Below are 52,185 nucleotides of genomic sequence, written 5' to 3'. Positions count from 1 at the left end.
GGTCACGTCCGTCGTCCGGAAGTAGAACTGGGGACGGTAGCCGTTGAAGAACGGCGTATGACGACCGCCCTCTTCCTTGGTCAGAATATAGGCTTCAGCCTTGAACTTGGTGTGCGGAGTGATGCTGCCCGGCTTGGCAAGCACTTGGCCGCGCTCGATGTCTTCACGCTTCACACCGCGCAGCAGGGCGCCGATGTTGTCGCCGGCACGACCTTCGTCCAGCAGCTTGCGGAACATCTCGACACCGGTTACCGTGGTCTTGGCCGTGGCTTTGATACCGACGATCTCGACCTCTTCGCCAACCTTGACGATACCGCGCTCAACACGACCGGTGGCAACGGTACCACGACCGGAGATGGAGAAGACGTCTTCGACAGGCATCAAAAACGGCTTGTCGATGGCGCGCTCAGGATTGGGGATGTAGGCATCGACCGCATCCATCAGGGCAATGATGGCCGGCTCGGCCAGTTCGCCCTTCTCGCCGTTCAGCGCCTGGAGGGCCGAACCTTTGATGATGGGAATATCGTCGCCCGGGAAGTCGTAGCTGGACAGAAGCTCGCGAATCTCGAGCTCAACCAGTTCCAGCAGCTCGGCGTCGTCCACCATGTCCGCCTTGTTCAGGAAGACGACGATGTAGGGAACGCCTACCTGACGGGCAAGCAGGATGTGCTCGCGGGTCTGGGGCATGGGGCCGTCGGCGGCGGACACGACCAGGATGGCGCCGTCCATCTGCGCGGCTCCCGTGATCATGTTCTTGACGTAGTCGGCGTGGCCCGGACAGTCGACGTGGGCGTAGTGACGCTTCTCGGTCTCGTATTCAACGTGCGCAGTGGCAATCGTAATACCGCGCTCACGCTCTTCGGGAGCATTGTCGATCTGGTCGAATGCCTTGAATTCGGCCTGACCCTTACCGGCCAATACCTTCGTGATGGCGGCGGTCAACGTGGTCTTGCCGTGGTCAACGTGACCTATCGTGCCGATGTTTACATGCGGTTTGTTACGCTCGAATTTAGCCTTCGCCATGATAACAGGCCCTCCTCATTCATTGCCTTTTGTTTTGTCTACCTGCACACAGTTATGTTGGGTGTTGCCGAAAAGAAATGGAGCCCACATCCGGACTCGAACCGGAGACCTCTTCCTTACCAAGGAAGTGCTCTACCTCCTGAGCTATGTGGGCGATAACTGGAGCGGGAAACGGGACTCGAACCCGCGACCCTCAGCTTGGAAGGCTGATGCTCTAGCCAACTGAGCTACTCCCGCGCTACCAGATGAAGATATTTGGAAACCACCCCAACACAATCCTTACCAGTTCAAACGACCGCGGTCTCCTGGGTTCACATCCTGCTGCCGGCTTCCGATGGTTGTATGGTGGAGGGAGGAGGATTCGAACCTCCGAAGTCGTACGACGACAGATTTACAGTCTGTTCCCTTTGGCCGCTCGGGAATCCCTCCAGGGAGAATGATACTAAAGCCAAATTCATTCTGTCTTCGCTGGAGCTGGCGATGGGACTCGAACCCGCAACCTGCTGATTACAAGTCAGCTGCTCTACCAATTGAGCTACGCCAGCACTTGTTTCATTAATCGCGAAACAGAATTTGTTTATTTAAAGAAAGACGCCGATAAAGTCAAGATTTTTTTCTGATATGCAAAAATAAGTTTTTTAAAATCCCGCTCCGCAAGGGGGCCGCGTCCGGGGACGCGCCGGCTAAGCGGCCGATAACAGGGGAGTAAGCGCAGTTTTCATCTTTTTCAATGCCGCTTCCTCTATCTGGCGCACCCGCTCTCGGGAGATGGAAAAATGGGTGGCAATTTCCTGAAGGGTCAGAGGCTCATCGGCACTGATCCGCTTTTCCACGATGAAGCGCTCCTTCTCGTTCAACCCCGCCACGACGCGCGCCACCTGGCGATGGAGTTGCTGGCTTTCCTGGAACTCGGACAAGGCCTCTTCCTGATTCTGCCGGTCGTCCGCCAGATTTTCCAGCAGGGTGAAGCCTTCGCCCCCCGGGATCTCGGCGTCCAGGGAGGCCTCTCCGTGGAGGCGCTGCTCCATCTCCGCGACCTCCTGATCGCTCACATTGAGCGACAGGGCCGTGGCGTGAAGATCGTCCTCGCCATTGCCCAACCTGCGGATGGCGTCCTTGGCCTCCCGCAGCTTGAAGAACAGTTTGCGCTGCGCCTGGGTGGTGCCGATCTTGAGGAGGCTCCAGGCGGAAACGATATGATTCTGTATATAGGCCCGTATCCACCAGACCGCGTAGGAGATCAGGCGGATTCCCTTATAGGGGTTAAACTTGCGCACCGCCATCATCAGGCCGATATTGCCCTCCTGAATCAGGTCGAGCATCTTCATGCCGTAATGGCGGTATTCGGCGGCAACCTTGACCACGAAACGCAGGTTTGCAGTGATCAGCGAATGGGCCGCTTCCAGATCCTTTTCTTCAAAAAACTTCACCGCAAAGCGGTGTTCCTCGTCCTCCGAAAGAAGGGGAACCTTTCTGATCTCCGAAAGATACAGGGTCAAACTGTCAGCTACAACCGGAAGTCGCGTAACCATATGGCTTCTCCTGGAAGGGATATTGATGGCGCTCCGGGGAGCGCATTAGCACTCTCCTCTATTGACTGCTAAATACTATCATCCGCCCGGCAAAAATGCAAGACCTTCGCCAAAGGGGAATAATCACAGAGGTTTCAATCATATAAGGCCGCATAGCCGCACAATGCGTGGGGCCTGTCCCCCGTGCAACTGCTTACATATTGACCTCACGCGGATATTGGAGTAATTTGGTGTACATCCTTACATTTAAAGAGACCTTATTATGCCCCGCCCATCATGGGACCAGTATTTCATGGACATCACCCGCCTGGTCGCAACACGTTCCACGTGCCTGCGCAGACAGGTCGGGGCAGTACTTGTCAAAGACCGCAACATCCTTGCCACAGGCTACAACGGCGTTCCTTCCGGCATCAGCCACTGTGAAGCCGCCGGCTGTCTGCGGGAACGGCTTCGCGTTCCTTCCGGCGAACGCCACGAGTTGTGCCGCGGCCTGCACGCCGAACAAAACGCCATCATCCAGGCGGCACGCCACGGCACCAATATCGACGGCGCCACCCTCTACTGCACCACCATGCCCTGTATCATCTGCACCAAGATGATCATCAACGCAGGCATACGCGCCATCGTCTACAGCGAGGGGTATGCCGACGAACTTGCTCGGGAAATGACCACCGAAAGCGGCCTGAACGTGGTACAATTTATCGGCGACACCGGAGGTTCCTGACCGTGAAATGCCCTTTTTGCAGCCATCCCGACAGCAAGGTTGTGGACTCGCGCCCCGACAAAGGGGGATCCGCCATCAGACGCCGGAGGGAGTGCGAGGGGTGCGCCAAGCGTTTCACCACCCACGAACGCATCGAAGAGATGCTCCCGCTGGTCTGCAAAAAGGATGGGCGCCGCGAGCCGTTCGACCGGATGAAGATCGTCTCCGGCATCAAAAAGGCCTGTGAAAAGCGTCCCATATCCATCGACGAAATAGAACGCCTGGTGGACCGGCTGGAAAGCAAGATACAGGAATCTTCCGAGCGGGAAATATCCACGACGGCTATCGGTGAGTGGCTCATGAAGGAGTTGCACGGCATGGATGAGGTGGCCTATGTCCGTTTTGCCTCCGTCTACCGGTCGTTCCGTGACATTGGCGAATTCATGCAGGAGTTACAGGAGCTGCTCAAAAAATGAGTGAACAAGACCAACGCCATATGAAACGGGCTCTCGCCCTGGCCCGCAAGGGGGTCGGCAAAACATCGCCCAACCCTGCGGTGGGATGCGTCGTCGTCAAGGATGGGCGCGTCGTCGGCGAGGGGTGGCACCGGAAGGCCGGCCTGCCCCATGCCGAAGTTAACGCGCTCTCCATGGCCGGTTCCTTGGCCCAAGGTGCCGATGTCTTTGTCACGCTGGAGCCCTGCAGCCACACCGGGCGCACGCCCCCCTGCGCCAAAGCCCTGATCGCCGCCGGCGTGCGGCGGGTGGTTGCCGGCATGGTCGACCCCAATCCCCTGGTGGCGGGCAAGGGCTTCGCCCTGCTGCGCAAGGCCGGCATCATGGTGGAACACGGCGTCATGGAGGCTGAGTGCCGGGCCATCAACCGCCCCTTCATCAAGCACGTCACCACCGGCCTCCCCTATGTGACCTACAAGTGCGCCATGACTCTGGACGGCAACATCGCGACCGTCACCGGCGAATCCCAGTGGATCAGTTGCCCGGATTCGCGGCGCTATACCCACCGGCTGCGGGCGGCTCACGACGCCATCATGGTGGGCGTGGATACGATCATCGCCGACAATCCCCAGTTGACGGTCCGCCATGTGAAGGGGCGCAACCCCCTCAGGATCATCCTGGATACCCGGCTGCGGACCCCGGAGAGCGTCGGCGTGCTCAGCGAGAGCATGGCCCCCGGCACCATCATCGCCACCACCGAAAGCAATCCCCGGGTGCATCTGCGCTACACCCAACAGGGGGCCACCGTCATCGTCTGCGACGAATACGACGGCCGGGTTTCCATGGTGGATCTGCTGCAGAAACTCGGCAAGCGGGGAATACAGTCCATCCTCCTCGAGGGGGGAAGCAGGCTGGCGGGCGAGATGCTGCAAAACAACGCCATCGACGAGTTCATTTTTTTCCTGGCGCCCAAGATCATAGGCTCCGACGGATTCGCGCCCTTCACCCTGCGCGGAATCACCAGCATGGACCAGGCGATCAAGCTGCAATTCGGCCAGATCGCCCATAGCGGCCAGGACATCATCGTCCACGCCTGGCCGGCGGAGGCGGCATGTTCACCGGCCTGATCGAAGACATGGGCACGGTGACCTCATTCAGGCGCAGCGACAAGGCGGCCGTGCTCGGCATCGCAACCGCCCTGCCCGCCCATGAGATCGCCCTGGGCGATTCGGTGGCGGTCAACGGCATCTGCCTGACGGTCACCAGTATCTCCGGCACGGTCCTGACCTTCGACGTCTCGCCGGAGACCATCTCCAGGAGCACCTTCGAAGCGTTGAAAACGGGCGACAAGGTCAACCTGGAGCGGGCGCTGCGCATGGGTGACCGCCTGGGGGGGCATATGGTAACCGGGCATGTGGATTGCTGCGGCACGCTGGCAAGGATCGAGCGGACTTCCGGTTATCATGTCCTGACCTTCACCCTCCCGGCCGGATTCGCCCGTTATCTGGTCAAAAAGGGGTCGGTGGCCATAAACGGCATCAGCCTGACCGTAAACGAGGTGAGCGGCGACGGCTTTACCGTCACCGTAATCCCCCACTCCTTTGCCAAAACCACCTTGGCGGGCCTGACGCCGGGAGACAGCGTGAACATCGAAACCGATATCCTAGGGAAATACATCGAGCGCTTGGCCTCACCTTGGAAGGACGGCGCCGGATTAAGCATGAAGACGTTGGCGGAAAACGGATTTTTGTAAGCAGAAAGGAATAGCGTTCACATGTCGATAGCAACCATAGAAGAAGCGATAGAGGATATCCGGCAGGGCAAGATGGTCATCCTGGCCGATGACGAGGATCGCGAGAATGAGGGCGACCTGACCATGGCGGCCGAGGCGGTCACGCCGGAGGCGATAAATTTCATGGCCAAATACGGCCGCGGCCTGATCTGTCTGACCATGACGGGCGAAAAGTGCGACGAGCTCGGCCTGCGCCCCATGGTGCGCGACAACACCTCCCCTTTTGAAACCGCGTTCACCATCTCCATCGAGGCAAAACACGGGGTCACCACCGGCATCTCGGCCGCCGACCGGGCCCACACCGTCCTGACCGCCGTTGCCGACAAGGCGACCTCGAATGATCTGGTCAGCCCCGGCCACATCTTCCCCCTGCGCGCCCGCAAGGGCGGCGTCCTGGTCCGGTCGGGACAGACCGAAGGTTCGGTGGATCTGGCGCGTTTGGCGGGACTGAAACCGTCCGGGGTCATCTGCGAGATCATGAACGACGACGGAACCATGTCGCGCATGCCGGAATTGCAAAAATTCGCGCAGGAGCATGGCATCAAGATTTGCACCGTAGCCGATCTGGTCGCCTATCGGCTGCGGCACGAACGTCTCGTGCGCACCGTGGCCGAAGCCCATCTCCCGTCGGTGTACGGCGGAGAGTGGAAGGCCATCGCCTTTGAAAATGATGTGGACCACCTGGATCACATCGCCCTGGTCAAGGGGGAATTCGCCAAAGGGGAATCCATACTGGTCAGGGTGCATTCCGAGTGCCTGACCGGCGATGTCCTCGGGAGCAAACGCTGCGACTGCGGGGAGCAGTTGCACCGCGCCATGGAGATGATCGATCGGGAAGGTAAGGGGGTCATCCTCTACATGCGCCAGGAAGGGCGGGGCATCGGCCTGATCAACAAGCTCCGCGCCTACGAACTCCAGGATCGGGGCCGCGACACGGTGGAAGCCAATCTGGAGTTGGGTTTCAAGGCCGATCTGCGCGATTACGGCATCGGAGCCCAGATTCTGCTCACCCTGGGCATCACCAAGATCCGCCTTCTGACCAACAACCCCAAAAAGCTCATCGGTTTGCAGGGCTACGGGATCGATATCGTCGAGCGGGTCGCCATAGAGGCCGTCCCCAACGAGAGCAACCGCAAGTACCTCAAGACCAAACAGGCAAAGATGGGGCACCTGCTGAAGAACCTCTGAGACAGGCGCCCATTCCCGCTCCATGACGCATGCAAAAGGGGGACGGCTTACAACACAAGCTGTCCCCCTTTTTTTGTCCCTTTGACTGCCGGCATGACGCCGTGCGACGTTGTTACCGCACCAGACGCGACACCGGCACCAGGGTGATCCCCTGCCCGACCAAGGCGGGCAGCGCCTCGGCCAGGGTGGCGATGGTTGCCGGGTGCGGGTGGCAGATGGCGATGGCGGCGCCGTTTCTCTTTGCCAGCCGCACCGCCTGGGCCAGTTGCCCGCGGATATAGGCGCCGTCCTGCTCGTTATCGAGAAACACGTTCCGTTTGCCCGCCCTCACCCCCATCTCGCGCGCCAGCCGCAGTCCGACCGTCTGGGGGGTCGTCACGCTGTCCACGAAGAACAGCCCCCTCCCCTTCAACACCTCCAGCACCGTGCGCATCTTGTCCTCGTGTTCGGTGAACTCGGAGCCCATGTGGTTGTTTACCCCCAAGGCCCGGGGGATGCGGAGCGCATAGTCGCCCATATGCTCGCGGATGGCGGCGTCGTCCATGGCGATCAGGAGCCCGTTGGCCTCCAGCCTGCGTTGGGGCCACCCCTTGGACTGCATGGGGATATGGATCATGGTCTCGATGCCGCTTTGGGCGGCGAAGTCCGCCACCTCGCGGTCGCGGCGCAGACCGGGGATGATGGAGAAGGTCACGGGAAGGCCGATGCCCGCCAGGGCGCGGGCTTCCTGCAGATTGCTCCCCATATCGTCGATGATGACGGCCAGGTGCCCATGGGCGCCATCCTTCCGCCCCGTAGCCGGCTTTGTTTTTTCTTCGTCGGTGGTGGCGGCGTTTTCCTTCGGATACTCCTTATGGGCCGGTTTCACTGCCGCGGGCGCCGGCGGAACCGGTTCCACGGGCCGCCGGGCATTCTGTTCCGGAACGGGCGGCGGGCTTGCGGCATGGGGGGGAGGAACGGGGGGAGGGGCGTTGCCCCGGGGTGCGTTCAGCAGATAGAGGCCAACGGCGAGTATGATGACGGCCACAACAGTCAGGGCGGCGATACGGCTGCCGCCCTGTTTCTGCTTATATCTGTTGTTTCTCGGTTTGTTCACCGTAGTGTTGCGGGACGTGAGTCCGCCCGGGGGCGCCGGTTTCCCGCGCGCACCCGGGCAGGCGGCCTACTTGCCCGGCCCCATGGTTTTCAGGATGTCCCACCCTTTGAGGAGGTCAAGGGCACGCATGGCCTGATAGTCGTTCTTCAAGGCGTCGTCGATCTTCTGCTGGGCGGCTTTTTCCTTTTTGCCGTCCTTTTTGCTGGCGCCCTGATCGGTCTTGTCCTCGTTCTCGAAGTGGTGCTCCAGGTCCTTCTCGCGGATATGCATGAACTCCTTCTTCTCCGCGGTTTCCTTGGGCAGCTCCAGACGCTCGACCGTGATGTCGGGGGTTATGCCCTTGGCCTGGATGGAACGCCCTTTGGGCGTGTAGTAACGGGCCGTGGTGAGGCGCAGGCCGGAATCGTCCGAGAGCGGGATGATGGTCTGGACCGAGCCCTTGCCGAAACTCTGGGTCCCCATGATAATGGCCCGTTTGTGGTCCTGCAGTGCCCCGGCCACGATCTCGGAAGCGCTTGCGCTGCCGCCGTTGATCAGCACGACAATCGCGTAGTTCGGCTCCTTGCCGCCCTTTTTGGCCGTGAATTGCATCTTGGAATCCTTTTCACGTCCCTCGGTATACACAACCATCTGCCCTTCGGCGATAAAGTGGTCCACCACCCGCACCGCCTGATCCAGGAGCCCGCCGGGATCGTTGCGCAGGTCGAGGACCAGTCCCTTGAGGTCGCCTTTGTTTTCATCCTTGAGGGATTTGAGGGCTTTGGTGAGGTCTTCATCGGTCTTTTCCTGGAACTGGGCGATGCGCACATACCCGTAGCCATCGTCCAGCAAGCGGGAGCGGACGCTCTTCACCTGGATCACGTCACGCACCAGGGTAAAGTCCTGCGGTTTTTCGAAACCTTCGCGCATAATGGTCAAAACGACCTTGGTCCCCTTGGGGCCGCGCATCCGCTTGACCGCTTCGTTGATATTCAGGTCCTTGGTGAATTTGTCGTCGATCTTGAGAATCTGGTCGCCGGCCTTGATCCCGGCCTTGAAAGCGGGCGTATCTTCGATGGGCGAAATGACGGTCAGGACGCCGTCCTTGGTTGAGATCTCGATTCCCAGCCCGCCGAAGGCCCCCTTGGTATCGATCTTCATCTCCTTATAGGTCTCGGGGGACATAAAGGAACTGTGGGGGTCGAGGGACGAGAGCATGCCGTTGATCGCGCCGTAGATGAGCTTTTTGGTATCGACCTCGTCCACGTAACTCTTCTTGATGATCGCCATGACATCCGTAAAGAGTTCGATCGACTCGTAATCGCTCCCCTTGCCCTCCGCCGCCGCGTGCCGCTGCGTGCTGATGCCGATGAAAACAACGAGGACAGCGACCACGAGTGCAAAGCCGACCACCACCTTCTTCTTTTTCCTGCCGATTGTGAACATCTTCTGCCTCCGTTTGTATTGAACAGCGTTAGGATATCTAAAGTAGAGTTACCGCACCCAGCCTGCCGGGTCCACCGGCTTGCCCTGGTGCCTTATTTCGAAGTACAGCATCGGCCCCTTGGTGGAATCCACATCCCCCACCGTGGCCAGCGTCTCGTTCTTGCCTACCTCGGCGCCCACCTTCTTCGTTATCTTCGCGGCGTGGGCGTAGAGGCTGAAATAGCCGCCGCCATGATCGACAATGATCATGTTGCCGTACCCCTTGAAGTAGTCCGCAAAGATAACACTGCCATCGTAGATCGCCTTGATCTCCGTACCGGCACCGGCAGCGATGGAGAGCCCTTTGCTGAAGGTATAGGAATTGAATTCCGGGTGTTTGTGTTTGCCGTACGTTTCGATGATCTCACCCCGAACCGGCAGCCCCATGCGCCCCCTCTGGGAGGCGAAGCCCCGATCGGGCACCGGCGGAAGTTCCGGGAGCGGCTTGAGCTTGCTCCCCGGCTTTTCGTGCCGGGACGAGAGTTTTTTCCGGCTCAGCGCCTCAAGGCGGTTCAGCATGGCCTGCAACCGGGATGCGTTGGCCTGGAGTTCCTTGAGCGACGATTCGTACCCCTTGCGGTCCTGGCGGACCTTGATCAGGTACGCAAACTTCTTGTTCTTTTCCTGTTCGATCTCGCGCTTTTTGGAGGCTATGCCGCTCTTGATGCGCTCCTTCCTGGTCATGTCCTGTTCCAGGGAGGCTTTCAGCCGGCGCAATTCCTCAATTTTTACAGTATACTCTGCAAATATTTTTTTGTCATTCTCCAGAATGGAACGCATGTAACGGACATTCTCCGCCATCTGGGGAAACGACTCGGCGGAGAAGAACATGCGCAGCGCGCCCAGTTCGCCCGCCTTGTAGAGCGAAACGAGGCGGCGTTCGATCTCCCGCTTCTTCTGGTTGGTCTCTTCCGTAACCAGGGCGATGGTGCGCCCGGTGCGGTCAAGATTCGATTCCACGTTCCGCAGGTCCCGGTCGAGGCTTCCCAGGTCGTTCATCTTCCGTTCCAGGGAACGGTCTATCTCCTGGAGTTCCGTGGAGACGACTGCTTCGACCTTGCGGGTCTTGGTGATGAGTTGCCTCTTCGCCTTGATCTCCCGCTTGACGCCCTTCAGTTCATCCTTGGGGTTGTCCCCCCAGCCAGGAGAAGCCGCTGCAAGCATCAGCAGTATGCACAACAATCGCATCATTGATTTAGATAGTAATAAAGCGTTTGAGAGACGTGAGGCTGCCGACAAAACCGAGCAGAATGCCGGCCACGGCAAGGGCCCCCACATACTCGATCGGGAGAAAGGCCAGCCCGGAGGCGGCCGGATTGAAGGTCAGAAAATTTCCCGCATTGTGGAGGAACCCCTCGTACAACCCCCACAGCAGGCCGACGGCGAGCGCCGCGCCCGCCGCCCCCTGGATGATCCCTTCGATGAGAAAGGGGGCCTTGATGAAGAACCGCGTGGCGCCAACCAGGGCCATAACTTCCAGCTCGTCGCGGCGGGAATAAATGGTCAGCTTGATGGTGTTGGAAACGATAAACACCACCGCGACCACCAGAAAACCGCCCAGCAACGCCCCGAGCATCCGCATGAAGTTCAGGAAGGTATTGAAACGCCGGACCCACTCCTCGCCGTACTGCACCTCGGTGATGCCCGGAATGCCCTTCAGGGAGGCGACAAACGTCTCGACCCCGCGGGTATCCCGGTTCGCCCGTTTGAGGGAGATCTCGAAGGAGGTGGGCAGGATGTCGGACCTGACCCCCTCAAGCAGTGTCTCCTGCCCCCGGAGTCTGCCGACAAAGCGTTTGAACGCCTCATCCCGGGACACGTAGCCGATGCGGGACACACCGCCCAGGGCCATGATTTTGCCGCGCAGCGCCGTCTGTTCCTGGGTACTCAACTCGCGGTCGAAATAAACCGTCACCTGCACCCGCTCGCTCCAGTTTTCCGCGGCATTCTCCAGGTTGACAAACACCAGGAGAAACAGCGAAACGATCAGGAGCGCCAGGGTGATCGTCCCCACCGTCACCACATTGACAAAGACATTCTGCCGGATGTTGGTCAAGGCGCGGGTGAAATAATAGCCGAGCCGGCCGCCGAACCCTTCGCCGGCAAGGTTGGGGCGTATGTTAGGCTGATTCGCCGGGGGTACTTTCTTTTTCCACCTGTTCAACGATCTCTCCCTTGCTGAGGGTTACCAGCCGTTTGTGGCAATTATCGATAAGCCGACGGTCATGGGTGGCGACCACGACCGTCGTCCCCCGCACATTGGCTTCCTTGAAGATGTTAAGAATCTGGTTCTTGTTGGCGTCGTCGAGATTTCCGGTCGGTTCGTCCGCAACGAGAATCTTCGGGTCGTTCACCAGGGCCCGCGCCAGGGCCACCCGTTGCTGTTCCCCGCCGGAAAGGCGCTGGGGGGTCATGGCGATTTTGGACTCCATGCCCATCTGTTTCAGCACATGCATGACCTTTTTGCCGATATCCGCCCTCCCCCACCCCAGCACCTCAAGGGTGATGGAGACGTTTTCGAAGACCGTCCGATTGGGGAGCAGCTTGAAGTCCTGAAACACCACCCCGACGCTGCGACGGAGAAAAGGGATTTGGGACGGGGTCATGCGGGAGACATTCTGGCCGTCGATCAGCACCTGCCCGCGGGTGGGGGTGAGGGCACCGTACAAAAGACGCAGCAGCGTGGTCTTCCCTGCCCCGGAGGGGCCGGTCAGGAAGACAAACTCTCCCTTTTCGATCCGCAGGTTGATGCCGTTTAAGGCCGTGGCATCCTTTTGGTATGCCAGGAAAACATTATGGAGTTGGATCATTTCGAGTACCTGGAGTAGAGCTCAACAAAAACAGAATTTGGGGACACTTAAATTTCATCGGGAAACAATACGCGCGGCACGGCATGGCGAAGGAGTGTGCCGGAGCCCTCAATACTCCCGATACGGAATACCATTGGTCCCCACCAGGTCCGAGTTGCTGTGGACATCCCACACATTGCCCTGGGCGACTCCGGTGCCGCCTCCCGACAACGGCGTGGCACCTCCTGGGACCGACGGCGTATCGGTAAGAGGAGGAGCCTCGGGTTGCCAGTCATCCTTTTTGGTAAAAGGGTCCTTGGGGAGTTCGCGCATATATTGATGTTTCTTATCCGTCAGGTCACTGAGCGAGTCGGGATACTTCCCCTGATCGGCATAATACTGGTCGATGACGCTGCGCAAATTGTGCAGATTTTCGCGCAGCACCGCCTCCTTGGTCTTGATGATGCCCCACTGGTAGTTGGGCACGGCAATGGCCGCCAGGATGCCGATGATCGAGACCACGATCATCAACTCGATCAGGGTAAAGCCGCGGCTGTTGCCCGGAAGGCCGCCAGGAGCCGGCCGGGTACGAAACCGCAGTGTGCAGCACTCACCACTCGTTGTATTTCGTCCCATCAATGGCCGTTCCCTCACTCTTTGAGTACACATCGTAGACATCTTCGCCGCCCCACGTGGTGGAATCCGGCTTGTCGGCATAGGATCGCATGCCCCACTCGGGCTCTTTCCCCGGCTGGGGCGGATTCATCGGATCGGGCGGTATCCTGCGCAGGAACTTCTTCTTGGTCGGGTACAGGCCGCCGAAATCGTACCCATCCACCAATTGCTGCAACGTTTCCGGACACCCCGACTTATCCAGGGATTTGGGAATTTTCCCTTCCAGTTCGGCCTTTTTGTAACTCTTCTGAAAGTCGTCTATGGCGGTGCGGATGATGCGCAGATTGCGGTGCAACTCAATCTCGCGGGTCCTGACGGCGGTCATCTGCATCATCGGCATGATGACCGACGCCAGTATCGCCAGAATGGTCATCGTCACGATCAGTTCAACCAGGCTGACTCCGCTGCGGTCTGACAACCAGCCCTTTGTCTTACCGTGTGACATTAACGACCCTGCTGAAGGGCAACATCTCATAAGGTTTGCCGCCTGCGGCTACAAAATTGACGTCGCTGAAGACAAAACTTGCAGCCCCTGCTTTTTTTGCCTTGAAGGTAAGGCTGGCAATCGTTCCCGTTCCCGACACCCCAACGTTTTCCACCTTGCGGGACAGGCTGACCGTCACCGTACCTTTTCCCGGGTTGTCTTCTCCGGAAAAGAAGGTCGGTTTGTTATCGCTACCGAGCAACGGCCCCTCCAGTATCGATACATACTCAAGTTTTGCCGGATCGTACGCCAGCACGAAGGGGGCTTTAATCAGATCTTTTACAAAGCTCGCCCTGACTGCCACCGTAAACTGCTGGCCAACGGCAATACTGGACGGGGTGACAAACTCAAGCATCCCCTTATCCGAAACCCATGTTGATTGGGGCAAAGGTGCCGCCGGTGCCGGTGCCGGTGCCGCGCCAGGCAACGCGCCGCCGCCAGGCGCGGGCTTGGCGGCAGCCTGTTCCGGTTCGTTTTTTTCCGCAGCCATCCGTTCCTGATCGGCTTTCTGCTTTGCCAGACGCTCTTTCTCTAACGTTGTTGCCGCTGCTGCCGGGACCGGAGCTACCGCCGCCGGTGCCGCCGGTGCCGGTGCCGGTGCCGCGGGTGCGGGTGCGGGTGCCGGTGCCGGCACGAATGCTGATGGCGAGGGGGCGGGACGCCGGGGGCGCCGGGGGCCCTGAGTGGCTTTTGTTTCCTTTGGCGACGGTTCCGTAGCCGCCTCGGCCTGGGCAGCAGACGCATTCCCCTCCGTTGCATAAACCGGTTCCTCTTCGAAGGCTCCCAACGGCCTGACCAAGGATGGATCGTCTTCCTTGCCGGACATGAATGCGGAAAGGTCGACCTGGGGAACGGTCACCCCGCGTATCAGCCGCGGCGTGATCGCCAGCACCAGTTCCGTCTTGGCTTTGCTGCCGTTGGAGTTGGAGAGGAGCGGCCCGATGAGCGGCAGGTCCCCCAACAGGAAGACCTTGCTCTTGCTGTCGCTGTTCGTGCGCGAGATCAAACCGCCGATGACGCTGGTTTCGCCGTCCTTCAGGCTGAGCACGGTTTCAAGGTTACGGGTGCCGATGGTGACGACCTTGGTGGCGCTGTCCGTACTACCCACGGTTTCGGTGGAAAGGATCGAGCTTACTTCGAGGGACAGCTTTATGGTAACTTCATTATTGAGCTGGATGGTCGGCTCGGCATTCACCTTGACCCCCACATCCACGTACTGGACGTTGACGCTGGTCGTGGAATTGGTGGTGGTCGTAGTGGTGATCGGCACCCTCGTACCGACCGTGAACTTGGATTTTTCCTTGTTTTTGACCCTGACCTTGGGGTTGGACAGCACTTCGCCCTTGGTCAGTGTCTTGCCGAAATTGTAGGTGGCATTGGGCACCGTCACGTAGCCGCCATACCCCTTGATGGAAAAAGCGCGGATCAGGCTGCTGATGGTTGACGAAGACGAGGTCGACGATGTGGTTGATGTCGATGCCGACGTTGTCGTTGCAAGACTCGAAGAGAGCGCCGTGCCGTCCGGCGCAAAGCCCCCCAACTGTACGTTGTAGGAGTTCAGCAGGAGCCCCACGTTTTCCGTGTTCGAATCGTTGAGCTCCACCACCTCCACATCGAGCACGACTTCAGGCTCGGGGACATCGTGGGCGTCCAGGATTTTGTCCACCACATCGACAACATCCTTGGTATCCCGGACAATGATCGAATTGGCGTCCTCATTGACCTGAATCTTGCGCACCTGTATCATGCCCCGGATCAGGTTGATCGCCTTCTTGGCTTCCAGGTAGTTGAGGTGGAAGGTACGCACCTCCATCTCCTCGTACTGTTTAACCTTGTCCGGCTGTTTGGGATAGATGATCACCGTACTTTCGTTCAGCACCTTGCGGCCCAGCTTGAACATGTTGGTCAGAAGGTCCAGGGCCTGCTGAAAGGTCCCATTTTCAATGTAGATAGTGATGTTCTGATCCTTCACCCCATCGTCGAACACAAAATTGATGCCGGAAAGCCGGGTGAGGATGCTGAAGACATCCTTGATCTTGGCATCCTTGAACTTGAGCGTGATCGGCTTGGCTGATTTGAGGCTCAGCTCAAAGCCTTCGAGCTTGTTCTTGCGCATGCCGGCAACACGCCGCAGAGCGGCCTGATACTCCTTGTTGTCGGGGCGCAACGACACAGCTTGGGTAAAAGCGCGGCTGGCCTCCTTGAACTTGTTGGACTTTTCAAAGTCCACCCCTTCCAGGAAGGCAGCTTGGGCCTCCTTCATGCGGCCGGCCGCTTCAGCCTGCTGTTTGTACACGGCCTGGCCGGGATCAAGTCCGTAGGCGCTCTGGAACGCTTCCAGTGCAGCGGCATAGTCCCCCCTGGCGCTTTGCTCAAGACCATTTTTGTAATGCTTTTCGGCGGCCTTTTGACGAGCGCTGAGAAAACGCACCCGGTATTCGCCGACCTCGGGCTCTTTGCGAAAGGCCTCGGCATAGCTGTACATGGCCTCTTCGTATCTGCCCTCGGTCTCGAATCTTTCGCCCGTACTGAAAGCCTGGCGTCCTCCCGTGCAACCGGACAGCGAGACAACCGCACCAAGCAGGCAGAGTATGTTCAGATGAATCAGATAGCGCATCCGTAGCGTCTCCTCTGGGACTGTGTTCAAACGTCAAGGCACTGCTTTGAGTGAAAGGTTCTCCATAAGCGGTATGATGATCTCTTCACCGGTATCCGTAACCTGAATCGTCAAAGTCTTGCTGGTAATCGACGCGGCCCGGTACCGTTTCTCGAAGACATCGCCTTTTTTCACCAGCAATATGGCGCCGTCCTTGGATAAAAAAATGGTCTTTTGCTGGTCCTTGCTGAGAAACCCCTTGAAAATGAATCGGGCCAATTCGAGCCGGTTCTGTTGGGCCTGCTCCTCCGCGGGCGTCAGGGTCGGAACGATCCTTGGCGGCGGGGGGGGAGGCGGCAGGGGCGGCAAGGGAGGCGGCTTGACCAGCTTAAGCGCCGCAGCCTTGTTTTGCATGTTCTTGAGCTCATCGACAAATATCGGCCTGAAGATATCGCGGCGATACCCCTTGAACACCTCCTGCCCGCGGCCCAGCAGATCCAGCCTCACGATGCGGCTGTCGCTCGGCGGGGCCGGTGCCGGCGCGGTGCGGCCCGATGCGTCCCTGGCGGAGGCGCCGCGCTGGCCGGGAGCGTTTTTCACGGGAGGTGCCACTTTGGGGCGGGGCGTGGCCCAGAAACTCCAGATCACGGCAACAGCCAGCGCAACCAGCAGGATGAACAGAATCAATCGCTGTCGGTTCATGGAGCCTCCCGGAGATACACCGTCAGATGAAGGCTCATAACGACGTTTTCCTCATACGGGTCACTGTTTGCCATGGCCATGTTGTTGATGACGACCAATTCGCTCTGCTTCTGCATGTCAGCCAGAAAATTCTTAACTGCGGCGTAACGGCCGCCAACGGACAGGGAGATATCATAGGACAGGAGCGCCGTATTGTCCTTTACCAATGCGGGTTTGTAGGTGACCGATACGACCTTCACACTGTCGGAAGCCGCTGTGTCGAAGATTCCTCCCAATAACCGGGGAAACTCGTTTTTGCGGGGAATGCGGGTCTGCAACTGCACAAGGTCGGCCTTGCCCCGCCGATAAATCACCGAAGCGTCGTTCTGCCCGGCAACCGCTACGCGACGCCGCAGGTCGTCCCACTTGGTCTGGGCATCGCTGATGCCGGATGCCAGATACCCCTTTAAAACCGCAAGCACGGCGATATTGAGCAGCAAAAGCACCAGGAGCGCCACAAGGATACGCCGCCTCTGGCCGACTATTTCCAGGATCATCTGGTTCATTTCGGCGCCATCCTGCATGAAAGGGAAAATTGAACGCCGCGGGTCTTTTCGCCCATTGAAACATCGTGATGGGACAAGAGCAGCGTTCTGGTAAAGGCCCTCGATCCTTCGAATTTCTCCATAGAGGCACGAACGTTGGCAAAAGAGTGCGCCAGGGCTTCGATCTTCATTTCACCGGTTTTCGTGTCAAGGGTCAGGGACGTCAATGCGACGCCTTCGGGCGTGGCATCCTCCACCTGGTCCAGGAGCCCCAGCCAGCTAAAGGCTTTGCGTTCCAACACGCCGTTGAAAAAGGTGATATCCGCCAGCAGCCGGGTATAATCCCGTTCCGGGATGTCCTTGGGCCGGCTGTTCAGGCGCCCCTCGTAGGTGGCAATGTCCGCTTTCAGACGCTGCAACTCCCCGTAATTGCTGAATGCAACCACCACATTCCACGCCAACACGATGGCAAACAGGGCCAGGGCGGCGTAACAGACCTGGCTTATCAGCCGCTGATCCACATAGGTTCTGGTGGCCAGGTTGATGGTAAAGCGCATCACAGACTCCTCAGGGCGGCGCCGATGGCGGCTGAAAAGAGAAAGAGCGATTCCTGGTCCCCCGGCGCCTCATCGCCGGGCGTTACGGCGGTTTTGGTCTCCAGCAGCGCGGCTTCCGCCCCCGCTGCTTCGGCGACCATCTCGCAGAAGGCGTGAGCCGCATCGGGAGGGGCGCAACAGAACACATTGGCCGTATTCAGTTCGGGAAAACGTTCGCGATAGACCAAGAGCGAGTTATTGATCTCCATGAACACGCGGTTATCCACGGCCGGCGTGCCGGCAAGCTCTTTCACCCGGATAAACTCGGGTATGTCGTTGTGATAGGCCATGATGCCGAGGGCGTGGTTGTAGAAAAAGATCAGGATACAGTCGTCCAACAGGCCCAGACGTCGATCAAAGGCCCGATAGAGGTTGAAGCTGTTGAAATCGATCCGTGCCGGCGTGAACCCCGCCGTTGCCAGCACGTCCTCGTATTGCCCGATGACCGTACGGGAAACCAGGGCCACCAGCAGGGCCATATCGCCGTTCTCGCGGATCTTCAGCACCTGGTAATCCAGATGAGCATCGGCGGCGTCGAACGGGAGGTTTTTCTTCAGCTTCCAGCGGATCATATCCAGGCCTTCGGCCCGGTTTTTGAAGCGCCCTTCCATATCCAGCAGCATGATACGGCCGACCGAGTCCGGCAGGGTGAGGGAAAGGCGTTTGGAACGGTGCAGCAGCAGGTTGTGGGCGCTTTGGAAACGATCGACAAAGGCCTGCGGATCGAGAATATTCGCTTCACGCAACGAACTGCGCACGGTGCCAGCCGCCAAAGGCGCAAAGGCGGCCCTCTCCAGGCGCGGTGCAGAAGCGGTGCCCCCCAAAAGGGCAAAGGCCACGCCGGTTGGGCTTATTTCGGCTCCGAGTGAGGTTTTGGCAAGCAGCATAGTGGTCAATCCATCCCCATCATTCCACAAAAGTAACGCGGTTGACTTCCTTGAGCGTCGTTTCTCCGGCAAGCAGCTTTTCAACGGCGGCCTCCCGCAGAAAAACCACCCCTGCTGCGTGGGCGGCCTGCTTGAGTTGGGTTGCCGGCACCCGGGCGATGATCAGGTCCCTGATCTCATCATTGAATTCAAGAAGTTCCACAATGGCAGTGCGTCCCCGGTACCCGGTCCCGTTGCACTCCTCGCACCCCACCGCCTCGTACAGGACGGCATTGCGCGTGCACTCCGGGTCGACCCGTGCCTCCCGCAACTCGTCGTCGGTGTACCGCACCGGTCGGCGGCATTTCATGCAGACCCGCCGCACCAGGCGCTGCGCCATGACACAGTTGAGACAGGAGACGAAGTTGTAGGGATCTATCCCCATGTGGATGAAACGGCCGATTACGTCAAAGGCGTTGTTGGCGTGCACCGTGGTGAAAACCAGGTGGCCGGTCAACGCGGATTGCACGGCGATCTGGGCGGTTTCCGAATCCCGGATCTCGCCGACCATGATCTTGTCCGGGTCGTGACGCAGGATGGAGCGCAGCCCCTTGGCAAAGGTGAGCCCCTTCTTCTCGTTGACCGGAATCTGGAGCACGCCGCGCAGCATGTACTCCACCGGGTCCTCGATAGTGATGATCTTGTCCTCGCCCGTATGGATCTCGGTCAGGGCCGCATACAGGGTGGTGGTCTTGCCCGAACCGGTGGGACCGGTCACCAGCACCATGCCGTACGGTTCGCGGATCTTTCTGCGCAGCCGTTTGATCTCCCGTTCGCATACCCCGAGATTTTCCAGGGACAGTCCTTTCATGTCGCTGGCGATGCTCTCCTTGTCCAGGATACGGATAACCGCATCCTCCCCCAGGGCGCTCGGCATGATGGAAACGCGGAAATCGATGGACTTCTCGCTGAAACGGATCTTGAAGCGTCCATCCTGGGGGATGCGCCGCTCGGAGATATCCAGTTCGCTCATGACCTTGAGGCGCGAAATGATCGGCCCCTGGAAATGCAGGTCGATGGGGTCATTGGCCCGGTAGAGGACGCCGTCGATGCGGTACTTTATCTCAACGCCGTCGTGGCCGGTTTCGATGTGAATATCGCTGGCCCGGCGGTTAAGGGCGTCAAGAATGGTGCTGTTGACCAGTTTGATGATCGGGCTTGTGTCTTCGGAGATGCTCTCCACCGACAGGACCTCTTCGCCCCGGTCGGTCTCCTTGACCAACTGCAGCATGAAGTCTTCCGAGACCTCGCGAAGCACCCGGCGCGTCCCCTCTCCCGCCTTGGCAAGGACTGCGACGGCAGATTCAGCGGCAACGCGGAGTTGCAGGGGACGATCGAACAGGAGTTCGAGCTCATCCAGCTTCACCACGTCCGTGGGGTCGGCAACGGCCACCACCATGAAGTCCTCGGTCATTTCCAACGGCACAAAGCGGAAACGGTAGAGGGCATCGGGCGGCAGCGAATTGAGCAACTCCTCATCCGGTTTGAAGCTGGCCAGATCGACGTAGTCCAGATTGAACTGCTCGGCCAGGGCATGGGCCAGGTCGTCGTCGCTGATCAGCCCCTCCTGGAGGCAAATCTCTCCGAAACGCAGCTTGCTGGTAGTCAATTTATCGAGCACGACCGGCAGTTGATCCGCTGCGAGCGCACCGCGTTCGATAAGGATCGTGCCGATTTTTTTCCGCCGGTACGACTGCATTGCCGCTCCTAGCCTACCGTGCCTGCGATCTTGAATATCGGCAGGTACATGGCAACGATGATGATGCCGATCACCACGCCGACAACAAGCATGATGGCGGGTTCAATAGCGGTTGTGAGGACACGCATGCGTTCCTCCAACTCTTCCTCCAGATAGTCGGAAATGTCAACCAGCATATCCTCCAAGGCGCCGGTCGCCTCTCCCACCCCCAGCATGCGCAGTGCCAGGGGCGGCATGATATTGATCCGCTCCAAAGCGGTGGAAAGCCGCCCCCCCTCCTCGATGAACCTGACCGTTTCGAAGAGACGCTTTTCCATGTAACGATTATTGAGGGTCCCGATGCACATGCGGAGCGACTCGATGATCGGTATGCCGCTGCCGAGCACCGTCGCCAGGGTGCGGGTGAAACCGGCCACCGAATATTTGGTGAACACGTCGCCCGCCAACGGGATCGTCAGTTTGAAGCGATCGACCGTGTAGCGCCCGGACTCCGTAGCGACCCAGGTGCGGTACGCGTAAACAGAACCGATCACCAACAGCACCCCCACCGGGGCAAAATGCCGGAGAAACGCGGTAAAGCCGATCAGCATCCTGGTTGGCGCCGGCAACTGGGAACCGGAGTCGGCGTAGACCTGGCTGAAGGTAGGCACCACGTACAGCAGGAGCAAGGTGATGGCTATGAATGCGAAAACAATGAGTATGGATGGGTAAAACAGCGCCGCGATGACCTTCTTGCGAATATCGTCAACCCGTTTGAGATATTGGATATACCGCCGGATCGTGCGGAGCAGGTCTCCGGTCCTCTCTCCGGCGCGGATGGAGGCAATGTACAGCTGTGGGAACGCCTGGCCGTGTTTGTCCAGGGCGGCCGAAAGCGCTGCCCCCCCCTTTACGTCTTCACGCACCTGGAGCAGAATCTCGTTGAGCTTGCCCGCCTCGTGCCGTTCCAGAATCGCATCGAGCACCTGCATGATCGGCATTCCGGCCTTGATCAGGACGAGCATCTCCTGGTTCAGGGTCAGAAGCGATCGATTATCGATGCGACGGCGCTTCAGCCCCTTTTCAAAGAGAAACTGCAACGGCTTTTTCTTGACCTCGAAAACAAAAAAGCCCTGATCTTCCAGGCTCTTGCGCAATACAGACGGCTCGTCCGCCTCGAGATCGCGAAACACTACATTGCCGTCGGATGCACCGAGCTTACAGGTATAAATCGCCATAACTGCGTTAAAATATCACATCGCACCTTAAATTCAAACACAAAAACCACCGGCTGATGGCCGGTGGTTTTTGTGTCCAAGCCCTGTCGGGGCCTTGCATAAACGTCATGATGGGAGGATGAAACAAGGTAGCCAAGACATACCACGTAGTTATGCCTCAGCTACCCCGACCGTGCGCCGCCGCAAAGACATGCCGCAGCTCTTTGACACCCCGCCATGTGCAGGTAATTCCGCAATTGCCTCAGGATATCTGGGCGTCCACCACGGCAATGGCCGCCATGTTCACGATATCGTCCACGTCATCACCCCGCTGCAGGACATGAACCGGTTTCTTCATGCCCATCAGGATCGGCCCGATGGCCTCGGCTCCCCCCAGATGGTGCAGAAGCTTGTAGCAGATATTCCCCGAGTTCAGGTCCGGGAAGATGAGGATATTGGCCGCCTCCTTCAGGTTGGCGAAGGGGAAGCTTTTTTGCAGGATCTCCGTAACCACGGCGGTGTCAGACTGCATCTCGCCATCGATGACAAGCCCCGGCGCCTTTTCCTTGACGATCTCCGTCGCCTTTTTGACCTTGAGAGCCTGGGGATGCTGGACCGATCCGAAGTTGGAGAAAGAAAGCATGGCGATCGTCGGATCAATATCGAGCATCTGGGCCTTTTCCGCGGCAAGGATGGCGGTTTCGGCGAGCTCCTCGGCGGTCGGCTCGATACAGACCGTGGTATCGGCCAAAAGGAAGATCCGCTTCTTGAACACCATCATATAGAGACCGTGCACACTGGAAAGGCCGGGCTGCTTGCCGATCACCTCCAGGGCCGGCCGGATGGTTTCGGGATAATGGGTATCGATGCCCGAGAGCAGAGTATCCGCATCCCCCTGGCGCACCATCATGCAGCCGAAGTGGGTGCGCGACTTACGGGTCAGTATCCGCCGGGCCTCGGTGAGGGTCAACCCCTTCCGCTGCCGCAGACTGAACAGCTCCTGGGCGTATTCATCCGCCTGGTCGCAGTTGGACGGGTCGATGATCTGCGCGCTGCCGTTCAAATCCAGGCCCAATTCCTCCATCTTGGCGTTGATCTTGTCCCGGTTGCCGATGAGGATCGGCTTCGCTATCCCCTCCTCGATCAGGATCTGGGTGGCGCGGAGGATCTTCTCGTTATCTCCCTCCGGGAAGACGATCCGTTTGGGGTCGCTCTTGGCCTTGTTGATGATCAGGCGCATGGTTTCCTTGGCCTTGCCCTGCAGCGACTCCAACTGTTCCACATATTTGTCCATGTCGGCAATCGGCTGCCGGGCAACGCCCGAATCCATGGCGGCCCGGGCGATTGCCGGCGCCACCCGCAGCAGGGCCCGGGGATCGAACGGCTTGGGGATGATGTAGTCGCGGCCGAAGGAGAATTTGACGTTGCCGTAGGCCCGGCAGACCGAATCGGGGCACTCCTCCCGGGCCAGTTCCGCCAGGGCGAAGACGGCGGCCTTTTTCATCTCCTCGTTGATGGTCGTGGCGCGCACATCCAGGGCGCCGCGGAAGATAAAGGGGAAACCGAGCACGTTATTGACCTGGTTGGGGTAGTCGGAACGCCCGGTGGCGATCAGGACATCGCCCCGCACCGCACGGGCATCTTCCGGGGTGATCTCGGGGTCGGGATTGGCCATGGCGAAGATGATCGGATTGGCGGCCATCTTGCGCACCATCTCCGGGGTAAACGCCCCCTTGGAGGAAAGCCCGAAGAGCACATCGGCCCCGTTTGCCGCCTCCTCCAGGGTACGCAGCGGCGTATCGGCGGCAAAGCGCTCTTTGTACTTGTTCATCCCTTCGGTGCGCCCCCGGTAGATCACCCCCTTGGTGTCGCACATGATCAGGTTTTCCCGCTTCACCCCCAGGGAGATGGCCAGATTGGCGCAGGCGATGGCCGATGCGCCCGCGCCGTTCACCACGATCCTGATCTCTTCGATCTTCTTGCCGATCAATTCCAGGGCGTTGATCAGGGCCGCGGAGGAGATGATGGCGGTGCCGTGCTGGTCGTCGTGGAAGACCGGGATATTCATGGTCTTCTTCAATTCTTCCTCGATGTAGAAACACTCGGGGGCCTTGATATCCTCCAGGTTGATGCCGCCGAAGGTCGGCTCCAGGAGTTGGCAGGCGCGGATGATCTCGTCCGGGTTCTCGCTGTTCAACTCGATGTCGAACACGTCGATATCGGCAAAACGCTTAAAGAGAACTCCCTTCCCCTCCATGACCGGCTTGCCCGCCAGGGCGCCGATATTGCCCAGCCCCAACACCGCCGTACCGTTGGAGACAACGGCCACCAGGTTCCCCTTGGCCGTGTACTGGTAGGCGTCTTCGGGATTTTTTTCGATCTCGAGGCAGGGCTCGGCAACACCGGGCGAGTATGCCAACGACAGGTCCCGCGACGTCAAACATGGTTTCGAAGATATAACCTCAATCTTGCCTTTTCTGCCGCTCGAATGATATTCCAGCGCACCGGTAATTTTCGCCATTCCGCCCTCCGAATTTAGTTACAATAAAAAAACAGGGGTTTAATGCCCGCTATATCAGTAATATCTTTTACTTAAATTAAAAAAACCATATCCCTAAAACACCGTATTTGTCAAGAAGTTAATATACGCGGATAAAAAAATATTATATTTATAACTAATGATTTGCCTCGCGCGTTTGTGCTGCTACAATCCGGAAACTGCACACAAAGGAGGAACCGCCATGGAACGGATCTGGGCTCCCTGGAGGATGACGTATATCAATAACGCCGCCCCCCAGGAAGGATGTATCTTCTGCAAGGCCTGGGAGGAAAACGCCGATCGGGAACGGCTGGTGCTGGCCCGAAGCGAACATTCCCTGATCATGATGAATCGCTACCCCTATTCCGGCGGCCACCTGATGGCTGCCCCTGCCCGGCACGTGTCCGACATGAACGACCTCTCCGATGCGGAGATGCTGGACCTCATGCAGTGCATACGCCGGGCCCACAACCTGTTGAAGGCCGTTGCCAATCCCCAGGGCTTCAATATGGGCATCAACCTGGGCAAGGCGGGCGGGGCCGGCATCGAGGACCATATGCACGTCCATATCGTGCCGCGCTGGAATGGCGACACCAACTTCATGTCGGTCGTGGGGGATGTGCGCGTCATTCCCGAAGGGCTCCTGGAAACCTACGACCGCCTGGCGGAAGCGATCGGGGCTGGAGTAGCGAAGGGATGAAAACGGCCGTCATCGGCATCGATATCGGTGGAACCAACCTGCGCAGCGCCCTGGTCGCGGCATCGGGCGCAATCGTTGAACAACGGCGCAGCCCCAGCGGGATCGAAACGGGACGGGACCGTTTCTGCTCCCGCCTCCTGGCCTGCATCGACGAGTTGCGCGAAGAGGCGGCCCGACGCGGCATACGGGTGCACGCCATCGGTGCCGGGGTGCCCGGGCTGATCGGGCGGGATGGCCTGATCCATTCGTCGGTCAACATGCGCCCCCTGGAGGGCTTGAATCTGGGCTCCTTTCTGGAAGAGCGCACCGGCCTTCCGGCCGCCTGCGGCAATGACGCCAACGTCATCGCCCTGGGCGAACAGCGTTTTGGCGCCGGCAAGGGGCTGGCGTCGTTCCTGATGGTCACCATCGGGACCGGCCTGGGGAGCGGGCTGATCCTGGACAACAGGCTCTGGACCGGCGCAAACGGTTTTGCTGCCGAGTTCGGTCATGTCACCGTGGACCCGCAGGGCCTCCCCTGCCCCTGCGGCAACCGGGGATGCCTGGAACAGTACTGCTCGGGGGGCGCCGTGGTGCGTGCAGCCCGCGAGCTGATCCCGGCGGGCCTGTTCCCCCCTGCGCCCGCGGAGCCGAGCGCGGAGGCCGTGGCAGCCCTGGCGCGCCGGGGAGTGGCTGGAGCCCGGACCGCCTTCGAACGGTCGGGAAGATGGCTCGGCATCGCCCTGGGTAGCCTCTCCAACACCTTGAACCTGCAGGCGGTCATCGTGGGTGGCGGCGTGGCCGCCAGCTTCGACCTGCTACTGCCCGGCCTCCGGGCGGAACTGTCCCAGCGCTGCTTCCCCCACATTTACGACGGGCTTGCCATCCTCAAGACCGAGTTGGGGGACGACGCCGGCCTCCTGGGTGGAGCGGCCCTGGCGGAAGAGCGCCTCCATATTCCGTTCCCTCCCCGCACCGTGGCTGACGGCGCGTCACTCCAGGCCCCATAGCGTTTTCCCACTATCGCCACTTTTGCGTACTTGAAAATTGTGCGCGCTGGCGTACAATGTTTCTCCACGCACCATGAACCATACATTCAACAGGAGTTTCCCCATGGATAGACGCGCGTTTCTCAAGACAGCCGCCGCAGCCTCCCTCTTTACCCCCAGCCTGGTCAAGGAAGCCCTGGCGGCAAAGGAGCAGTCGGTGGTGGCGGTGGCCGAAGGCAAGGATTACAGGGCCATAACCCGCAAGGCGGTCAACGCCGTCGGCGGCATGCGGCGCTTCGTCAAGGCCGGCGATGTGGTGGTGGTCAAGCCCAACATGGGGTGGGACCGCTCGACCGAGTTCGCCGCCAATACCCACCCCCAGGTGGTGCGGGCCCTGGTGGAGGAGTGCCTGGCCGCCGGAGCGAAAAAGGTCAAGGTATTCGATTATACCTGTAACGATTCGCGGCGCTGCTACGTCAACAGTGGTATAGAAGGGGCGCTCAGGGGGATGCGGAACGTGGAGTGCAAGCAGATCGAGCAGGAGCGTTTCAAAAAGGTGCCCCTGAACGGCCGGTTTCTCAAGGAGTGGGAGCTGTACGACGAAGTGCTTTCGGCCAATGTCTTCATCAACGTGCCGATCGCCAAGCACCACGGCCTTTCCAAAGTCACCATGGGCCTCAAGAACATCATGGGCATCATGGGAGGCAACCGGGGTTACATCCATCGCAACCTCGACGTGGCGCTGGCGGATGTCAACGCCCGCGTAAAAAGCCACCTGACGGTCATCGACGCCACCCGCATCCTGACCGCCCATGGGCCGCAGGGGGGGAACCTGGCCGACGTCAAGGTGCTCAACAAGGTGATCGCATCCACCGACATCGTGGCCGCAGACGCCTTCGCCACCACCCTGTTCGGCCTCAAACCGGCCGACATCCCGGTTATTGCCACCGCCCACAAGCGGGGCCTGGGCGAGATGGACCTGGGGCGGATCAAGGTCGTGCGGGCCTGACGCCCGACGGGCCGGGCCGTCGCCCTTCCCGGGAAACCACACAGGGAACAGATCATGTCAAGACTCGCCGTCGACAGCCAGAAATGCACCCGCTGCGGCCTGTGCGCCACCGCCTGCCCTCTGGGCATCATCAGGCTTCCCCCGGGAGAGCAGCCGCGTTACGTGGCGGACGGGGCGACCCGCTGCATCATCTGCGGACACTGCGTGGCGGTCTGCCCGAGCGCCGCGCTGGAGATCGAGGACGCGCGCCTCGATTCGGCCGCGTACGAAACCGGCGAGGCCGAGATTACTCCGGAACGCTTGGCAGCCTATCTGCGCATGAGAAGATCGGTGCGCAATTACCAGGACGCCCCGGTGGATCGCGGCACCATAGAACGGCTCCTGGATATTGTGCGTTATGCCCCCACCAGCGGCAACAGCCAGTCCATACGCTGGCTGGTCATCCACAACACCGGCGAGGTGCGGCGCTTGACCGGCCTGGCGGTTGACTGGATGCGGACCGTCATGGTTTCCGACGCGCCGGTCAACGCCTACTTCAACTTCGAGGGGATCATCCGCTCGTGGGACAAGGGGAACGACCCGGTCTGTCGCAAGGCACCCCATCTCGTCGTGGCATACGGCCACCGGGAGTCCCTCGTGGCCGGGACCGACGCCATCATCGCCCTCGCACACCTCGAGATCGCCGCCCCCTCCTTCGGCCTCGGCACCTGCTGGGCCGGTTTTTTCCAAATGGCGGCAGCCCGGTGGGAACCGCTGCAACGGGCGTTGGACCTGCCGGCGGACCATCTGCCGGTCTATGCCATGATGCTCGGCTATCCGCTGTTGCGCTACCAGCGCCCGCCGAAACGCAATCCGCTTACCGTCACGTGGCGGTCATGACCGGGCTCTGAAAAGCGCCCGGGAACGACCGGGCACCCGGCAGAAATGTATCGAACACGATGCGCGCCCCCTGCAACGCCGCAGACGGTTCCCCGCACAGATTTTTCATCCCCGACAAGGTGACGACATGAAACCGACCTCCGCCCGTATCAGCCAGCTAGCCTTCCTGGCCCTGTTCCTTATGTTGTTCGTCCAGACCGAGTACCGCGGCCACGACGAGATCAACGCCGCGGTGAACGCCTTTTTCCGGGCCGACCCCCTGGTGCTTTTCAGCTACCTTTTGGCCGCCAAAACCTGGTCCTGGCTCCTGCTGCCGGCCCTGCTGATGGTGGTGGCAACGCTCCTTCTGGGGCGTTTTTTCTGCGGCTGGATCTGCCCGCTCGGGACCGTCCTCGATCTGGTGACGCCCAAAAAACGCACACGCCGGCCGATCGCCGCCCTCAAGGGGAATCTGAAATATTGGCTTTTGCTGCCGATCCTGGCCGCGGCCCTGTTCAACCTGAATCTGGCCGGTCTGCTGGACCCCCTGGCCATTCTGCTCCGGGGGGTGACCTTCTTTCTCTATCCCCTTCTGGGGCTTGGGGCACGGGAGGGGTGGGTCGGACTCTACCGCCTGCTGGGCGAACGGCGCGACGCCGTCGCTCCGGCCTACGAACTGCTGCACACCTATCTGCTCCCGTTCCGCGAGACCCTTTATCCCCTGGCCGCTTTTTCGGCCCTGGCTCTCCTGGCGATCATCGCCCTGGAGCAGTTTGAGGAGCGCAACTGGTGCCGGAACCTCTGTCCCCTGGGCACCCTGCTGGGGTGGCTGGGGCGTTTTTCCCTCTTCAAGCGCATCCCAGCCGGCCTGTGCGGCGATTGCGGCACATGCCGCGAACTCTGCCCGACCGCCTTTGACCGGGACCTGCTGGCCAAGGAGGAGTGCATCCTCTGCATGGAGTGCCAACTGCACTGCCCCCACCAGCGCATCTCGTTCCGCCTCACCCCTGGGCGCACGGGTGCCGGGCCGCTCCTCCCGGAACGGCGGGTCCTGTTGGGGAGCATGGCGACCGGCTTGTTGCTGGCCATCCCGGCGCGCTTCCGCCCGCCCGAAAAGGGCCTGCGCCTGTTGCGCCCTCCCGGCGTGCGCAACGAGGAGGAGTTTCTGAACAAATGCGTCCGGTGCGGCGAATGCATGAAGGTCTGCCTGAAGAACGCCCTCTACCCGGCCGCCTGGCAGGCCGGCATGGAGGGCATCTATACGCCGGTAGTCGTCCCGCGCCTGGGATACTGCGAATACAACTGCACCCTGTGCGGTCAGGTCTGCCCCACCGGGGCCATCCCCAAACTGCCGGCGAGTACCAAGCAGCGTGAGGTGATCGGCAAGGCGGTGCTCGACAAGAACCACTGCCTGCCGTTCGCCAAACGTATCGATTGCATGGTCTGCGAGGAACACTGCCCCATCCCGTCCAAGGCCATCCGCACGCGGGAGGTGGAGGTTCCGGGGCTGGACGGCGTTCGCAGAAAAGTCAAGGAGCCGTATGTCGTGGAGGAGATCTGCAACGGATGCGGCATCTGCGAGAACGTCTGTCCCCTGGAGACAAAGGCGGGCATCGAGGTCTTCGGGGTAACGAACCGGGCGCCCATCGCCGAGGCCACCGGAGGCGAGGCGGAGGCCGGGTCGGGGCTGGGATATCAGTGAGGGGGAGTCTACCATGAATCTGACGGACGACGAGCTTATCCAGGAGTTGAGCAACCGTTTTGCCCGGAGCCGCAAGACCTTTTCGGACCTGAACGTGGTAAATCGCAAACTGGTGGAGATGAACCGGCGGCTGGAACAATCCGAGGCGTTGAAGAGCAATTTCCTCTCCAACATCCGCAACGAGATCAACAATCCGCTCAATGCCATCGTCGGGCTGGCGGGGCAGATAGAAGCCCTTGGCCCGGAAGGGGGCGAAGTTGCCCCACTGGCGTCCATGATCTGCTCGGAGGCCACCAACCTGGATTTCCAGCTCCGCAACATCTTCATGGCCGCCGAGCTGGAGGCGGGGGAGATCGACCCCCACCTGAGCCGGGTGAACGTTGCCGCGGTGGCACGGGATGCGGCGGAAGCGTTCCGGCACCACGCGGCCCGCAAGTCCGTGGCGATCGAACTGGAGCCGCCCCCGGAATCAGACTCCCTGCTGTTCGACACCGATGCGGAAAAGGTGCAGATCATCCTCTCCAACCTGGTGGCCAATGCGGTCGAATACAGTCGTGAGGGGGGGCGCGTCCAGATTTCCCTGAACCTTGCCCCGGACGGCAGCCTGGTCGTCGGGGTACGGGACTTTGGAGCGGGCATCGCCGGGGAAGACCAGCAACGCATCTTCGACCGCTTCACCCAGCTTGAAACCGGCACGACCCGCTCCCACCGGGGACAAGGGCTGGGACTCAGCATCGTCAAGGCGCTGGCCGATCTCTTGCAGGGGACCATTGACCTGGAAAGCACCTACGGTCAGGGGGCGCTGTTCAGGCTCACGCTCCCTCCCCCTGCCGGCGACGCCCCCCTCACCACCTTTGCCGAAGGGGGCAACCTGTTTTTGTTCGACGACATCAGTGAAAAATAGGAACGATGAATAAGGAAGACTCCACAAACAGGCATTTTCTGTTTCCCGGCACCCTCTTCGCCGACGCGCGCGATTACCAGGTCAGCACCGTGCTGGGGTCGTGCGTTTCGGTCTGCCTGTGGGACACCGTGACCCACGTGGGGGGTATGAATCACTTCATGCTGCCGCTCTGGAACGGCGAGGGGCTGGCAACCCCCCGGTACGGCAATATCGCCGTGGAGAAACTCCTGCACAAGATGTTGGCTCTCGGGTGCGTGAAAAAGCATCTCGTGGCCAAGATTTTCGGTGGGGCAAACGTCAATGGCACCGGCACCGGCAACGAGATATTCATGATCGGCGACCGCAACGTCATCCTGGCCAATCAACTGCTGGATGAATACGCCATACCGATCAAAGCCTGGGATGTGGGCGGGCGCCTGGGGCGCAAGATCGTCATGCAAACCGGCACCGGCGTCGTATGGGTGGGCAAACACAAGGTTGCCGCCCAGGCACGATAGCCGTCGATACCGGCATTTTTTTGAGTTAACACTCGAACTTCGTGGATTTGTCTGGTATTATTCCCTCAGCGCCCCGCACGGTCGGTCCGAAAAAACCGCACGGGATACTCGCCTGTCCAGCCGATGAACAGATTGACGTTACGACCTTTTTTAGCTATTATGCTTAATCTCGATTTATTAACAACTATTTAGCTACTCATTACCAGGCAAGGACAGCAGCCTCGATGCAGAAAATACCTCTCATGGTTGCCAAAGCAGGCATGGTGCTCTCGCGGGACGTATTCCGCACGGAATCCGCAAACGGCATCCCCATTTGCGGCAAGGATACGGAATTGACGGATTCGCTTATTGCCCGGCTGGAATATCTGAACATTCAATCCATATACGTTACGGGGCACCCCGTCTGGGCGGAGGGGGACCCCAGCCTTGAAGAAACCCTCCACGATCTTGACAACCGCTTTGAAAAGGTTCGTCACGACCCCCTGATGGCGAGAATCTACGATATCTACGCCGAGCACTTGAAACGTTCCTTGGGAGAATCCGGTGGACGAAAAGCGGAATGAACTGAAAAAAATCATCATGGACACCAAAACGCTCCCCACCCTTCCCGGTGTCATCAATAAACTGAACTCCCTGTCCGATAACGACAAATCCTCGGTGCAGGAGATGGCCAGGATCGTCTCCTCGGACCAGGTGCTTTCCGCACGCATCCTCAGGTTGGCCAACTCCCCCTCCTACGGTTTCTACCGGGTTTCCACCATCTCCAACGCCATGATCCTCCTGGGGGTCAACGTGGTCAAAAGCCTGGCTCTTTCCTCATCCATTTTCGAGATCATGGAGAAGAACAGCGTCGGCCTGTGGGAGCATTCCCTGGGGGTCGGCGTGGCCTCCAACCTGATCGCCACCAAACTTGGCCTGCCGGAATGCGAGGAGATCGCCACCGCCGGACTGCTGCACGATATCGGCAAGGTCATCATCAGCCTTAAATGCAGCGAAGCCGAGCGGGAGGTCCGTCGCGTCATCGATGAAAAACGGGTCTACATGCGGGAGGCGGAGCAGGAGATCATCGATACGGATCACGCCGAGGTGGGGGGGTGGCTCGCCAAGAGCTGGTTTCTGCCGGACAAACTGAGCGAGCCGATCAACTGCCACCACAATGTGGCGGCAGCGGGGAATCATCGCATCAAGACCGCCGTGGTGCATATCGCCGACGCGCTGATCAAGGCCAGCGGCTTCGGCGACAGCGGCGACAGCTATGTGCCGCAGATTCAGCAGGCCGCCTGGGACACCCTCAAGCTCAACGAGCAGATCATTGCCGACATCGTCGAGGCGCTGGAGGACAAACTGGTGGAGGTCAAGAACTTCAGCCTCGAACTGCAGCAGGGCGCCGATGCTGTTGCCAATTAGGATAGCCCTCGTCTCTTCCGACGCGCAGCTCATCTCCCAGTTGCAATTGCGCCTGCAAAGCAGGGGGCACCAGGCGACCGGCATGTCGTACATCGATAGCGTGCTGGGCGCCTTTTATTCCGACCCGCCCGACCTGCTGATCATCGACCTCTCCTCGGACTGCAACGCGGGGACCACGATCGTCACGGCCCTGCGCAGCGACAGCTTCTTCAGCACCATCCCGATCATCGGCCTGGTGTCGGACAGGGATTCCGACTCCATCCCGTGGGAGACCTATCCCCTGGACGACTTCGTCTTCCTGCCGCTCAACTTCGGCGAACTCTTCTGCCGTATCGCGCTTTCCTTCTCCCGCCTCAAGCGCATCTTCGACAACAACCCCCTGACGCGCCTTCCCGGCAACACCTCCATCCAGCGGGCCATCGAGGACGCCATGGGCAAGTCTCAAGCGGTCTGCCACGTGGATATCAACCATTTCAAGCCGTACAACGACGCCTTCGGCTTCTCCCATGGCGACGAGGTGCTCCGGATGCTGGCCCGCATCATGTTCAACGCCGTTCGCGATGCGGGAGGCGGTTTCTGCGGGCATATCGGCGGCGACGATTTCGTCTTCATCGTCTCCCTGACCCAGCTGGAACCGGTGTGCAAGACCGTCATCGATCATTTCGACCAGATCGTGCTGGACCTGTTCGACGAGGCCACCAAGCGGCAGGGGTATTACAACGGCACCAACCGCAAGGGGGAGATGGAGAAGATCCCCCTGCTCTCCATCTCCATCGCCGCCGTACCCATGAACTCGGACAAGATCCGGCATGTGGCCAAGGTGGCCGAGGTGGCCGCCGAACTGAAGAAACTGGCCAAGGAGTCCGAGAAAAGCCAGTACCTGGTGGACCAGCGCAAAAGCGAGTAACGAGGCTACAGCACGGATACAGAAAGGGCGTCCTCCCCAACCGGGAAGGACGCCCTTCTTATTTCGTCTGCAGTTGCGTAAAGCTGTTACATTTTATGGCACTTGGCGCAGAATTTGTCGTCTTTGACCGAGAAGGCATCCTTGTCCTTGTTATGGCAGGTCCCGCAGGAGGCGCCCTTCTCCATGTCGGCCATGGTGGCCTTGCCGGTAACCGCCTTGTAGGGGAACACCTTGGTGTGGCAGTCCGCGCACTTGTACGCCTGGACATGGAAGTCGTGGCTGAAGGTGGCATCGCCGGCATCGGTTTTGAATGTGATGGTGCGCGGCTTGAACCCTTTGTGGCACTTTTCGCAGTCGCCGCTGGATGCAAATGCTTCCTTGCCGTCGTGGCACGCCCCGCAGGATTTGCCGTTGGCCATGTCGGCCATGGTGGCCTTGCCCGTAACCGCCTTGTAGGGGAAAATCTTGGTGTGGCACTCCGCGCATTTGAATGCCTGGATATGGAACTCGTGGCTGAATACAGCCTCACCTGCGGATGTTTTGAACGTGATCTTGCCCGGCTTCATCCCCTTGTGGCACTTGCCGCAGTCACCGCTTGACGCGAAGGCGTCCTTGCCGTTATGGCACACGCCGCAGGATTTGCCCTGAGCCATGTCGGCCATGGTGGCCTTGCCGGAAACCGCCTTGTAGGGGAAGGTCCTGGTGTGGCACTCCTTGCAGGAATAGGCCTGGGTATGGAACGAATGGCTGAAGGTCGCCGGTGCGGCACCCTTGAGCGTAAAGGTGACTTCCCGGGGTTTCAGCCCCTTGTGGCAGCGGTTGCAGTTGCCGGCGACGGTGAAGGCTTTGGTGCCGTTGTGGCAGGCGCCGCAGGTTTTTCCTTTTTCCATCTCGGCCATGGTGACGCCCCGGGTCTTGCCGCTGAAGATCTTGCCGCCATGGCAACTCTTGCAGGCGCCGCCGGTCTTGGCAACATGGAACGTATGGCCGAACACCGCGTCGGACACCCCCTTGACCTTGTAGACCTTGTCCTGGGTCTTGCCCTTGTGGCACTTGGCGCAGTCCTTTTCGGTCGCCACGCTGAAAGCCTTGACGCCGCTGTGGCAGGCGCCGCAGGACTTGGTCTTCTCCATCTCGGCCATGGTGAAATGGCGGTGTGCCTTCAGGTCATAGATGGCGTTATGGCACATCTTGCAGTTGTTGTTATATTTGAGCAGATGACGTTCGTGGCTGAAAACGACCGGAGTCGCATTTTTGATGGCAAACTTGATGTCCTTGGTTTCGACTGCAGCGGCGCAGACGGCTGTGAGTAAAATAACCGCGAGAACATACACTGAAATGTGCTTCTGCATTCTAACCACTCCTCAATGATAAGATTAAATGGGTTTTTCAAGCGGTTTACTATACAGGAGGGCGTGTTTCCCGTCAATTGCAAAGTAGACGGGCAAACGCGGTCGCGAACGCGCCGGTTTTGCGGTTGATACGCCTCCCTAGCTGTGATATAGAAATGGGCACATTTCCCCCATTCAAGGTGGACTCACAGACGATGCTCACACTCGACAATCTCATAGACCAGGCCCTGCGCGAAGACATTCATACCGGAGACATCACCACCCAGGCGCTGATCCCCGCCGACAGCCGGGCTTCGGCCCGTCTGATCGCCAAAGAGGAGATGCTCCTGGCCGGGCTGTTCGTGGCCGAGAGGGTATTCAAACGCCTCAACCCCGCCATAGAGTTCCATGCCTGCCTGGCGGAGGGGATGCCGGCCGCCAGGGGGGCCGTCATCGCCTCGGTGCGCGGCACCACGGCCGAACTGCTCATGGGCGAGCGGGTGGCCCTGAACCTGCTCCAGCGCCTGAGCGGCATCGCCACCCTCACCTCGCGCTATGTGGCGGCGGTGGCGGGAACCGGGGCGCGCATCGTCGATACCCGCAAGACCACCCCCGGCCTGCGGGAACTGGAAAAATACGCCGTGCGCGTCGGAGGGGGCATCAACCATCGGACCGGGCTCTACGACGGCGTTCTGATCAAGGAAAACCATATTGCCGCCACCGGCGGCATCGGGGTGGCGATCGCGCGGGCCCGGGCCTATATCCCCCATACCCTGAAGATCGAGATCGAGACCGAAACCCTGGCCCAGGTCGAGGAGGCGCTGGCGAGCGGCGCCGACATCATCATGCTGGACAACATGAACCTCGCGGACATGCGTTCCGCCGTGACGGCCATTGCCGGCCGCGCGCTGGTCGAGGCGTCCGGCGGGGTCAATCTGGAAACGGTGCGCGCCATCGCCGAAACCGGGGTCGATATCATTTCCGTCGGCGCCCTGACCCATTCGGCCCGGGCCATGGATATCTCCATGCTGCTGGATTAACGGGGTGCAGAAAAACCTGTTACCCGCACCGCTACCCTGCAGGAGTCGTTCAATGCACCAAAAGGCAGCCACTATCCTGCGATTTTTCCGGCAACAGAGCGGGTTCGTTTCCGGCGAGCAACTCAGCAAGGAACTCGGCATCTCACGCACCGCAGTCTGGAAACACATCTCGGCACTCAGGGGCGCCGGCTACCGGGTGGAGGCGGTTCCCTCCCGGGGATACCGGCTGCTTTCGTCGCCCGATACCCTGGCGGCCGAAGAAATAAGCGTGCAGTTGCACAGTGCGCTCATCGGCACCCGGCTGGTCAACCTGGCCACCACGACCTCCACCAATTCCGAGGCCTTTCGCCTGGCGGAAGAGGGAGCCGTCGAGGGGACGGTGGTAACCGCCGAGGAGCAGAGCAGGGGCAAGGGACGCCTGGGGCGCATCTGGTCGTCCCCGCCGGGGGCCAACCTCTACTGTTCGGTCATCCTGCGCCCGCGGATCAAACCCTTTGAGGCCCCCCAACTCACCTTCCTCTCCGCCGTCGCCACCGCCCGGGCCATCGAGCAGACCACCGGCCTGAAGCCGGAGATCAAATGGCCCAACGACGTGCTGATCGACGGCAAAAAGGTGGCCGGACTGCTCAACGAAATGAGCGCCGAAACCGACGGCATCAACGATGGCATCAATTTCGTCATCCTGGGGATCGGCGTCAACCTGAACATGACGGCCGACCAGTTCCCCGGCGACCTGCGCCACCCCGCCACCTCGCTCCTCATCGAAGGGGGGGCCAAGGTCGGTCGGGCACGCTTCACGGCGTTTCTCCTGAACGAACTGGACCGGCTCTATGCCGCCTTTCTCGACCACGGCTTCGTCCCGGTGCGCCGGGAATGGCAGGAGCGCTGCAACGCCAACGGCCGCGAGGTGGTGGTCAGCGACCACGGCCGTGACGACATCCGGGGGCTGTTCGCCGGCATCGATGGCGACGGTGCCCTGCTGGTGCGCCAGCCGGACGGCACGATCGAACGAATACTCAGTGGGGATGTGAGGGTGCTCTGAAATGCTTCTGGTGATTGACGTCGGCAACAGCAATATCGTTTTGGGCATCTACGAGGGGCCGCGGCTCATGCGCAACTGGCGGCTCTCCACGGACAAGTCGCGCACATCCGACGAATACGCGGTCCTGCTCCACAGCCTGTTCGGCCAGGCCGGTCTCGACTTCCCCGCCATAACCGCCGCCATCATCTCCTCGGTCGTTCCCCCGCTCACCGGCGTGATGGAGGCCATCGCCCGGGATTTTTTCAACCTGACCCCCTACGTGGTCGGCCCGGGGATCAAAAGCGGCATGCCGATCCAGTACGATAACCCCCGGGAGGTGGGGGCCGACCGTATCGTCAATGCCGTGGCGGGATACGAGAAGCACAAATGCGCCCTGGTGATCGTGGATTTCGGCACCGCCACCACCTTCGACTACGTCAACGCCAAGGGCGAGTACTGCGGCGGCGCCATTGCCCCCGGCCTGGCCATCTCCCTGGAAGCGCTCTTTCAGCGGGCCAGCAAGCTTCCGCGCGTGGATATCGCCAAGCCGCCCCACATTATTGCCAAGAACACCGTCAACTCCATGCAGGCCGGCATCTTCTTCGGCTATGTCGGCCTGGTGGACGGGATTGTGGAACAGATGCGCCTGGAATCGAGGGAAAAGTTCCGGGTCATCGCCACCGGCGGCCTGGCGGCCCTGATCGCGCCCGAATCAAAGACCATCGACGAGGTGGACGAATTCCTTACCCTGGAGGGACTGAGAATACTGTACGAACGCAACAGCTGATTCCGGGGGCACGGAGAAGCGAGCCGACGCAGGCGCTTTGCCGGCTGGACCGGGATGCCTTTTTGAGACTGCAGATACATCTTTCTTGTGCAGACACACAACGTTGTACGAACAGCGATGAAGTGGCAGCTACGCAGGGGATATCTCATTTATTAAGGGGGCTATGCAATGGGACAGTACGACACGAGCAAACTTCGGAACCTGGGGATCATCGCACACGGAGGGGCGGGCAAGACCTCGCTGTCCGAGGCGATCCTGTTCAACGCCGGCATGATCGACCGCCTGGGACGGGTCGATGACGGCACCGCCACCATGGATTTCGAGCCCGAGGAGATCAAGCGCAAGATATCCATCACCTCGGCCCTGGACCATTGCGAATGGAACGGCCATTCCGTCCACATCGTGGACACCCCCGGTTACGGCAACTTCATCGCCGACACCCGCGCCTGCATGCGCGCCCTGGATTGCGCCGTCATCATCATTTCCGCCATCTCCGGCATCAAGGCGCAGACCGAGGATATCTGGGGATGGGCCAACGAGTTCGAGATTCCCCGCGTCGCCTTCGTCAACAAGATGGACCGGGAGCGGGCCAACTTTCTCCGGGCCATCGACGGCATGGAGAAGGCCCTGGGAGCGCGGGGGGTGCCGATCCAGATGCCCATCGGCGCGGAGGACGCGTTCGCCGGCGTCATCGACCTGATCCACATGAAGGCCTGCTTCTATCCCAAGGACGGCTCCGGGACCTGCACCGAGGGGGAGATACCGGCCGAATACCGGGACGAGGCGGCGCGTCTGCGCGAGTACATGGTGGAGATCGTGGCCGAGGCCTACGACGCCCTGACCGAGAAATATCTGGACAGCGGCGAACTGACCGTGGAGGAGATCATCGACGGCCTGCGGGTCGGCACCATGCGTAACACCTTTACGGCCGTCCTGTGCGGTTCGGCCGTGCAGAACATCGGGGTCCGGCAACTCATGGACGCCATCTGCGACTACCTGCCGTCCCCCCTGGACCGTACCAAGGCGGTGGGAACCGAGCCCAAAAGCGGCGCAACGATCGAGCGCGCCCCCGATGAAAAGGAGCCGTTCTCGGCCCTGGTGTTCAAAACCACGTCCGACCCCTTCACGGGGAAGATAACCATCTTCAGGATCTACTCGGGGGTGCTCAACTCCGATTCCACCATCCTTAACTCCACCAAGGGGATCGAAGAGCGCATCGGCCAGATCTATGAACTGGAAGGGAAGAAACAGCACCCGATCAAGCAGGCGGTGGCCGGCGATATCGTGGCCGTGGCCAAACTCAAGGAGACCGTGACCGGCGACACCCTGTGCGATGCCGTCAAGCCGATCGTGTACGAGCCGGCCCAGCAGCTCCAGCCGGTGATTTCCTATGCCATCGCCCCAAAAACCAAGGCCGACGAGGACAAGATCCACGGGGCCCTGCACCGCATGATCGAGGAAGAGCCGACCCTGCAGTCGCACCGCGACCCCCAGACCAAGGAGTTCATCATCTCCGGCATGGGCCAGGTTCATCTGGAGGTGATCGTCGAGAAGCTGAAACGCAAGTTCGGCGTGGAGGTGGTGCTCAAGACCCCCAAGGTGCCGTACCTGGAGACGATCCGCGCCTCGACCAAGGTCCAGGGGAAATACAAGAAACAGTCCGGCGGCCGGGGTCAGTACGGCGATTGCTGGATAGAGATGTCCCCCACCGCCCGGGGCGAAGGGTATCAGTTCGACGACAAGATCGTGGGGGGCGTCATCCCGCGCCAGTATATCCCTGCGGTGGACAAGGGGATTCAGGAAGCGGCCCAGGAGGGATACCTGGCCGGCTACCCGGTGGTGGACTTCCGGGTTGCGCTCTACGACGGCTCCTTCCATACGGTCGATTCTTCGGAAATGGCCTTCAAGGTGGCCGGTTCCATGGCGTTCAAAAAGGCGATGGAGTTGTGCAAGCCGGTGCTTCTGGAACCGATCGTGAACATGACGGTGACCGTGCCGGACGAAAGCATGGGGGATGTGATCGGCGACCTGAACTCCCGCCGCGGCAAGGTGGTCGGGGTCGAGCCCAAGGCCAACTCCCAGATTATCCGCGCCATCGTGCCCATGTCCGAGGTGCTGGCCTATTCCAACGACCTCAAGTCCATGACCAGCGATCGAGGCCTGTTCAGTATGGCATTCTCTCACTACGAGGAACTGCCGACGCACCTGTCCCAAAAGGTGATTGCCGAGACTCAGGCTGTCAAGAAGGAATAACCGCTTGCGCGGGTTAAAAATCAACGGAGGTTTTTTTCATGGATTTCAAGTTTGGCAACGACACCAAGGAGCCCGAGTCGACGGCACCGGCCGAAAAGGGCAGACAGAATATGCTGCTGGTTGTACTGTTGATCCTCGTGGCGGCTTTTGCGTACCTGTATTTCTTCACCGGGCTGATCAAGCCGCAGGAGGCGCAGAAACCGGCCGAGGCCCCGGCGCCCCAGGTGGTGAAAAAACCGCTGCCGCCCCGCAACGGGCAGGCGGGCAAGGATGAGACGGCAGGCGCGCCGGAGGCGCAGAAGAATGCCGCCGCGCCTGCGGCGCCCGAAGCCAGGAAGGTGGCCGCGGCCGAGCCCCCGGCGGCCGTGAAGGCGGCACCTCCGGCAAAGGCGGAAGCTCCCAAGCCCGAAGCGGCCAAGCCGGCCAAAGCGGCGGTTCCCGAAAAGAAACCGGCAGCACCCGAGAAAAAGGCGGCACCCGCGGCAAAAGAGCCCAAAGCGGCGGCCGCAGCCAAGCTGGATGCCACGAAGGCCGCCCCCGCCACGAAACAGCAGCCCGCCGGTGCAGTGAAGAAGCCCTCGCCAACGCCGGGGAATGACAAAAAAGCGGCCGAAGCCGCCAAAGCTCCCGGCAAGAGCCCTGCCGGAGCTGGCGCAGTCCCGGCAAAAAAGGCAGCGCCGACAGCGGCGAAAAAGGATACGGTGAAGCCGAAGCCGGCGCCCGCCAAGGCTACCGGCCCCTGGACGGTCGTGGTGGGGAACTATGTCCTTGAAGAAGCCATGGCGACAGACCTGTCGCGGGCCAAGGGCGCCGGGGTCGAAACGGCCGTCAAGCCGGGAGGCCGCAAGAAATCAGCCATGAACCGCCTCCTTGCCGGAGAATACCCGAGCCGCGCCGAGGCCCAGCAGGAGTTGGACAAATTGAAACGGTACACCTCGGATGCGTTCATCCTGGAACAGGGCGGCAAGTTTGCCGTGTACGCCGGTTCCTACCTGCTGACGGCCCGGGCCGGTTCCGAGAAGGAACGCCTGGCCGCGGCCGGCATCAACCTGACCGTAAAACACGCCGAGGTCTCCATACCGTCGAAGACCCTTGTCGCCGGCACGTTCAACGACAGGAAAGGTGCCGATGCCGTGCTCAAGAAATTGAAGGGGCTGGGCATCAAGGCATCGCTGTCCCACCCGTAACACACGTATGGCGGCCGGGGTATGGGGGCGGCGGCGCCGCACCGTACCCCGGCCGCCGCAATGTACGCAACCGCTCAGGATATAAGGATCATGGCAGAGACGATCAAGCTGAAGATATCGCCCCCCGTGGCGGCCTGCCTCCGTTCGGGGCAGAGCGCCGGGGAACGGCTCCAGGGCATCGGGAACGCCCCGGCACTGGAGCCGTTCGACCGGTTCATGCTGATCTTCTGCCTGATGAAGGATGGCGATGCGGCGGTCAAGGCTGCGGCGCAGGCGGCATTCTCCTCGCTGCCCTCGGAGACGCTGCTCGCCGTGGCCGGCTCGTCCGAGGCCCACCCGGCACTCCTCGACGCCATCGCCAAGGTCCACCATCAACGGGAGGGCATTGGGGAAGCGCTCCTGGGGAACGAGCAGCTTTCCGCACCGGCCCGTTCCTTCCTGGAGAGGATCATCCTCCAGCGGGCCGGCGTTGCGCCGTCTGCCGACAGCGCCCCCCATGAGTCCGAGCCCGGGGAAGCGGCCGAAGCCGCCCCGCAAGAACCCGATGCTCCGCTGGATGAGACCGGCGAGGAGTTTCAGAGCAAGTATCAGATGGCCCAGGTGCTGGGCATTGCCGAAAAGATCAAGATGGCCCTGACCGGCGACAAGGAATGGCGCTCGATCCTGGTCAAGGATGCAAACAAGCTCGTTTCGGGGAGCGTCGTCAAGAACCCGCGCATGACCGAGGGCGAGGTCGTAACCCTGTTGAAATCCGGCATCCAGAACGACGAGATCATGCGCCTGATCTGCGCCAACAAGGAATGGGTCAAAAACTACAGCATCCGCAAGGCGCTGGTGGACAATCACCGCACGCCGGTCCAGAACGCGCTGCGCTACCTTTCCACCCTGAGCGACAAGGATATCGCCGGCTACGCCAAGAGCAAGAATGTTTCATCGGTCATTTCCACCCAGGCGAAACGGTTGCTGCTCAACAAAAAGCGGTAGGTGGCCGCTGAAAACTGGTAGAAGAAGAAACAGCTGCACATGCAATGAGGATATTCAATCGACAAACCGGGAGCTGGCATGGCCATTATCAACAACGCCAAACGCGAGATCAACGCCAAGATCGTCTACTACGGGCATGAAGGGGCCGGCAAAGGCACCTCGTTGCGCTACCTGTACGAAAGGATCAAGCCGTCGCTGCGCGGCGAACTGAAAACACTGCCGGCCAGCGGCGGTTCCCTGCTCTTCTTCGATTTTTGCCCGTTCGAGCAACCGGTGTTCGGCGGTTACCGCATCCGTTTCCACATCTATACCCTGCCGGGCCGGGTCGCCAATCCCGCCGCCTGGAAGATGACCCTCAAGGGGGCCGACGGGGTCGTGCTGGTGGTCGATGCCGCGGACGCCACGGCGGCGAAGAAGCAGAGCATCGAGCGTTTGCGCGATTACCTGGCCTCATACGGCATGAGCCTGAACGACATGCCGGCGGTCCTGCAGGTGAACAAGACGGACCGGGCCGGGGCGGCGAATGCGACGACAACCGCGGCCCAGTTGGAGGTGGAGCACCTCACGGCCTGCCTCTCCACGGCGCTGAACGGCGAAGGGGTGCTGGAAACCTTCTCGGCCCTCTCCCGCCAGATCATGGAACGGGTCGGCGCGGAACACACCCTGCAAGCCGAACCGGCCCCCCTCCCCCCCTCCTCCGTGGCCGCTCCCCAGGCCGGGGCCCCGCCCGCGCAGCCCGACAGCCTCCTCGGCGGAGCCCCGGTCCCGAGCCCCGCTCCACCCGCGGGTGGCGAGGAAGCGGCCGGTGTGCCCCTGCCGTCGGAACCGGAACCCCTGGGCGATCTCCGGGTGACGCTGGCGGCTGAGGCGCTGCCCCAGGCCGACGGCAGCGTGCGGATCCCCCTGACCATCTCCTTCCACGGGCAGACGCGGCGGCTCGTGCTGACGGTCGCCGTCGGACCGGATACCGACGCGCCATGACGCCCGTCGCTTTCGACTACCAGATGATGGGGCGCCTCCTGCTGGCGGCGCTCTTCGGTGCGCTGATCGGCCTGGAACGGGAGATTCACGGCCGGCCGGCCGGTTTCAGGACCCACCTGCTGGTATCCCTCGGCTCAGCCCTGTTCGTGGCCGTTTCCATCAGCTTTTACCGCATGTTCGGCAACTTCGGCGGCGTGCTGCCGGTGGGGATCGATGCCGGCCGGGTGGCGGCCCAAGTGGTGACGGGGATCGGTTTTTTAGGGGCCGGCGCTATCATCAGGGAGCGGACATCGGTGCGGGGCTTGACCACCGCGGCCTGCCTCTGGGTCGCCGCGGCCGTGGGGGTCGCCTGCGGCGTCGGCCTGTTCGCGCTCTCGGCCCTGGTGACCGCCATTGCGCTCGTGAGCCTCATTGCGCTGAAAAAGATCGAGGGGATGCTCTCCCGGGACACCTATGCCGTCCTCACGGTCCACAGCGACGACTGCGACGGGCAACTCGAACGGATCACCCAGGCGGTCCTGGCCTGCGGCTACACGATGACGCTGCTCGGCATGGAGCGGCGCCCGGTTGCGGGTCTTTTGGTCTACGAATTCCAGCTCAAGCTGCACGGCCGGGAACTGGCTGTCGACGCCCTGGAGAGCGTCTCGGCCATAAGCGGCATCAGGGATGTGACCGTCAAGGTGAATGCGGTCGCCTGACCCTGGCTGCGGGGATGATGAAGGGGGTCTGCCGGCGATACCGGCGGTATTCGTCGCCGAACTCCGCCAGGAGGCGGCGTTCCTCGATCAGGCCGCCGATGACGAAATAGGCGGCCGAAAGGACCGTCAACAGGAGCCACTGGGCGGTCATGACCGGGTTGAGCAGGAGGAAGGCGGTGGAGAAGAGGTACAGGGGGTGGCGCACCACGGCGTAGTAGCCGTCGGTAACCAGGCGGGGGCCGCCGGCCCGGCCTGAGCCGAGCTGGCTGATGCCGAGGAAGTCGCCCGCCCCGGTCCGGCGCAGGCAATCCACCAGGATCACCCCGCAGACGAGTTGGCCCAGGTACATGACCAGACTCCAGACGCCGGGGGCGAAGTAGAGCACCGGCGATGAGCGGAAGGCGGCCATCACCCAGCCGAACAGCACCAGGGAGAACAGGTTGTAGGCCAGGCGGTAGCCCCGTGGTTCGCCATGGCACAGCCGGGCGACGACTCGCTTGATCCCGGTTGCGGCAAAAAGGGAATGGGCGGCGGCAAAGATCAGGAAACGGAGTATGAAGACGCAGTAGTCCGGCAGCGGGGCCTCCCGATAATCATTTCAGGGTTCAAGGTTACCACTGTCCTCTTGTATACACAACCCCAACGTGTTATATAGCGCTGGCAACGCTCATCCTGCAGGGAGGTAATTGATGGCAGTCATCACATTTTCACGGGAAATGGGCACCGGGGCGTATCACATTGCGGAAGAGGTCGCCAAGCGACTCAAGTACACCTTTGTCGACGGTGCCCGGATCGGCGCCATCGCCTCCAAATACGGCCTTACGACCGACATGCTCCAGATGGTCGATGAAAAGCCCCCCTCCTACATCACGGTCGAAGATCGCAAACGTGCCGCGGCTCTTAACTCGGTGGAACTCATCCTGCTGGATTTCGCCCGCAAGGGGAACGTGATCCTGTACGGCCGCGGCGGCCAGGACCTGCTCAAGGAGTGCCGCAACGTTCTCAGGCTCCGCTTTATCGCCGATTTCGAAGAGCGGGCCGAACGCTTCGCCGAGCGTGAATGGATCGATCCCGACCTGGCCAAGTCCATGATCCGCCGCAGCGACCATCAGCGGGGCGGCTTCATCCATTTCTATTTCGACCGGGACTGGCACGACCCACTGGGGTACGATCTGGTGTTCAACACGTCGCGCATGTCGGAAGAGGCCATTGTGGAGTGCATCGTGGCGGCGGCCAGGGATCACCACCTCAAGGAAGCGGATAAGCGCGCAACGGAGTTGATCGACAACACCATCCTGATGAAGAAGATCGAGACCGCCCTGCTGAATTCGGCCGACCTGGACTACCGCCCCTTCACCATCGAGGTTGCCAAGGGCAAGGTGCATCTCAGCGGCTACCTGGCCTCGGAACAGGAAAAACGGGAAGCCATCAGAATCGCCGGGTCGGTCAAGGGGGTCAAGTCGGTGCAGGAAGACATCCAGGTGGTCAACTACAAGGCATACAAGGACCGGTCATAAAGCAGGTTTTTTAAGGGTTGCGCGCCACCATTAAATAGCATTACATTTCAGCAGCATACAACTTGACTTCCTTCCTAATACCCGCTAATCTATAAGCCAGATTAAGCGGGTTTTTTATTTTTTGTCCTACTTAAGTCCTACCTAAAGCACAGTTTAGGAAGGACCGCCGACAAAGGAGGTCATTATGCCGAAGATAACTTTCACCAAAAAAAAGATCGATAGCATCAAGTTTACGGACGGGGGGCAGGCGCTCTATTGGGATACCGAAACGCCCGGCTTTGGGCTCGTTGTCGGCACAAAGACAAAAACATTCAGACTCCAGATAGACGTAAAAGACCCCAGCAAGAAGGGTGGATACCGCACTATCAAGAAGACCCTAGGGCGATATGGAGCAGAGATTACCCTTGAGCAAGCAAAGAATATGGTCAAAGGATATGTTGACCAAGAAGGTAATGCTGTCCTTGGAGAACGTATCAAGATCAAGTTGGGGGACACCTCCAGCAATGCCGGTGCCGATGTTACCCTTCAAGAACTGATGAAATCCTACTTCCGCGAAACAAAACGCCGGGATGGCAAGGAACGCCGGGAGAGTTCCGCGAAACAGTATCAGGACTTGATCGAGCGCCATTACGCCGGATGGATGCCGCTATCCCTCAAGGAAGTGAACAGCCTGGCTCCAGATGTTGTCATGGACAAATTTCAGCAGGTATCTGTTGCCGGGGCAATGGCCGCCAGAAACAGCGCCGTCATGCTATCGGCAGTCCTCAACTATGGCCTAGCGAAGTATCCGGCAACCCTGAAATCAAACCCTATGGCAGTTCTCACAAGCCGCCATGTCAATGTGATGGAAAAGATCAAGGCCCGCCATGAATGCCTTATCTTTGATGCCGAAAAGAAGCGGAACGACTTCTCCGTGTTCTTCAAGGCCCTGCAAAAACTCACTGAAATCAGGCGCGACTTGTTGCTGTTCACCCTGTACACCGGCATGAGACACAACGAAAGCGCAACGCTCCAGTGGGAAAACATCGACCTCGAACACCGGGAGTTGCTTATCAAGGACACCAAGAACCGGGAGAATTTGCATATTCCACTCAACAGGCAGGCCATGACAATCCTTGAGCGCCGCAAGGCTCAGATGCCAGAGGGCTGTAAATGGGTATTCCCGGCCATCATCAGTAGCAACAAAAGCGGTCATGCGTCAATGCGCTCGGACCACCTCAAGAGAACCACCGGACTTGACCTGACAATTCATGCGCTACGCCGCACATTTATTACCATTGGGCGAAAACTCAAGCGGTATGAGGATACCGACCTTCTGACAAATCACATTGACGGCTCTGTAACGGGGCAGCATTACGATGAAACCGACATTGAGGACTTGCGGGAGACAACACAGATGATCGGCAACGAGATTGAACGGCGTATGTTGGATGTTGTTGGCGCCAAAGTCATTCAATTGAATACGGCCCAGGCGGCTTGATATGGCAGGGCAGAAAAGAGGACGACCAGCCACAGGCCGCAGTCAGGCTAGAAAGCACCTGGGCTTTGAAATCGCTAGGTGTTACGAAGAATTACGAGCACAGGGCATGTCAGAGGAGGCCGCAATAAACGATTTAAAACAAAGAGAGTGGCAGATGTTTCCGGGGCCGCTCAAAGCCCTGACACTTGGCGAAGAAAGTATACGGGCAGCCATCAAGGAAAGCAGAAAATTCGGAGTATTCGCGGATGACCTCGACCGTTCATGCCGACTGAAAATGCACCCGTTTTGGGGCAAACTATTCGAGCGGGACATTGTTACAGGAGAGCATAGACCAGTCCCAGCCAATCGTTTACTGACAGAGGCCATCAAGGCTTGTCGTGAAATCAGACTGATCGGCCCACCATCGAACAAAAAATTTTAGAAGCCGAATTTAAATACCCTTATTCTCTTCAAAAAACCTCCTACCCTGTATTTAGGCATCACAATACAGATTACGGAGGTTTTTTAATGTCTGACATCATCACCAATATTAACAAAAAACAACTCACAGAATCAGAGGCATCAGAACTTTACGGCCTGTCAGTCCACTGGTTTCGCCGTAAACGCTGGGAAGGCGGCGGCCCAGTATTCAGGAAGGTGGGGAATCGTTGCTACTATGAGCGTGCCGCACTTGATGACTATTTCAACTCCTGCACTCACAAGAACACTTCCGAGTACCCGACCCGTCGCCCGGCAGAAGCGATTAACAGAAAACAGGCCACCAAATCAACTGGGGAGGCGTAATCCATGCACTCCACCAGTGAAAGAGTTTTTGAAACTGAGTCCATAGACCTAGCCTCCTTCCTGACCGCCAGCGGCTACCCCCCTATCATCCGCCGTAATGCCGCTGGCAATCGTGCTCTGTTCCAGTTCCATGAGTCTACCGAACTGAGCCGTTCCATCATCGTATACGAGTCTGGGGCCACACTCCCTGCAAAACGCCTGCTGAATGTCAGGTCACGGCTGTTCCGTGAGGCATCGGCAGTCGTTAAAGGGGGTGGCCACTAATGGCGAGAAAACCTTACGACTACCCATACTATCCACGCAACCCAGGAGATTTTTTTGAAGACCCCAGATTTACCAGACTTCCGGGACTTGTGCGGGGCACTTTCGGAAACCTTTTGGACCTCATTTGGCATAAAGGCTTTGAAGCGCAGCTCTCAGATGATGACGACGAAATAAGCCTCTGGCTGAATCTGGATAAGGGCACCTGGATAGACCACAAAGAACAGATCATGGCCTCCGGGCTGTTAAAGGTCGATCCCGATATGAAGCGCATTTACAACAACCGCCTTATTGCCGAATACGGCATAACCCGGCATCGCTGCGAACAGAATTCGAGAAACAGGCGGGGCGCAAAAGAGAAAGCAGCAGACGGAGAGGACGACAAGGGTGATAGCTAGGGACACGGTAGTACACGACCGTGTACGGCCGTACACGACCTCTATCTACATCTACATCTACATCTTTGTCTTGGAATAGAATCTAATGAGTATCTCAACAGCTAAGGGCCTGAGTCATGACCATAAAGCACCAAGACCGCATTCGCCAGAGCTTGAACCGCTGGCAGCGTAATTAGATGAAGGCCACCAAGGACAAGACGGTTGACCTGTCCGGCTGGCGGCAGACCGAGTTCAACTTTGATGAAAGTAAAGAGGACCAAAAAGAATGAGCAGCCACGATGATTTGAAAGAGCTGTATATGGAAATCTGCGACCTGTTCTACAGCAAGGCACCTGAAGTGGAGCTGCCTTTTTATCAGCGTCTTATCCGTTGTCTCGAAGCCTGCCAGTATTTTGTAGAACGCACAGACGGCAGAATTACCCGCGTCTTCTGGTGGTGGGCCATCCCCCCTGAAGACATCCCCCTCACTGAGGATATTCAGTGGAACCCCGAAGACATCAGCACAGGCGACACGGCTTATATCGTCAACGGATATTCTGAAGCCGGAGAACTGAGCGCCCAAAGCCTCTGGGATGAATTCGGCGAAAGCCTGTTTGCCGCGTGTACGCAAGTCGCCAGCCACTTCCACACAGAAGGAGACCACCAATGAGACCTTGGAATTTCTTCGACCGCCTCATGGAGCGTAGCACCTGTTTCAAGGGCGGGGGCGGCCAACAGCGCATCATAACCGCCGATCAGACCGCCGCCGCCCAGATCGCCGCCAAACAGTGGGACGACTACCAATCGAGGGTGGCTCCGAGTGAGAACCAGTTCATCAAGGACGTGAGCCAGTCTCCGGCCAACCTGACCAACCGCCTCCAGGGGCAGACCAACGCCAACGTCATGCAGGCCGAAGCCAGCAGGCAGAATCCTACTCCGGGTGTTGATCCGGGCCGGACCAATAACACCAACGTCGCTCCGGCGCTCTCTGGGGGGCTGTCAGCCGGTTACACCGCCGCCAGCAATACGGCGCAGGACCAGTCAGCCAAGGGCTTGTCAGCCGCTGTTTCCATGGGCCGTGGCCAGTCAGCCGCTGCCCTTGATAGTCAGATGAGCCTCGCTGAAGGATCAACCCAGGCCGCGCTCACTAGACAGGCGGCAGATGCCGAAGCCAGTATGGCCGACCGGGGGGCCACCTTCGGGATGATCGGGAAGGGACTGGGAACGGCAGGGGCTGTGGGAACGTACTACATGAATCAACCGGCCTTGTCCAACACTGACATCATGGGCGGGGCATCATCTGGCCCTAATGGCTACTCAGTCAGCCCTTCGGGGGCGATTACTTGGAACAGTAGCCCGAACCAGACAGCCGGATGGCTGTCACGGTAATAGTCGCGTCAGCCTGATTGCAAGAATACCTGTCTCGCGCTGGTGTAGGCTGGTGGAGACGTTTTTACAGGTCAACCCATACACCCATAAGGAGCGATAGAAAATGAAGCTGGAATTCGATGTAAAAGGTGCACCCGTTTTGCTGAGGTCGTCGGATATGTGTTACGAAATATGCAGGCAGCGCAACCGGACCGACAAGGCTACCGGGACAGATGAGGATATCTGGGTGCCGTTCATCTATCCGGTTACGCTGGAACACGCCCTCACCCGGATCATGGACATGAAGGTCAAAGCATCAGATGCCCGGGCCCTCTCAGAGTTGAAGGCCGTTATTGAGTCGGCCCGTGAGGAAATATGCCGGGCATGGGATACCAGTCTGAAAGGAGCAAGGTAATGGGAGGCATATTGCAGAAGACCATATGTGAGCAAGAGATGATCTATCAGTATTTGAGGAATCGCCCCTGTCGGGTCGTTTCGCTCACGGAGTTGTGCGATTATCTAGGACTTGGCAAATACAGCAATGGCAAGGACAAAAAGGATGTTGTCAGCAGACACATCAAGGCCTTGCGGAAAGATCACCCTAACATCAAGCCAAGGAAAGACGGCGTGGAGCTTGTGGACACAATCCCGGCAGATGGGAGGGTACTGGCTGAGTTGGCAAGCATGAAAACTGAATTGGTCGCCTCAAGGATTGAGTTTTCCGAACTGAAGGCCATGGTTGCCGGGGTGGTGGAGATGTTGGCCGCGCCGGTCGTCACTGGTTCCGGTATTCCTGAATCAGGAACCAAGGGCAAGAAGAATACCACCAAAGCCAGCGCCCTTGATGATCGGTCTCCCCTGCTTGCAGCCATAGCAGAGGCACACAAGCAGGGGAGACCGTACACCAAGACCGGAAGACCCGGCAGTAATGGTATTCACGCACGGAGGGCTGAACTGCCTGCGCCTTTCTGCTCAATCGGTCGTGACCGTCTGGAGCGGATTGTTACTGAACTGTTGCAGGACGGGGAAGTTGTGCAGGATGAAGCCGGGTTCCTGAGTGTTCCTTGTCCCTGAAAAAGTGGGGGGCCAAATAAGCTTAGATCCCTTTATTATTTCCGGTCATCACTTAAAATAATTACAAGTGCTAAAGCAAAGAAAATAACCACCAACCATTGAATGACAAGAACAGTCATATTTACTTCAACATATCCAGCATCGCTACTAAGGTTAGGATTGTATTTTTGAATTATGCAATCATATCCATAAAAAATTTTTGACTGAATAGAATCTGTAGATCGCTTAAAATGAGCATACCAAGGAGGGAAAATACCCATTACTGCCATCACAATCAGTGCTAATGACAGAGTAATTTTCTGCTTAATGTTAAATGTGCACACTTTATTATTCATAACTGTTCCTTTTAAGCGGCATGTAAACTATAATAACAAACACATTACGATCATATCTCTTTACAAGTCTTTCAGGCTCATCATCAGACTCCCGGTTCATACAAACAAAGCGGCAAGCGGCCTAGCCAGTAGCATCAACTCATCGTGTACCCCCCTATCCAGGGCATCACGCCACTGTTGCGGGATAGCTTCAATCGAATAATACGCGCCAGCAAGGCCACCAGAAAGGGCCGCCACGCTATCCGCATCATGCCCAGCGTTCACCGCCTGAGTAATGCAGTCCTCAAAGGTGTTGGTTGTAAAGAACCAATTCAGCGCAGAGGAAAGAGAGTTTTTCACATCCCCCCGGTTGTTCTTCACCCCAACGGGCCTGATTCCGATCCCTCTTATCTCCATACCAATATCACGTTTATCTCCGCCAGCCAACGCCGCCTGCAATGCCAAAACATACGACTGGACCGCCCTTGCCTGTAGGGAGGTGCAATGGGTAAGCTCTACGTGCGCCATGGCCTCCTGCCATGTTCTACCAGCCAGTGCGAAAGGAAGAACACGGAGAAGGCCACCGTTGCCAAGCGTGGTATCATCCCCATTACAGAGGCTGCCTGTCTTTCGGCATGCCTCCAAACCTCTACGGCAGGCGCTACCCACGTCTTTCGGCTTTGAGTCAAGCCATTCAAGGAGGCGGTCGGACATATCCTTGTAGTCCGGCTCCCCACACGTTGACACCAGAGACCGGGCGACACAAAGAGCCATTTGGGTATCGTCGGTACACTCCCCAGCCAATCGGCCCTTGATCCAGCCGCCAGGGAGCATGTCAACAACCCTACCATATTTTCTTCTGATCTCTCCGGGTGTCATGAATTCCACAAGTGCCCCGCAGGCGTCACCGCAGGCGAACCCGATTAGGCTACCGGCGACCCTGTTTATTTTTTCGTTATTGTCCATAAGCCTCCTTTGCTCTCATGCGCGAAAAAGTGATAATTTGTTGGATGCAGCACCATTACTTTGTTCTACTGATATTACTCATTTAAAAGCCTTAAAACAGAGATAACTCTATAATCTCATTGGGTTTAACTCTATGTAACTCATTGCAAATATTGCGCCATCCACGCCACCCTGTTATGCTGAAAACATGAAACGTCCTATTCTTGAGGCTTTTAAACTTGGCGACAGGGTTGGCACTCCATGGGAAAGTAACGGGGCTGCCCTGAGTGACCACACCTATGACGAAATTATGAACCGGGCTGGCCACTACCCGGATGGCACCGACGAAAGCGACATAGTTGATTGCTGGTGCCGTTTCATCGCAGACTACAACTTTACCACCATCAACAGCCTGCTACTCGACTGGTGTTTAATCCACTATGCCGGGCACCGGGCCACAAGTTACGGCCAGACGTGGCAGGACCATTTTTCCCTGATGAAGTCCCTCATAAAAAAGGGTCCCGTCGATCTCGACACTATCCAGGCCATTGCCCAGGATCGCAACTCCTTCGGCAACGGGTGCCTCGCCCTGGTGTACCCTGTCCACTGCTACGCCCGAACGATTGAAGTTGACAGCCAGAAGCTGGTTGAAGCCTTCACCCGCCTTACTCACACCCACACGTTGGCTATAGAGGCAGTCGGATTGATCCATCGGGTCATAGCTGCCGCCGAGAGCAGGCTTGATGCTTTTGCCGGGCTTGACTTCATTGAGTTGACGCCGGAACAGTTCATTGAAAAGTACCCGAACAATGTCATGGTGTTAGATACGCTACGGTATGCCCTGTACTGTGTT

54 protein-coding genes and 4 tRNA genes are annotated in these 52,185 nt (G+C 59.3%); 33 read left to right on the top strand and 25 right to left on the bottom strand.

Translation table 11 applies throughout. From position 1 onward, the window contains the following. The 6 genes from tuf to rpoH all read right to left on the bottom strand — a co-directional run. A partial coding sequence (tuf, locus tag F6V30_RS10995; protein ID WP_151157534.1) for an elongation factor Tu occupies nucleotides 1–1,023 on the bottom strand: 1,023 nt, incomplete at its 3' end. 78 nt (nucleotides 1,024–1,101) lie between these two features. Beyond that, a tRNA-Thr gene (locus F6V30_RS10990) sits at nucleotides 1,102–1,177 on the bottom strand. A 6-nt stretch (nucleotides 1,178–1,183) separates the two neighbouring features. Continuing rightward, a tRNA-Gly gene (locus F6V30_RS10985) sits at nucleotides 1,184–1,260 on the bottom strand. 106 nt (nucleotides 1,261–1,366) lie between these two features. Continuing rightward, nucleotides 1,367–1,452 (bottom strand) — tRNA-Tyr (locus F6V30_RS10980). 40 nt (nucleotides 1,453–1,492) lie between these two features. Beyond that, a tRNA-Thr gene (locus F6V30_RS10975) sits at nucleotides 1,493–1,568 on the bottom strand. Nucleotides 1,569–1,706: 138 nt separating this feature from the next. Next, on the bottom strand, nucleotides 1,707–2,555 hold the full coding sequence (gene rpoH, locus F6V30_RS10970) for an RNA polymerase sigma factor RpoH (RefSeq protein WP_151157029.1): 849 nt from the start codon (nucleotides 2,553–2,555) through the stop codon (nucleotides 1,707–1,709). 262 nt (nucleotides 2,556–2,817) lie between these two features. On the opposite strand from rpoH, the gene F6V30_RS10965 reads away from it, so the two are divergent. Genes F6V30_RS10965 through F6V30_RS10945 form a run of 5 tightly spaced genes read left to right on the top strand, consistent with a single transcriptional unit; the run spans nucleotide 2,818 to nucleotide 6,693 of the window. Continuing rightward, the gene (locus tag F6V30_RS10965; RefSeq protein WP_151157028.1) at nucleotides 2,818–3,279 is read left to right on the top strand and encodes a deoxycytidylate deaminase; all 462 of its coding nucleotides are present in this window, start codon (nucleotides 2,818–2,820) and stop codon (nucleotides 3,277–3,279) included. A 2-nt stretch (nucleotides 3,280–3,281) separates the two neighbouring features. After that, entirely contained in the window at nucleotides 3,282–3,734 is a 453-nt protein-coding gene (gene nrdR / locus F6V30_RS10960; RefSeq protein WP_151157027.1) for a transcriptional regulator NrdR, read from the top strand. Then, on the top strand, nucleotides 3,731–4,840 hold the full coding sequence (gene ribD, locus F6V30_RS10955; protein WP_151157026.1) for a bifunctional diaminohydroxyphosphoribosylaminopyrimidine deaminase/5-amino-6-(5-phosphoribosylamino)uracil reductase RibD: 1,110 nt from the start codon (nucleotides 3,731–3,733) through the stop codon (nucleotides 4,838–4,840). Before nrdR ends, ribD begins: the two co-directional genes overlap by 4 nt. Then, nucleotides 4,825–5,466 carry a riboflavin synthase gene (locus F6V30_RS10950; RefSeq protein ID WP_151157025.1) on the top strand — a complete coding sequence of 214 codons (642 nt, stop codon included), beginning with the start codon at nucleotides 4,825–4,827 and terminating at the stop codon, nucleotides 5,464–5,466. Before ribD ends, F6V30_RS10950 begins: the two co-directional genes overlap by 16 nt. A gap of 21 nt (nucleotides 5,467–5,487) precedes the next feature. Beyond that, nucleotides 5,488–6,693, top strand: coding sequence for a bifunctional 3,4-dihydroxy-2-butanone-4-phosphate synthase/GTP cyclohydrolase II (locus tag F6V30_RS10945; RefSeq protein WP_151157024.1), 1,206 nt, complete (start codon nucleotides 5,488–5,490; stop codon nucleotides 6,691–6,693). A gap of 112 nt (nucleotides 6,694–6,805) precedes the next feature. Here the strand turns inward: F6V30_RS10945 and F6V30_RS17385 are convergent, their stop codons facing one another. From F6V30_RS17385 to F6V30_RS10870, 15 genes are all read right to left on the bottom strand, one after another. After that, entirely contained in the window at nucleotides 6,806–7,789 is a 984-nt protein-coding gene (locus F6V30_RS17385; RefSeq protein WP_246163456.1) for a divergent polysaccharide deacetylase family protein, read from the bottom strand. A 66-nt stretch (nucleotides 7,790–7,855) separates the two neighbouring features. Further along, on the bottom strand, nucleotides 7,856–9,214 hold the full coding sequence (locus F6V30_RS10935; RefSeq protein WP_151157023.1) for a S41 family peptidase: 1,359 nt from the start codon (nucleotides 9,212–9,214) through the stop codon (nucleotides 7,856–7,858). Between the two features lie 48 nt (nucleotides 9,215–9,262). After that, nucleotides 9,263–10,441, bottom strand: a complete 1,179-nt coding sequence (locus F6V30_RS10930; protein WP_151157532.1) for a murein hydrolase activator EnvC family protein — start codon at nucleotides 10,439–10,441, stop codon at nucleotides 9,263–9,265. Between the two features lie 7 nt (nucleotides 10,442–10,448). Continuing rightward, the gene (gene ftsX / locus F6V30_RS10925) at nucleotides 10,449–11,417 is read right to left on the bottom strand and encodes a permease-like cell division protein FtsX (RefSeq protein WP_151157022.1); all 969 of its coding nucleotides are present in this window, start codon (nucleotides 11,415–11,417) and stop codon (nucleotides 10,449–10,451) included. Continuing rightward, the gene (gene ftsE, locus F6V30_RS10920; RefSeq protein ID WP_149306092.1) at nucleotides 11,374–12,063 is read right to left on the bottom strand and encodes a cell division ATP-binding protein FtsE; all 690 of its coding nucleotides are present in this window, start codon (nucleotides 12,061–12,063) and stop codon (nucleotides 11,374–11,376) included. Before ftsE ends, ftsX begins: the two co-directional genes overlap by 44 nt. A 108-nt stretch (nucleotides 12,064–12,171) precedes the next feature. Further along, nucleotides 12,172–12,678 (bottom strand): type IV pilin protein, encoded by a 507-nt coding sequence (locus F6V30_RS10915; protein WP_151157021.1) that lies wholly within the window; start codon nucleotides 12,676–12,678, stop codon nucleotides 12,172–12,174. Further along, nucleotides 12,653–13,162 carry a type II secretion system protein gene (locus tag F6V30_RS10910; RefSeq protein ID WP_151157020.1) on the bottom strand — a complete coding sequence of 170 codons (510 nt, stop codon included), beginning with the start codon at nucleotides 13,160–13,162 and terminating at the stop codon, nucleotides 12,653–12,655. Before F6V30_RS10910 ends, F6V30_RS10915 begins: the two co-directional genes overlap by 26 nt. Continuing rightward, complete coding sequence (locus F6V30_RS10905; RefSeq protein WP_151157019.1) at nucleotides 13,149–15,818, bottom strand: cohesin domain-containing protein; 2,670 nt, start codon at nucleotides 15,816–15,818, stop codon at nucleotides 13,149–13,151. The genes F6V30_RS10910 and F6V30_RS10905 overlap by 14 nt, the downstream gene beginning before the upstream one ends. A gap of 33 nt (nucleotides 15,819–15,851) precedes the next feature. After that, nucleotides 15,852–16,499: a hypothetical protein gene (locus F6V30_RS10900; protein ID WP_151157018.1), complete on the bottom strand. Its 648-nt coding sequence runs from the start codon at nucleotides 16,497–16,499 to the stop codon at nucleotides 15,852–15,854. Continuing rightward, nucleotides 16,496–17,044, bottom strand: coding sequence for a type 4a pilus biogenesis protein PilO (gene pilO / locus F6V30_RS10895; RefSeq protein ID WP_191965663.1), 549 nt, complete (start codon nucleotides 17,042–17,044; stop codon nucleotides 16,496–16,498). Before pilO ends, F6V30_RS10900 begins: the two co-directional genes overlap by 4 nt. Further along, on the bottom strand, nucleotides 17,041–17,580 hold the full coding sequence (locus tag F6V30_RS10890) for a PilN domain-containing protein (protein WP_151157016.1): 540 nt from the start codon (nucleotides 17,578–17,580) through the stop codon (nucleotides 17,041–17,043). The genes pilO and F6V30_RS10890 overlap by 4 nt, the downstream gene beginning before the upstream one ends. After that, nucleotides 17,580–18,506, bottom strand: coding sequence for a type IV pilus biogenesis protein PilM (gene pilM, locus F6V30_RS10885; RefSeq protein ID WP_151157015.1), 927 nt, complete (start codon nucleotides 18,504–18,506; stop codon nucleotides 17,580–17,582). Before pilM ends, F6V30_RS10890 begins: the two co-directional genes overlap by 1 nt. 19 nt (nucleotides 18,507–18,525) lie before the next feature. After that, nucleotides 18,526–20,244, bottom strand: coding sequence for a GspE/PulE family protein (locus tag F6V30_RS10880; protein ID WP_151157014.1), 1,719 nt, complete (start codon nucleotides 20,242–20,244; stop codon nucleotides 18,526–18,528). An 8-nt stretch (nucleotides 20,245–20,252) separates the two neighbouring features. Then, complete coding sequence (locus F6V30_RS10875; protein ID WP_151157013.1) at nucleotides 20,253–21,461, bottom strand: type II secretion system F family protein; 1,209 nt, start codon at nucleotides 21,459–21,461, stop codon at nucleotides 20,253–20,255. A gap of 241 nt (nucleotides 21,462–21,702) precedes the next feature. Beyond that, a complete protein-coding gene (locus tag F6V30_RS10870; protein WP_151157012.1) occupies nucleotides 21,703–23,961 on the bottom strand; it encodes an NADP-dependent malic enzyme in 2,259 nt (752 codons plus the stop codon). Between the two features lie 220 nt (nucleotides 23,962–24,181). On the opposite strand from F6V30_RS10870, the gene F6V30_RS10865 reads away from it, so the two are divergent. From F6V30_RS10865 to F6V30_RS10820, 10 genes are all read left to right on the top strand, one after another. Further along, complete coding sequence (locus tag F6V30_RS10865) at nucleotides 24,182–24,679, top strand: HIT family protein (protein ID WP_151157011.1); 498 nt, start codon at nucleotides 24,182–24,184, stop codon at nucleotides 24,677–24,679. Further along, the gene (locus F6V30_RS10860; protein ID WP_151157010.1) at nucleotides 24,676–25,668 is read left to right on the top strand and encodes an ROK family protein; all 993 of its coding nucleotides are present in this window, start codon (nucleotides 24,676–24,678) and stop codon (nucleotides 25,666–25,668) included. Before F6V30_RS10865 ends, F6V30_RS10860 begins: the two co-directional genes overlap by 4 nt. A gap of 103 nt (nucleotides 25,669–25,771) precedes the next feature. After that, complete coding sequence (locus F6V30_RS10855; RefSeq protein WP_151157009.1) at nucleotides 25,772–26,656, top strand: DUF362 domain-containing protein; 885 nt, start codon at nucleotides 25,772–25,774, stop codon at nucleotides 26,654–26,656. A 54-nt stretch (nucleotides 26,657–26,710) separates the two neighbouring features. Next, nucleotides 26,711–27,535, top strand: a complete 825-nt coding sequence (locus F6V30_RS10850) for a nitroreductase family protein (protein ID WP_151157008.1) — start codon at nucleotides 26,711–26,713, stop codon at nucleotides 27,533–27,535. A gap of 127 nt (nucleotides 27,536–27,662) precedes the next feature. Continuing rightward, the gene (locus F6V30_RS10845) at nucleotides 27,663–29,216 is read left to right on the top strand and encodes a 4Fe-4S binding protein (RefSeq protein ID WP_151157007.1); all 1,554 of its coding nucleotides are present in this window, start codon (nucleotides 27,663–27,665) and stop codon (nucleotides 29,214–29,216) included. Between the two features lie 13 nt (nucleotides 29,217–29,229). Beyond that, on the top strand, nucleotides 29,230–30,120 hold the full coding sequence (locus F6V30_RS10840) for a sensor histidine kinase (protein ID WP_151157006.1): 891 nt from the start codon (nucleotides 29,230–29,232) through the stop codon (nucleotides 30,118–30,120). Nucleotides 30,121–30,125: 5 nt separating this feature from the next. Further along, complete coding sequence (locus F6V30_RS10835) at nucleotides 30,126–30,617, top strand: chemotaxis protein CheD (RefSeq protein WP_151157005.1); 492 nt, start codon at nucleotides 30,126–30,128, stop codon at nucleotides 30,615–30,617. A gap of 224 nt (nucleotides 30,618–30,841) precedes the next feature. Further along, a complete protein-coding gene (locus tag F6V30_RS10830) occupies nucleotides 30,842–31,180 on the top strand; it encodes a hypothetical protein (protein WP_151157004.1) in 339 nt (112 codons plus the stop codon). After that, a complete protein-coding gene (locus F6V30_RS10825; protein ID WP_151157003.1) occupies nucleotides 31,161–32,024 on the top strand; it encodes an HDOD domain-containing protein in 864 nt (287 codons plus the stop codon). Before F6V30_RS10830 ends, F6V30_RS10825 begins: the two co-directional genes overlap by 20 nt. Then, nucleotides 32,008–32,931, top strand: a complete 924-nt coding sequence (locus F6V30_RS10820; protein ID WP_151157002.1) for a diguanylate cyclase — start codon at nucleotides 32,008–32,010, stop codon at nucleotides 32,929–32,931. The genes F6V30_RS10825 and F6V30_RS10820 overlap by 17 nt, the downstream gene beginning before the upstream one ends. Nucleotides 32,932–33,017: 86 nt before the next feature. Here F6V30_RS10820 and F6V30_RS10815 read toward each other — a convergent pair whose 3' ends face one another. Further along, nucleotides 33,018–34,283 (bottom strand): c(7)-type cytochrome triheme domain-containing protein, encoded by a 1,266-nt coding sequence (locus tag F6V30_RS10815; protein ID WP_191965662.1) that lies wholly within the window; start codon nucleotides 34,281–34,283, stop codon nucleotides 33,018–33,020. Nucleotides 34,284–34,477: 194 nt separating this feature from the next. Here F6V30_RS10815 and nadC point away from each other — a divergent pair, with 194 nt between their 5' ends. From nadC to F6V30_RS10775, 8 genes are all read left to right on the top strand, one after another. Further along, entirely contained in the window at nucleotides 34,478–35,302 is an 825-nt protein-coding gene (nadC, locus tag F6V30_RS10810) for a carboxylating nicotinate-nucleotide diphosphorylase (RefSeq protein ID WP_151157001.1), read from the top strand. A gap of 52 nt (nucleotides 35,303–35,354) precedes the next feature. After that, a complete protein-coding gene (locus F6V30_RS10805) occupies nucleotides 35,355–36,344 on the top strand; it encodes a biotin--[acetyl-CoA-carboxylase] ligase (protein WP_151157000.1) in 990 nt (329 codons plus the stop codon). Between the two features lies 1 nt (nucleotide 36,345). Beyond that, complete coding sequence (locus F6V30_RS10800) at nucleotides 36,346–37,110, top strand: type III pantothenate kinase (RefSeq protein WP_151156999.1); 765 nt, start codon at nucleotides 36,346–36,348, stop codon at nucleotides 37,108–37,110. 168 nt (nucleotides 37,111–37,278) lie between these two features. Next, nucleotides 37,279–39,363, top strand: coding sequence for an elongation factor G (gene fusA / locus F6V30_RS10795; RefSeq protein WP_151156998.1), 2,085 nt, complete (start codon nucleotides 37,279–37,281; stop codon nucleotides 39,361–39,363). Between the two features lie 38 nt (nucleotides 39,364–39,401). Next, nucleotides 39,402–40,550 carry an SPOR domain-containing protein gene (locus F6V30_RS10790; RefSeq protein ID WP_151156997.1) on the top strand — a complete coding sequence of 383 codons (1,149 nt, stop codon included), beginning with the start codon at nucleotides 39,402–39,404 and terminating at the stop codon, nucleotides 40,548–40,550. 90 nt (nucleotides 40,551–40,640) lie between these two features. Continuing rightward, nucleotides 40,641–41,534 carry a hypothetical protein gene (locus tag F6V30_RS10785; protein ID WP_151156996.1) on the top strand — a complete coding sequence of 298 codons (894 nt, stop codon included), beginning with the start codon at nucleotides 40,641–40,643 and terminating at the stop codon, nucleotides 41,532–41,534. 78 nt (nucleotides 41,535–41,612) lie between these two features. Next, nucleotides 41,613–42,515, top strand: coding sequence for a GTP-binding protein (locus tag F6V30_RS10780; protein WP_151156995.1), 903 nt, complete (start codon nucleotides 41,613–41,615; stop codon nucleotides 42,513–42,515). Next, complete coding sequence (locus F6V30_RS10775) at nucleotides 42,512–43,213, top strand: MgtC/SapB family protein (protein WP_151156994.1); 702 nt, start codon at nucleotides 42,512–42,514, stop codon at nucleotides 43,211–43,213. Before F6V30_RS10780 ends, F6V30_RS10775 begins: the two co-directional genes overlap by 4 nt. Here the strand turns inward: F6V30_RS10775 and F6V30_RS10770 are convergent. After that, on the bottom strand, nucleotides 43,191–43,769 hold the full coding sequence (locus F6V30_RS10770) for a methyltransferase family protein (RefSeq protein WP_275938145.1): 579 nt from the start codon (nucleotides 43,767–43,769) through the stop codon (nucleotides 43,191–43,193). The two genes, F6V30_RS10775 and F6V30_RS10770, sit on opposite strands and share 23 nt — an antisense overlap. 133 nt (nucleotides 43,770–43,902) lie before the next feature. Here F6V30_RS10770 and F6V30_RS10765 point away from each other — a divergent pair, with 133 nt between their 5' ends. The 9 genes from F6V30_RS10765 (at nucleotide 43,903) to F6V30_RS10725 (ending at nucleotide 50,073) form a co-directional block, all read left to right on the top strand. Continuing rightward, nucleotides 43,903–44,730, top strand: a complete 828-nt coding sequence (locus F6V30_RS10765) for a cytidylate kinase family protein (protein WP_151156992.1) — start codon at nucleotides 43,903–43,905, stop codon at nucleotides 44,728–44,730. Nucleotides 44,731–44,914: 184 nt separating this feature from the next. Then, nucleotides 44,915–46,210, top strand: a complete 1,296-nt coding sequence (locus F6V30_RS10760; RefSeq protein WP_151156991.1) for a tyrosine-type recombinase/integrase — start codon at nucleotides 44,915–44,917, stop codon at nucleotides 46,208–46,210. A gap of 1 nt (nucleotide 46,211) precedes the next feature. Next, the gene (locus F6V30_RS10755) at nucleotides 46,212–46,631 is read left to right on the top strand and encodes a hypothetical protein (protein WP_151156990.1); all 420 of its coding nucleotides are present in this window, start codon (nucleotides 46,212–46,214) and stop codon (nucleotides 46,629–46,631) included. Between the two features lie 86 nt (nucleotides 46,632–46,717). Then, entirely contained in the window at nucleotides 46,718–46,993 is a 276-nt protein-coding gene (locus tag F6V30_RS10750; RefSeq protein WP_151156989.1) for a helix-turn-helix transcriptional regulator, read from the top strand. 263 nt (nucleotides 46,994–47,256) lie between these two features. After that, nucleotides 47,257–47,652 carry a DUF1376 domain-containing protein gene (locus tag F6V30_RS10745; RefSeq protein WP_151156988.1) on the top strand — a complete coding sequence of 132 codons (396 nt, stop codon included), beginning with the start codon at nucleotides 47,257–47,259 and terminating at the stop codon, nucleotides 47,650–47,652. A gap of 265 nt (nucleotides 47,653–47,917) precedes the next feature. Next, the gene (locus tag F6V30_RS10740) at nucleotides 47,918–48,301 is read left to right on the top strand and encodes a hypothetical protein (RefSeq protein WP_151156987.1); all 384 of its coding nucleotides are present in this window, start codon (nucleotides 47,918–47,920) and stop codon (nucleotides 48,299–48,301) included. Further along, entirely contained in the window at nucleotides 48,298–49,020 is a 723-nt protein-coding gene (locus F6V30_RS10735; RefSeq protein ID WP_151156986.1) for a hypothetical protein, read from the top strand. The genes F6V30_RS10740 and F6V30_RS10735 overlap by 4 nt, the downstream gene beginning before the upstream one ends. Before the next feature lie 103 nt (nucleotides 49,021–49,123). Continuing rightward, nucleotides 49,124–49,414, top strand: coding sequence for a hypothetical protein (locus tag F6V30_RS10730; RefSeq protein WP_151156985.1), 291 nt, complete (start codon nucleotides 49,124–49,126; stop codon nucleotides 49,412–49,414). After that, nucleotides 49,414–50,073, top strand: coding sequence for a hypothetical protein (locus F6V30_RS10725; protein WP_191965661.1), 660 nt, complete (start codon nucleotides 49,414–49,416; stop codon nucleotides 50,071–50,073). Before F6V30_RS10730 ends, F6V30_RS10725 begins: the two co-directional genes overlap by 1 nt. A 35-nt stretch (nucleotides 50,074–50,108) precedes the next feature. Here F6V30_RS10725 and F6V30_RS10720 read toward each other — a convergent pair whose 3' ends face one another. Continuing rightward, nucleotides 50,109–50,408, bottom strand: coding sequence for a hypothetical protein (locus tag F6V30_RS10720; protein WP_151156983.1), 300 nt, complete (start codon nucleotides 50,406–50,408; stop codon nucleotides 50,109–50,111). A gap of 96 nt (nucleotides 50,409–50,504) precedes the next feature. Next, nucleotides 50,505–51,353, bottom strand: coding sequence for an ADP-ribosylglycohydrolase family protein (locus F6V30_RS10715; protein WP_151156982.1), 849 nt, complete (start codon nucleotides 51,351–51,353; stop codon nucleotides 50,505–50,507). Nucleotides 51,354–51,540: 187 nt separating this feature from the next. On the opposite strand from F6V30_RS10715, the gene F6V30_RS10710 reads away from it, so the two are divergent. Beyond that, on the top strand, nucleotides 51,541–52,185 hold a 645-nt coding region (locus F6V30_RS10710; protein ID WP_151156981.1), incomplete at its 3' end, for an ADP-ribosylglycohydrolase family protein.

It is taken from the genome of Oryzomonas sagensis (genome assembly GCF_008802355.1).
In the GTDB taxonomy this organism is placed as follows: Bacteria; Desulfobacterota; Desulfuromonadia; order Geobacterales; family Pseudopelobacteraceae; genus Oryzomonas; species Oryzomonas sagensis.
The sequence above is the reverse complement of the archived record's forward strand: the minus strand, read 5'-3'. Positions and strand labels throughout refer to the sequence as shown.

Excerpts from the sequence above, each read along its gene's own strand:
- rpoH (WP_151157029.1), bottom strand. The coding sequence starts at position 2,555 with ATGGTTACGCGACTTCCGGTTGTAGCTGACAGTTTGACCCTGTATCTT.
- F6V30_RS10965 (WP_151157028.1), top strand. The coding sequence starts at position 2,818 with ATGCCCCGCCCATCATGGGACCAGTATTTCATGGACATCACCCGCCTG.
- ribD (WP_151157026.1), top strand. The coding sequence starts at position 3,731 with ATGAGTGAACAAGACCAACGCCATATGAAACGGGCTCTCGCCCTGGCC.
- F6V30_RS10950 (WP_151157025.1), top strand. The coding sequence starts at position 4,825 with ATGTTCACCGGCCTGATCGAAGACATGGGCACGGTGACCTCATTCAGG.
- F6V30_RS10945 (WP_151157024.1), top strand. The coding sequence starts at position 5,488 with ATGTCGATAGCAACCATAGAAGAAGCGATAGAGGATATCCGGCAGGGC.
- F6V30_RS10935 (WP_151157023.1), bottom strand. The coding sequence starts at position 9,214 with ATGTTCACAATCGGCAGGAAAAAGAAGAAGGTGGTGGTCGGCTTTGCA.
- F6V30_RS10930 (WP_151157532.1), bottom strand. The coding sequence starts at position 10,441 with ATGCGATTGTTGTGCATACTGCTGATGCTTGCAGCGGCTTCTCCTGGC.
- ftsE (WP_149306092.1), bottom strand. The coding sequence starts at position 12,063 with ATGATCCAACTCCATAATGTTTTCCTGGCATACCAAAAGGATGCCACG.
- F6V30_RS10915 (WP_151157021.1), bottom strand. The coding sequence starts at position 12,678 with ATGGGACGAAATACAACGAGTGGTGAGTGCTGCACACTGCGGTTTCGT.
- F6V30_RS10910 (WP_151157020.1), bottom strand. The coding sequence starts at position 13,162 with ATGTCACACGGTAAGACAAAGGGCTGGTTGTCAGACCGCAGCGGAGTC.
- F6V30_RS10905 (WP_151157019.1), bottom strand. The coding sequence starts at position 15,818 with ATGCGCTATCTGATTCATCTGAACATACTCTGCCTGCTTGGTGCGGTT.
- F6V30_RS10900 (WP_151157018.1), bottom strand. The coding sequence starts at position 16,499 with ATGAACCGACAGCGATTGATTCTGTTCATCCTGCTGGTTGCGCTGGCT.
- pilO (WP_191965663.1), bottom strand. The coding sequence starts at position 17,044 with ATGAACCAGATGATCCTGGAAATAGTCGGCCAGAGGCGGCGTATCCTT.
- F6V30_RS10890 (WP_151157016.1), bottom strand. The coding sequence starts at position 17,580 with ATGCGCTTTACCATCAACCTGGCCACCAGAACCTATGTGGATCAGCGG.
- pilM (WP_151157015.1), bottom strand. The coding sequence starts at position 18,506 with ATGCTGCTTGCCAAAACCTCACTCGGAGCCGAAATAAGCCCAACCGGC.
- F6V30_RS10880 (WP_151157014.1), bottom strand. The coding sequence starts at position 20,244 with ATGCAGTCGTACCGGCGGAAAAAAATCGGCACGATCCTTATCGAACGC.
- F6V30_RS10875 (WP_151157013.1), bottom strand. The coding sequence starts at position 21,461 with ATGGCGATTTATACCTGTAAGCTCGGTGCATCCGACGGCAATGTAGTG.
- F6V30_RS10870 (WP_151157012.1), bottom strand. The coding sequence starts at position 23,961 with ATGGCGAAAATTACCGGTGCGCTGGAATATCATTCGAGCGGCAGAAAA.
- F6V30_RS10865 (WP_151157011.1), top strand. The coding sequence starts at position 24,182 with ATGGAACGGATCTGGGCTCCCTGGAGGATGACGTATATCAATAACGCC.
- F6V30_RS10860 (WP_151157010.1), top strand. The coding sequence starts at position 24,676 with ATGAAAACGGCCGTCATCGGCATCGATATCGGTGGAACCAACCTGCGC.
- F6V30_RS10855 (WP_151157009.1), top strand. The coding sequence starts at position 25,772 with ATGGATAGACGCGCGTTTCTCAAGACAGCCGCCGCAGCCTCCCTCTTT.
- F6V30_RS10850 (WP_151157008.1), top strand. The coding sequence starts at position 26,711 with ATGTCAAGACTCGCCGTCGACAGCCAGAAATGCACCCGCTGCGGCCTG.
- F6V30_RS10845 (WP_151157007.1), top strand. The coding sequence starts at position 27,663 with ATGAAACCGACCTCCGCCCGTATCAGCCAGCTAGCCTTCCTGGCCCTG.
- F6V30_RS10840 (WP_151157006.1), top strand. The coding sequence starts at position 29,230 with ATGAATCTGACGGACGACGAGCTTATCCAGGAGTTGAGCAACCGTTTT.
- F6V30_RS10835 (WP_151157005.1), top strand. The coding sequence starts at position 30,126 with ATGAATAAGGAAGACTCCACAAACAGGCATTTTCTGTTTCCCGGCACC.
- F6V30_RS10830 (WP_151157004.1), top strand. The coding sequence starts at position 30,842 with ATGCAGAAAATACCTCTCATGGTTGCCAAAGCAGGCATGGTGCTCTCG.
- F6V30_RS10820 (WP_151157002.1), top strand. The coding sequence starts at position 32,008 with ATGCTGTTGCCAATTAGGATAGCCCTCGTCTCTTCCGACGCGCAGCTC.
- F6V30_RS10815 (WP_191965662.1), bottom strand. The coding sequence starts at position 34,283 with ATGCAGAAGCACATTTCAGTGTATGTTCTCGCGGTTATTTTACTCACA.
- nadC (WP_151157001.1), top strand. The coding sequence starts at position 34,478 with ATGCTCACACTCGACAATCTCATAGACCAGGCCCTGCGCGAAGACATT.
- F6V30_RS10805 (WP_151157000.1), top strand. The coding sequence starts at position 35,355 with ATGCACCAAAAGGCAGCCACTATCCTGCGATTTTTCCGGCAACAGAGC.
- F6V30_RS10800 (WP_151156999.1), top strand. The coding sequence starts at position 36,346 with ATGCTTCTGGTGATTGACGTCGGCAACAGCAATATCGTTTTGGGCATC.
- fusA (WP_151156998.1), top strand. The coding sequence starts at position 37,279 with ATGGGACAGTACGACACGAGCAAACTTCGGAACCTGGGGATCATCGCA.
- F6V30_RS10790 (WP_151156997.1), top strand. The coding sequence starts at position 39,402 with ATGGATTTCAAGTTTGGCAACGACACCAAGGAGCCCGAGTCGACGGCA.
- F6V30_RS10785 (WP_151156996.1), top strand. The coding sequence starts at position 40,641 with ATGGCAGAGACGATCAAGCTGAAGATATCGCCCCCCGTGGCGGCCTGC.
- F6V30_RS10780 (WP_151156995.1), top strand. The coding sequence starts at position 41,613 with ATGGCCATTATCAACAACGCCAAACGCGAGATCAACGCCAAGATCGTC.
- F6V30_RS10775 (WP_151156994.1), top strand. The coding sequence starts at position 42,512 with ATGACGCCCGTCGCTTTCGACTACCAGATGATGGGGCGCCTCCTGCTG.
- F6V30_RS10765 (WP_151156992.1), top strand. The coding sequence starts at position 43,903 with ATGGCAGTCATCACATTTTCACGGGAAATGGGCACCGGGGCGTATCAC.
- F6V30_RS10760 (WP_151156991.1), top strand. The coding sequence starts at position 44,915 with ATGCCGAAGATAACTTTCACCAAAAAAAAGATCGATAGCATCAAGTTT.
- F6V30_RS10755 (WP_151156990.1), top strand. The coding sequence starts at position 46,212 with ATGGCAGGGCAGAAAAGAGGACGACCAGCCACAGGCCGCAGTCAGGCT.
- F6V30_RS10750 (WP_151156989.1), top strand. The coding sequence starts at position 46,718 with ATGTCTGACATCATCACCAATATTAACAAAAAACAACTCACAGAATCA.
- F6V30_RS10745 (WP_151156988.1), top strand. The coding sequence starts at position 47,257 with ATGGCGAGAAAACCTTACGACTACCCATACTATCCACGCAACCCAGGA.
- F6V30_RS10740 (WP_151156987.1), top strand. The coding sequence starts at position 47,918 with ATGAGCAGCCACGATGATTTGAAAGAGCTGTATATGGAAATCTGCGAC.
- F6V30_RS10735 (WP_151156986.1), top strand. The coding sequence starts at position 48,298 with ATGAGACCTTGGAATTTCTTCGACCGCCTCATGGAGCGTAGCACCTGT.
- F6V30_RS10730 (WP_151156985.1), top strand. The coding sequence starts at position 49,124 with ATGAAGCTGGAATTCGATGTAAAAGGTGCACCCGTTTTGCTGAGGTCG.
- F6V30_RS10725 (WP_191965661.1), top strand. The coding sequence starts at position 49,414 with ATGGGAGGCATATTGCAGAAGACCATATGTGAGCAAGAGATGATCTAT.
- F6V30_RS10720 (WP_151156983.1), bottom strand. The coding sequence starts at position 50,408 with ATGAATAATAAAGTGTGCACATTTAACATTAAGCAGAAAATTACTCTG.
- F6V30_RS10715 (WP_151156982.1), bottom strand. The coding sequence starts at position 51,353 with ATGGACAATAACGAAAAAATAAACAGGGTCGCCGGTAGCCTAATCGGG.